General features: G+C 30.5%; 56 protein-coding genes and 1 tRNA gene (1 of these 57 only partly in view). 23 read left to right on the top strand and 34 right to left on the bottom strand.

From position 1 onward, the window contains the following. Positions 1-21 precede the first annotated feature (21 nt). The 7 genes from FBF10_RS04125 to guaA form a co-directional block, all read right to left on the bottom strand. Positions 22-504, bottom strand: coding sequence for a DNA-deoxyinosine glycosylase (locus FBF10_RS04125; RefSeq protein WP_002859314.1), 483 nt, complete (start codon positions 502-504; stop codon positions 22-24). Next, a complete protein-coding gene (locus FBF10_RS04130; RefSeq protein ID WP_165433896.1) occupies positions 501-2,660 on the bottom strand; it encodes a polyribonucleotide nucleotidyltransferase in 2,160 nt (719 codons plus the stop codon). The genes FBF10_RS04125 and FBF10_RS04130 overlap by 4 nt, the downstream gene beginning before the upstream one ends. Positions 2,661-2,729: 69 nt before the next feature. Next, a complete protein-coding gene (locus tag FBF10_RS04135; RefSeq protein ID WP_002887867.1) occupies positions 2,730-4,778 on the bottom strand; it encodes an LPS-assembly protein LptD in 2,049 nt (682 codons plus the stop codon). Continuing rightward, positions 4,768-5,220: an RDD family protein gene (locus FBF10_RS04140; RefSeq protein WP_002853161.1), complete on the bottom strand. Its 453-nt coding sequence runs from the start codon at positions 5,218-5,220 to the stop codon at positions 4,768-4,770. Before FBF10_RS04140 ends, FBF10_RS04135 begins: the two co-directional genes overlap by 11 nt. Then, on the bottom strand, positions 5,217-6,467 hold the full coding sequence (purD, locus tag FBF10_RS04145) for a phosphoribosylamine--glycine ligase (RefSeq protein ID WP_002853212.1): 1,251 nt from the start codon (positions 6,465-6,467) through the stop codon (positions 5,217-5,219). The genes FBF10_RS04140 and purD overlap by 4 nt, the downstream gene beginning before the upstream one ends. A gap of 239 nt (positions 6,468-6,706) precedes the next feature. Then, positions 6,707-8,167: a hypothetical protein gene (locus FBF10_RS04150; RefSeq protein ID WP_002853236.1), complete on the bottom strand. Its 1,461-nt coding sequence runs from the start codon at positions 8,165-8,167 to the stop codon at positions 6,707-6,709. Between the two features lie 86 nt (positions 8,168-8,253). Next, complete coding sequence (gene guaA, locus FBF10_RS04155) at positions 8,254-9,789, bottom strand: glutamine-hydrolyzing GMP synthase (protein WP_002873151.1); 1,536 nt, start codon at positions 9,787-9,789, stop codon at positions 8,254-8,256. 138 nt (positions 9,790-9,927) lie between these two features. Between guaA and FBF10_RS04160 the strand changes: the two genes are divergently transcribed. From FBF10_RS04160 to FBF10_RS04170, 3 genes are read left to right on the top strand one after another with little or no spacing between them, the layout of a single operon-like run. Beyond that, positions 9,928-10,422: a hypothetical protein gene (locus FBF10_RS04160; protein WP_002867358.1), complete on the top strand. Its 495-nt coding sequence runs from the start codon at positions 9,928-9,930 to the stop codon at positions 10,420-10,422. Then, positions 10,415-12,217, top strand: coding sequence for an excinuclease ABC subunit UvrC (gene uvrC / locus FBF10_RS04165; RefSeq protein ID WP_020247064.1), 1,803 nt, complete (start codon positions 10,415-10,417; stop codon positions 12,215-12,217). The genes FBF10_RS04160 and uvrC overlap by 8 nt, the downstream gene beginning before the upstream one ends. Before the next feature lies 1 nt (position 12,218). Continuing rightward, positions 12,219-13,415 (top strand): hypothetical protein, encoded by a 1,197-nt coding sequence (locus tag FBF10_RS04170; protein ID WP_002854153.1) that lies wholly within the window; start codon positions 12,219-12,221, stop codon positions 13,413-13,415. On the opposite strand, the gene FBF10_RS04175 is transcribed toward FBF10_RS04170, so the two are convergent. The 4 genes from FBF10_RS04175 to FBF10_RS04190 all read right to left on the bottom strand — a co-directional run bounded on the left by FBF10_RS04175 (position 13,412) and on the right by FBF10_RS04190 (position 17,092). After that, complete coding sequence (locus tag FBF10_RS04175; protein ID WP_002887860.1) at positions 13,412-14,314, bottom strand: radical SAM protein; 903 nt, start codon at positions 14,312-14,314, stop codon at positions 13,412-13,414. The genes FBF10_RS04170 and FBF10_RS04175 overlap by 4 nt on opposite strands. Continuing rightward, the gene (gene hemE, locus FBF10_RS04180; protein ID WP_002859305.1) at positions 14,311-15,333 is read right to left on the bottom strand and encodes a uroporphyrinogen decarboxylase; all 1,023 of its coding nucleotides are present in this window, start codon (positions 15,331-15,333) and stop codon (positions 14,311-14,313) included. Before hemE ends, FBF10_RS04175 begins: the two co-directional genes overlap by 4 nt. 183 nt (positions 15,334-15,516) lie before the next feature. Beyond that, positions 15,517-15,837, bottom strand: a complete 321-nt coding sequence (ciaC, locus tag FBF10_RS04185) for an invasion antigen CiaC (protein ID WP_002853224.1) — start codon at positions 15,835-15,837, stop codon at positions 15,517-15,519. A gap of 55 nt (positions 15,838-15,892) precedes the next feature. Next, the gene (locus tag FBF10_RS04190; protein ID WP_002853994.1) at positions 15,893-17,092 is read right to left on the bottom strand and encodes an MFS transporter; all 1,200 of its coding nucleotides are present in this window, start codon (positions 17,090-17,092) and stop codon (positions 15,893-15,895) included. 112 nt (positions 17,093-17,204) lie between these two features. Between FBF10_RS04190 and FBF10_RS04195 the strand changes: the two genes are divergently transcribed. Next, positions 17,205-17,807 (top strand): hypothetical protein, encoded by a 603-nt coding sequence (locus tag FBF10_RS04195; protein WP_002853942.1) that lies wholly within the window; start codon positions 17,205-17,207, stop codon positions 17,805-17,807. Here the strand turns inward: FBF10_RS04195 and pdxA are convergent. Continuing rightward, positions 17,797-18,891 carry a 4-hydroxythreonine-4-phosphate dehydrogenase gene (gene pdxA, locus FBF10_RS04200; RefSeq protein WP_020247063.1) on the bottom strand — a complete coding sequence of 365 codons (1,095 nt, stop codon included), beginning with the start codon at positions 18,889-18,891 and terminating at the stop codon, positions 17,797-17,799. The genes FBF10_RS04195 and pdxA overlap by 11 nt on opposite strands. Then, on the bottom strand, positions 18,888-19,661 hold the full coding sequence (locus FBF10_RS04205; protein WP_002868556.1) for a pyridoxine 5'-phosphate synthase: 774 nt from the start codon (positions 19,659-19,661) through the stop codon (positions 18,888-18,890). The genes pdxA and FBF10_RS04205 overlap by 4 nt, the downstream gene beginning before the upstream one ends. Before the next feature lie 55 nt (positions 19,662-19,716). Here FBF10_RS04205 and FBF10_RS04210 point away from each other — a divergent pair, with 55 nt between their 5' ends. After that, entirely contained in the window at positions 19,717-20,691 is a 975-nt protein-coding gene (locus tag FBF10_RS04210) for a Ppx/GppA phosphatase family protein (RefSeq protein ID WP_020247062.1), read from the top strand. On the opposite strand, the gene FBF10_RS04215 is transcribed toward FBF10_RS04210, so the two are convergent. Genes FBF10_RS04215 through FBF10_RS04250 form a run of 8 tightly spaced genes read right to left on the bottom strand, consistent with a single transcriptional unit; the run spans position 20,688 to position 28,377 of the window. After that, positions 20,688-21,638, bottom strand: a complete 951-nt coding sequence (locus FBF10_RS04215) for an SAM-dependent methyltransferase (RefSeq protein WP_020247061.1) — start codon at positions 21,636-21,638, stop codon at positions 20,688-20,690. The genes FBF10_RS04210 and FBF10_RS04215 overlap by 4 nt on opposite strands. Then, a complete protein-coding gene (locus FBF10_RS04220) occupies positions 21,635-22,456 on the bottom strand; it encodes a M23 family metallopeptidase (RefSeq protein WP_052789819.1) in 822 nt (273 codons plus the stop codon). The genes FBF10_RS04215 and FBF10_RS04220 overlap by 4 nt, the downstream gene beginning before the upstream one ends. After that, positions 22,453-24,447, bottom strand: coding sequence for a glycine--tRNA ligase subunit beta (glyS, locus tag FBF10_RS04225; RefSeq protein ID WP_002887855.1), 1,995 nt, complete (start codon positions 24,445-24,447; stop codon positions 22,453-22,455). Before glyS ends, FBF10_RS04220 begins: the two co-directional genes overlap by 4 nt. A gap of 55 nt (positions 24,448-24,502) precedes the next feature. Beyond that, complete coding sequence (locus FBF10_RS04230) at positions 24,503-25,123, bottom strand: HAD family hydrolase (protein ID WP_002853160.1); 621 nt, start codon at positions 25,121-25,123, stop codon at positions 24,503-24,505. Continuing rightward, positions 25,120-25,452, bottom strand: coding sequence for a hypothetical protein (locus FBF10_RS04235; RefSeq protein ID WP_002867367.1), 333 nt, complete (start codon positions 25,450-25,452; stop codon positions 25,120-25,122). The genes FBF10_RS04230 and FBF10_RS04235 overlap by 4 nt, the downstream gene beginning before the upstream one ends. A 9-nt stretch (positions 25,453-25,461) precedes the next feature. Then, positions 25,462-27,087 carry a cation:proton antiporter gene (locus FBF10_RS04240; protein WP_002859297.1) on the bottom strand — a complete coding sequence of 542 codons (1,626 nt, stop codon included), beginning with the start codon at positions 27,085-27,087 and terminating at the stop codon, positions 25,462-25,464. A 6-nt stretch (positions 27,088-27,093) separates the two neighbouring features. Beyond that, entirely contained in the window at positions 27,094-27,468 is a 375-nt protein-coding gene (gene hspR / locus FBF10_RS04245) for a heat shock transcriptional regulator HspR (RefSeq protein WP_002853230.1), read from the bottom strand. A 15-nt stretch (positions 27,469-27,483) separates the two neighbouring features. After that, positions 27,484-28,377: a DnaJ family protein gene (locus FBF10_RS04250; RefSeq protein ID WP_002860449.1), complete on the bottom strand. Its 894-nt coding sequence runs from the start codon at positions 28,375-28,377 to the stop codon at positions 27,484-27,486. Between the two features lie 199 nt (positions 28,378-28,576). Between FBF10_RS04250 and htrA the strand changes: the two genes are divergently transcribed. From htrA to FBF10_RS04270, 4 genes are all read left to right on the top strand, one after another. After that, a complete protein-coding gene (gene htrA / locus FBF10_RS04255) occupies positions 28,577-29,995 on the top strand; it encodes a serine protease HtrA (protein ID WP_002853235.1) in 1,419 nt (472 codons plus the stop codon). Between the two features lie 75 nt (positions 29,996-30,070). Next, positions 30,071-30,745: a response regulator transcription factor gene (locus tag FBF10_RS04260; protein ID WP_002853196.1), complete on the top strand. Its 675-nt coding sequence runs from the start codon at positions 30,071-30,073 to the stop codon at positions 30,743-30,745. Continuing rightward, positions 30,742-31,989, top strand: coding sequence for an ArsS family sensor histidine kinase (locus FBF10_RS04265; RefSeq protein ID WP_002853241.1), 1,248 nt, complete (start codon positions 30,742-30,744; stop codon positions 31,987-31,989). Before FBF10_RS04260 ends, FBF10_RS04265 begins: the two co-directional genes overlap by 4 nt. 92 nt (positions 31,990-32,081) lie before the next feature. Further along, positions 32,082-32,156 (top strand) — tRNA-Asn (locus FBF10_RS04270). A gap of 91 nt (positions 32,157-32,247) precedes the next feature. Here the strand turns inward: FBF10_RS04270 and FBF10_RS04275 are convergent. Continuing rightward, positions 32,248-32,496: a ribbon-helix-helix domain-containing protein gene (locus FBF10_RS04275; RefSeq protein ID WP_002853192.1), complete on the bottom strand. Its 249-nt coding sequence runs from the start codon at positions 32,494-32,496 to the stop codon at positions 32,248-32,250. Between the two features lie 10 nt (positions 32,497-32,506). Beyond that, entirely contained in the window at positions 32,507-33,106 is a 600-nt protein-coding gene (locus tag FBF10_RS04280; protein WP_002859294.1) for a bacteriohemerythrin, read from the bottom strand. Positions 33,107-33,253: 147 nt separating this feature from the next. On the opposite strand from FBF10_RS04280, the gene dccR reads away from it, so the two are divergent. Together dccR and dccS are read left to right on the top strand one after the other, a co-directional pair. Beyond that, entirely contained in the window at positions 33,254-33,919 is a 666-nt protein-coding gene (gene dccR, locus FBF10_RS04285; RefSeq protein WP_002884392.1) for a two-component system response regulator DccR, read from the top strand. Further along, positions 33,912-35,105 carry a two-component system sensor histidine kinase DccS gene (gene dccS, locus FBF10_RS04290; RefSeq protein WP_032581139.1) on the top strand — a complete coding sequence of 398 codons (1,194 nt, stop codon included), beginning with the start codon at positions 33,912-33,914 and terminating at the stop codon, positions 35,103-35,105. Before dccR ends, dccS begins: the two co-directional genes overlap by 8 nt. A gap of 42 nt (positions 35,106-35,147) precedes the next feature. Here dccS and groL read toward each other — a convergent pair whose 3' ends face one another. Then, positions 35,148-36,785: a chaperonin GroEL gene (gene groL / locus FBF10_RS04295; RefSeq protein ID WP_002859291.1), complete on the bottom strand. Its 1,638-nt coding sequence runs from the start codon at positions 36,783-36,785 to the stop codon at positions 35,148-35,150. A gap of 20 nt (positions 36,786-36,805) precedes the next feature. After that, positions 36,806-37,066: a co-chaperone GroES gene (groES, locus tag FBF10_RS04300; RefSeq protein WP_002825273.1), complete on the bottom strand. Its 261-nt coding sequence runs from the start codon at positions 37,064-37,066 to the stop codon at positions 36,806-36,808. A gap of 161 nt (positions 37,067-37,227) precedes the next feature. Here groES and FBF10_RS04305 point away from each other — a divergent pair, with 161 nt between their 5' ends. From FBF10_RS04305 to FBF10_RS04320, 4 genes are read left to right on the top strand one after another with little or no spacing between them, the layout of a single operon-like run. After that, positions 37,228-39,768 carry a hypothetical protein gene (locus tag FBF10_RS04305; RefSeq protein WP_165433897.1) on the top strand — a complete coding sequence of 847 codons (2,541 nt, stop codon included), beginning with the start codon at positions 37,228-37,230 and terminating at the stop codon, positions 39,766-39,768. Positions 39,769-39,776: 8 nt separating this feature from the next. Further along, positions 39,777-40,388 carry a riboflavin synthase gene (locus FBF10_RS04310; RefSeq protein ID WP_002887834.1) on the top strand — a complete coding sequence of 204 codons (612 nt, stop codon included), beginning with the start codon at positions 39,777-39,779 and terminating at the stop codon, positions 40,386-40,388. Beyond that, positions 40,352-41,032: a polyphenol oxidase family protein gene (locus tag FBF10_RS04315; RefSeq protein ID WP_002859288.1), complete on the top strand. Its 681-nt coding sequence runs from the start codon at positions 40,352-40,354 to the stop codon at positions 41,030-41,032. Before FBF10_RS04310 ends, FBF10_RS04315 begins: the two co-directional genes overlap by 37 nt. A gap of 1 nt (position 41,033) precedes the next feature. Further along, complete coding sequence (locus FBF10_RS04320; RefSeq protein WP_002859287.1) at positions 41,034-41,237, top strand: hypothetical protein; 204 nt, start codon at positions 41,034-41,036, stop codon at positions 41,235-41,237. Here FBF10_RS04320 and FBF10_RS04325 read toward each other — a convergent pair. Beyond that, positions 41,234-42,394 (bottom strand): M23 family metallopeptidase, encoded by a 1,161-nt coding sequence (locus tag FBF10_RS04325; protein WP_002852845.1) that lies wholly within the window; start codon positions 42,392-42,394, stop codon positions 41,234-41,236. The two genes, FBF10_RS04320 and FBF10_RS04325, sit on opposite strands and share 4 nt — an antisense overlap. A 121-nt stretch (positions 42,395-42,515) precedes the next feature. Here FBF10_RS04325 and FBF10_RS04330 point away from each other — a divergent pair, with 121 nt between their 5' ends. The 3 genes from FBF10_RS04330 to FBF10_RS04340 are packed head-to-tail and all read left to right on the top strand — an operon-like array spanning position 42,516 to position 45,436. Next, positions 42,516-43,241 carry a plasminogen-binding N-terminal domain-containing protein gene (locus FBF10_RS04330; protein ID WP_002852692.1) on the top strand — a complete coding sequence of 242 codons (726 nt, stop codon included), beginning with the start codon at positions 42,516-42,518 and terminating at the stop codon, positions 43,239-43,241. A gap of 2 nt (positions 43,242-43,243) precedes the next feature. Then, positions 43,244-44,626: an FAD-linked oxidase C-terminal domain-containing protein gene (locus tag FBF10_RS04335; protein ID WP_002887832.1), complete on the top strand. Its 1,383-nt coding sequence runs from the start codon at positions 43,244-43,246 to the stop codon at positions 44,624-44,626. A gap of 3 nt (positions 44,627-44,629) precedes the next feature. Further along, positions 44,630-45,436, top strand: a complete 807-nt coding sequence (locus FBF10_RS04340) for a YihY/virulence factor BrkB family protein (RefSeq protein ID WP_002852725.1) — start codon at positions 44,630-44,632, stop codon at positions 45,434-45,436. Here FBF10_RS04340 and FBF10_RS04345 read toward each other — a convergent pair. Genes FBF10_RS04345 through FBF10_RS04360 form a run of 4 tightly spaced genes read right to left on the bottom strand, consistent with a single transcriptional unit; the run spans position 45,380 to position 49,305 of the window. Beyond that, positions 45,380-46,639: a ComEC/Rec2 family competence protein gene (locus FBF10_RS04345; protein WP_002887829.1), complete on the bottom strand. Its 1,260-nt coding sequence runs from the start codon at positions 46,637-46,639 to the stop codon at positions 45,380-45,382. The two genes, FBF10_RS04340 and FBF10_RS04345, sit on opposite strands and share 57 nt — an antisense overlap. Beyond that, positions 46,639-47,196 carry a DedA family protein gene (locus tag FBF10_RS04350; protein ID WP_002852823.1) on the bottom strand — a complete coding sequence of 186 codons (558 nt, stop codon included), beginning with the start codon at positions 47,194-47,196 and terminating at the stop codon, positions 46,639-46,641. The genes FBF10_RS04345 and FBF10_RS04350 overlap by 1 nt, the downstream gene beginning before the upstream one ends. A gap of 8 nt (positions 47,197-47,204) precedes the next feature. Beyond that, positions 47,205-48,758 carry a ribonuclease Y gene (rny, locus tag FBF10_RS04355; RefSeq protein WP_002852704.1) on the bottom strand — a complete coding sequence of 518 codons (1,554 nt, stop codon included), beginning with the start codon at positions 48,756-48,758 and terminating at the stop codon, positions 47,205-47,207. Continuing rightward, positions 48,679-49,305 (bottom strand): 5-formyltetrahydrofolate cyclo-ligase, encoded by a 627-nt coding sequence (locus FBF10_RS04360; RefSeq protein ID WP_002860439.1) that lies wholly within the window; start codon positions 49,303-49,305, stop codon positions 48,679-48,681. Before FBF10_RS04360 ends, rny begins: the two co-directional genes overlap by 80 nt. Positions 49,306-49,387: 82 nt before the next feature. On the opposite strand from FBF10_RS04360, the gene FBF10_RS04365 reads away from it, so the two are divergent. From FBF10_RS04365 to FBF10_RS04385, 5 genes are all read left to right on the top strand, one after another. After that, positions 49,388-49,945: a TlpA disulfide reductase family protein gene (locus FBF10_RS04365; RefSeq protein WP_002852864.1), complete on the top strand. Its 558-nt coding sequence runs from the start codon at positions 49,388-49,390 to the stop codon at positions 49,943-49,945. Next, a complete protein-coding gene (ftsY, locus tag FBF10_RS04370; protein ID WP_002852840.1) occupies positions 49,945-50,811 on the top strand; it encodes a signal recognition particle-docking protein FtsY in 867 nt (288 codons plus the stop codon). Before FBF10_RS04365 ends, ftsY begins: the two co-directional genes overlap by 1 nt. Beyond that, positions 50,811-52,151: a DNA repair protein RadA gene (gene radA, locus FBF10_RS04375; RefSeq protein WP_002852872.1), complete on the top strand. Its 1,341-nt coding sequence runs from the start codon at positions 50,811-50,813 to the stop codon at positions 52,149-52,151. The genes ftsY and radA overlap by 1 nt, the downstream gene beginning before the upstream one ends. 68 nt (positions 52,152-52,219) lie before the next feature. Beyond that, positions 52,220-52,900, top strand: a complete 681-nt coding sequence (locus tag FBF10_RS04380) for a F0F1 ATP synthase subunit A (RefSeq protein WP_002852750.1) — start codon at positions 52,220-52,222, stop codon at positions 52,898-52,900. Then, positions 52,897-53,088: a membrane protein gene (locus tag FBF10_RS04385; RefSeq protein ID WP_002852856.1), complete on the top strand. Its 192-nt coding sequence runs from the start codon at positions 52,897-52,899 to the stop codon at positions 53,086-53,088. Before FBF10_RS04380 ends, FBF10_RS04385 begins: the two co-directional genes overlap by 4 nt. A 21-nt stretch (positions 53,089-53,109) precedes the next feature. Here the strand turns inward: FBF10_RS04385 and metF are convergent, their stop codons facing one another. The 4 genes in view from metF to FBF10_RS04405 are tightly spaced (at most 11 nt apart) and all read right to left on the bottom strand, a layout consistent with a single transcriptional unit that may run on beyond the window. Continuing rightward, positions 53,110-53,958, bottom strand: a complete 849-nt coding sequence (gene metF, locus FBF10_RS04390) for a methylenetetrahydrofolate reductase [NAD(P)H] (RefSeq protein WP_002887824.1) — start codon at positions 53,956-53,958, stop codon at positions 53,110-53,112. A 9-nt stretch (positions 53,959-53,967) separates the two neighbouring features. Further along, the gene (gene metE / locus FBF10_RS04395) at positions 53,968-56,232 is read right to left on the bottom strand and encodes a 5-methyltetrahydropteroyltriglutamate--homocysteine S-methyltransferase (protein ID WP_002887822.1); all 2,265 of its coding nucleotides are present in this window, start codon (positions 56,230-56,232) and stop codon (positions 53,968-53,970) included. A gap of 11 nt (positions 56,233-56,243) precedes the next feature. Further along, complete coding sequence (locus FBF10_RS04400; RefSeq protein WP_002855781.1) at positions 56,244-57,014, bottom strand: MetQ/NlpA family ABC transporter substrate-binding protein; 771 nt, start codon at positions 57,012-57,014, stop codon at positions 56,244-56,246. A 10-nt stretch (positions 57,015-57,024) separates the two neighbouring features. After that, positions 57,025-57,671, bottom strand: partial view of an isopenicillin N synthase family oxygenase gene (locus tag FBF10_RS04405; protein ID WP_002867376.1) — the 3' portion only. Its footprint extends 346 nt past the window's final position; the window shows 647 of its 993 coding nt (coding positions 347-993); its start codon lies beyond the right edge, outside the window; it ends in the stop codon at positions 57,025-57,027.

Genomic DNA, 57,671 nt, shown 5'->3' on the forward strand with positions numbered 1-57,671 from the left:
GGGGGGGTAATGCTTAGTTTGTTATTTTGTAAATTTTTTGATTATTTCATAGTTTTGCAAAAGCTGTTCAAAAGAAAAATTTAAATTTGCAGGAGAAGTTGAGGGTAGGGCTATGGCTTTTAAGCGGGGGTGGAATTTAATAAAAAATTTATAAGCACTTTGTCCAGTAGTAAAAATGGCTTGGATTTTGGTTTGAGAAAGGATCGGGCTTAAATCATTGGCTTTTGCATAACTTATAGTTTTATCATCTGAATTTTTTATCTTGCAACTTTGAAGTACATCCCAAAGAGCGATATGTTTTTTTCTTAAAAAGGCTTGTTGTTCTGTGATATTTTCTAATCTTACATCAAAAAGTGTTTCTAGTATAGGCCAAAAACGATTTCTTGGGTGTTGATAATAAAAGCCATCTTGTCTTGATTTTACCGAAGGAAAAGATCCTAAAATTAAGATTTTAGAATCTTTGTCAAAAAAAGGCTCAAAAGGATGAGTTAGAAATTCACTCACTCACACAAATCCACAGAAATTTTTCCGTTTTTAATTTCGCTGATTTTAACTTTTAAGCTTTGGTTTTCGCTTAAATTAAGATGCTTGCTTTTTGAACTATGCAATAAACCATCAACACCATTTTTAAGTTCCACAAAGGCTCCAAAAGAAGCGATTTTTTTAACAATACCTTGAAATTCTTGCCCAAGTTCAAAGCCTGATATATCTTTGTCTTTAGAGCCTTTTTTAGTTCCTTTTTGAGAGCTTGTGATGTTTATGATGTAGTCTTTTGCGGCTTTGATTTGCTCATTTTGACTACCTGCTATTTTTACTTCACCTTTTTCGCGATCTAAGTCTATAGAAACGCCAAATTTTTCTACGATTTCTTTGATGGTTTTTCCGGCTTGTCCTATAATATCAACGATTTTTGAAGGATCAACGCTAAAAAGCTCAAGTTTAGGTAAAACTTCTTCATTGACTATGATTTCTTTGGCGGCTTCTTCCATGATATTTAGAATGTGAATTCTTCCTTCTTTGGCTTGGTATAAAGCTTGTTTTAGTGTTTCTTGATCGATTCCACCTAGTTTTATATCCATTTGAAGAGTAGTAACGCCGTCTTTGCTTCCTGCTACTTTAAAGTCCATATCCCCATCATGATCTTCAAGTCCCATGATATCTGTTAAAACAGCATACTTGTTATCTTCAAAGATAAGCCCCATGGCTACTCCTGCAACAAGTTTTAAGCTTGGCACTCCTGCTGCTTTTAAGGCTAAAGATCCGCCACAAACCGTTGCCATAGAACTTGAGCCATTGCTTTCTAAAATTTCACTGACTAAGCGGATTACATAAGGATAGTTTTCATCCACACTTGGATAAAGTGCTCTTTTGGCTAAATTTCCATGTCCTAGTTCTCTTCTTCCTGGAGCTTTGATAGGACTTGCTTCGCCTACTGAAAAACCTGGAAAATTATAATTTACCATAAAGCGTTCGCTTATAGGATTTTTTTCTGTAAGCAAGTCTATCATTTGAGCATCGTTTTCTCCGCCTAAGGTTGCAACCACTAGGGCTTGAGTTTGTCCACGAGTGAAAAGACAAGAACCATGAGCGTTTGGCAAGATATTGGTTTCTATGCTAATAGGACGCACTTCGTTTAAACTTCTACCATCAGCTCTTTTGCCTTCATTTAAAATTTGCCCACGAATAAGTTTGCGTTTGACTTTAGCTAAGGTATTTAAGACACTTTCTTCGCTCCACTCTTTAGCGATTTCAAGATTTGAAATTTCTTTAGCGATTTTATTTAGTTCGCTTGCTCTTTCGCTTTTTGCCATTTGCTTGATGGCTTCTTTGATTTGTTTTTGGAAATTATTTTCTATAAAAGCTAAAATTTCAGGATATTCAATCTCATTTTTTAGTTCGATTTGAGAATTTTTTTTGTGTTTGCTAAAGGCTTCTTCATAAGCATTTGAACCATTTAATATAGCTTTTTGAGCTAAATTTAGAGCTTCTAAAATTTCATCTTCGCTAAGTTCATTCATATTTTGTGAAGTGGTTTGAGTTAAAACATCAGCATAAGGAGCTTCGATAAAGATTTCATTTTCTTTTTGATCAGGTAAGGCTCTCATTTCTATCATCAAAAGCTCATCTTTTACACCTGCTACATAGAGATCTAGGGTGCTATTTTGAAGCTCTTCATTGTTTGGATTAAGTATGAAATTTCCATCTATCTTTCCTATACGCACACCACATACTGGAGCTTTCATAGGTATATCACTAAGATAAAGTGCCACGCTTGCGGCATTTAAGCTCATTACTTGCAAATCTACTTTAGGATCAGCTGAGAGAACCATCACAACGATTTGAGTCGGATAAGCATAGCCTTTTGGAAAAAGAGGGCGTAAGCTTCTATCAATAATGCGTGCTGTTAAGGTTTCTGCATCGCTTGGCTTGGTTTCTCTTTTGACATAACCACCAGGGATTTTTCCTGCAGCATAAGCCTTTTCGATGTATTGGACGGTTAGAGGTAAAAAATCTTCTTCAACTTGTTTTTCTTCTCTTGCAACTGTAGCTAGAACAACGCTTTTGCCTTGTCTCATTAAAACAGCACCGGCAGCTTGTTTGGCGACTTTGTCTATATTAAATATTTCTGTATTTTTGTTAATTTCTATGCTGTATTGCATTATTTTTCCTTTTTTACCAGATAATAAATTCGTAAAATTTTTTAAAATATTTAGCAAATTTCATCCTTTTTAAATTTTGTTTTCACTTTCTGCTAAAGAGAAATCGTATTTTACTCCTCCTAAAGGATAGAAGTTGAAAATAAAATAAACTCCGCTTTGATTTTTAGCTGTGATACCACCACTTGTGAGTTGTGGATCGATTCTTTCTCTATACATTAAAGAATAGTTCCAACATTTTCTTTGGTAGGTATAGCCAAGTTCCCACATGTTTGCATGAGCTCTTTGAGTATCAAACCAAATTCCACCAAATAAATTGTAATTAGGTGTGGCAATATAATTTGCTCTTGTACCAATAAAGCTATATTTTCCATACTCATCGTTTTGATAAGCATGAGAAAACATCCAATTAAATTTTGAATTTGTATTGACTTCTATTTGGCTGATGACATTGGTAAAGCGACTTTGTTCATAAGAGTAAAGCACTTCGCTGTTGAGATTGATGTTTTCATTAAAATAATAAGTTAAAAGATTTTCAAGTTCATAGAATTCATTTTGTTTATTGAGATAGTCAAGCGAAATTCTGTGTTTGAGTTTTTTTTGTCCTTCGTTGTTATAGAAATATTGCACAGCATAAAGACTTGTATGTTCGTTTTCTTTGTCGTATTCTTCAAGATAATCTTGCGTGATTTTACCTGATTTTGCTCCTGGCAAAATGTAATTCACCCCTAAATTTAAAGTATGAAAGAAATTTCCATAAGCTTTTGAAAGATCGGTGTAGAGATTAAAATCATGAGTGTTTCTGAAATAATGCTCATGGTTTCTTTCGGGATTGTTGCTATAATTTACAAAAGAAGCATAAAATCTTTCTGTAAAAGTAAAGTGTAAAAAGTCTCCAAAAAAAGCGTTGTGATACGAGATAGGCAAGTCTAAATTTAGCTCATTTGCATAAGAACCAGCAGGTCGGTAAAAATTATGAAATGAAGCATCAAATGAATAACGCAAGCGTTCATCAAAAAGGTTATTTAAAAATCTATGATATTGAAAGCTTGGATATTCTTGTAAGGTTGTATTGTTGCTAAGTTTAGATGTGTCGATATAATATCTTGCATAAGCTCCGTAAAAATTGTTTTCATCAGCTAAAAAATAATTGATTTTGGAGGTTACAAGCGAGTTAAGATCTCGATAATCCCTACTTCCTAAATTTAAATAATCCACATCGTTGAGATAGGTTGCATCTATCCATAGACCTTCTTGAAAATTATCACTGAGTAAAGATTTGATTAAATCATCTCTTGAGTATTTTAGTTCTATTCCATAGTGGGTTTGATTTTTCAAATTTTCATCGTGAAAATAGGAGCTATTTTCCCTAAAAGCACCAAAATTTAATTCTCCTGTTGAATATGGAGAATCAAGAAATCTTAAAGTAGAATAAAGTCCAAAACCACGGTTTGTTCGAATTTGTGGATCAAGTTCTAAATCCCAATTTTCTTGAGTGGCTATATAAATAGGTTGTTCATAGTATAAGCCTTCGCTACTTTTTAAAACGATTTTTGGGATTAAAAGCCCGCTTTGTCTATGAGTATCAGCGCTAAATCCAAAATAAGGTAGATAAAAAACTGGGGTATTTTTAACATATAATCTTGCATTGTAAAGATGAACAAAATTGGTTTCCCGGTTAAGCCAGCCTTTTGAAAAACGAATTTCCCAATCAGGATCTTCAACATTGCAGCTTGAAACTGCTGAAACTTTGCTTTCAAAGACTTTATCATTTAGATGGCTTGTTTTGCTTTGAAACCATACTTCAAGATTGTTATTGGAAAAGAAAAAATTACTAAAATCGGCTTGATTGGAATTTAGGTTGATTTTAGCATAATCAGAATGTGATCTTTCGTTTTGTCCCCTTAGGATGTTAACATCGCCAAAAAGCTCAACATCTCCGGTTTTTTCATTGTAAATTGCTTTATTGGCAGTGATGAAATAAAAATCAGAAAAAATAATAACATCATTGTTCGCAGTAAGAATATCACCTTCTTTTTTTGCATCAAGAGCGTAAATATCAACTTGTGCTGCATTTAAAGCTATGCTAGTTCCTAGCAATAGGGAAAATTTACGCCACATCGACTACTATTGTCCTTGCTAGATAATCCTCCCAAGCTTTGCGTAAATCATTGCTTAAAGCCCAAGCAAATCCAAGCATAAACGCCATAGCACTAACTTGTCTTACGGCAGACCTGATGCAACTTTGAATGAGATTGGGTTTATCAAGAAGATTTTCATCCAAGATGATAATTTTGCATAATATTTTTCCCAAACTTGCCCCATAAAGATAAGTAAAAATTGCTTGATAACTAAAATGAAGCAAGATGAAGCCAAGGTAAAAATTTCCTACAATTTGAGTTGTTTCAAATAAATCTTTTGCTTGGATTAGACGATCATAAAAAATGATAAACACAATCAAAGAAATAACCATATCATCGATTAAAAAAGCTAGAACTCTTTTTCCAAAACTTGCTATTTTTAGATTTTCACGCTCTAAGCGGTCTTGTAAATTTTCTTTCATTTCAGAACCTGATGAGCGATGTCTTTTCTGTATTGTTTTCCTTTGAAATTTACATTATCACAAAGTTTATAAGCATTTTTTTGCGCTTCTTCTATACTTTTTCCTGTGCCAACGCAAACTAAAACTCTTCCACCATCAGCCATTAATTTGCCATCTTCTAGGCTTACTCCAGCATAAGAAATATGAGAGTTTTCAGGAATGTTATTTACGGTAATTTCACTTTTTGGTGAACTTTTGTAAGGATAGTTTTCACTTGCGCATACAACCCCTACTGCAAATTCTTTTTTGATTTTGATTTTTGAGTGTCTTAAGCGTCTTTGAGTAGCAGCTAAAATAAGCTCTAAAGGATCTTCGATTAAAGGCATTAAAACTTCACATTCAGGATCGCCAAAGCGAACGTTAAATTCTAATACGTAAGGTTTATTTCCAACGATCATAGCACCTATAAATAAAACACCACAAAATTCCGCTCCTTCTTTTTTCATACCTGCTAAAGTTGGTAAAATAATATCTTTTTGAACTTTTCTAAGCAAGCTTTCATTCGCCAAAGAGCTAGGAGCGTAAGCACCCATTCCACCAGTATTTGGCCCTTGATCATTATCGAGTAATTTTTTGTGATCTTGTGCTGCAGGAAGTAAAACAAAATCATTGCCATCACATACTGCAAAAATGCTTAATTCATAACCATCTAAAAATTCTTCAATTACAACGAGTTTTCCAGCATCTCCAAAGCTTTCTCCGCTCAGCATTTTAGCTGTTTCTTCTATGGCTTCTTCATGAGTTTTAGCTATGATAACACCTTTTCCTGCACAAAGTCCATCGGCTTTTACTACTATAGGAGGGGTTAAACTATATATAAAATTTTTTGCTTTTTCAATGTCATTTGTGTTTAAAAATTTGGCTGTTTTGATACGGTATTTTTTAAGAAAGCTTTTCATAAAAGATTTTGAGGTTTCAAGCATTGCAGCAGCTTTACTTGGCCCAAAAATAGCAAGTCCTTGTTGTTTAAAAATATCTACAACCCCTTCAGCTAAAAAACTTTCACTTCCTACTATACAAAGATCAAAACCTTTTTCTTTTGCATAGGTTGCTAAAACTACTGGATCTTTTAGGTTTAAATTTGTTCCAAGACTTTCGGTAGCGCCATTTCCAGGAGCAAAATAAAACTCTAAATTTTTGTCTACTCTTCTTAAGGCTAAAGCAATAGAATATTCTCTTGCACCACTACCCAAAATCATTATTTTCATTTATATCTCCTTTTAAACCCAAACAGCCGTTTAACAAAGATTGACCCCAAAAAGTCAAAGAAAACCGCTAGGTAATTTTTAAAGGCTGCAACTTCTCACTTTTTTCAAAGCTCAAACGATGCCACAGAACACGGTAAATCACACAATCGCAGTTAATAAAAATGTGTTGGATCACTTTAAATACTACAAACTGTTTAGGCAAGGAAATTATAACTTAATTTAGCTTAAATTTCTATGTCTTAAATCAGTTTAAATTTGGTTTTTCCTGATTTGTCAAAATGCTTTCCTTGTAAAATAATATCGGCAACATTTTCCCAAACATGTTTTTCATCAATATAGACTATATCAAAGGTGTTATCACGCATTAAAGATTGATAATTTACTTTTTTAGGTGCGTATTTTACTAAATAATACGGATTTTGTGAAAAGTTTTCAATTTTTAATTTGCATAATAAATCTAAATCCGATGTGACAACTAAAAATTTTTTTCTTTGTTCTTTTGTGATTTTTTGAATATACACTAAAAGTTTTTGATCAAAAGGATTTAGAGCGGATTTATTTAAGCGACTTAAGTAATGTTCTGCAAAAGAAAGAGAACAGAAAGAATTTTCTATATTACTCATAGTAAAATAAGAATTTTTAACCCCTGATGATTTTAAAGATAAGTGCCAAATTTTGACATCCATTATGGTTGCACATAGATTTAAACCTGTGACAATTTTTTTAAAGAGTTTTTCTCGTGAAAGTTTAAAAGCATTTTCGAAAATATTGTAATTTTTCTTATAAAAATCTTCCCTTATAGCATCAAGTCTTTTTAGTGTTGTTCTGTAGTATTCTGCTTCTTTTTGTAGTTTAGCCAATCTTTCTTGTCGTGCTTTAAGTTTTTCAGGGTCTGCATCGGTCGCATTGCTTTTAAGATTTATTTCAGATTGTAAAGTTTTCATTTGTGCTTCAAGTGAGGCTAGACGATTTTTTCTTGTATCTATGGTGGCTACTAAAGCTTGGTAATGACACTGCAAAGATAAAAAAGTTTCGTTAAAAATTTTAGTGATATTTGGTTTTTGATCAGCCATCATTTGCTTGTATGAATTCTCTAAATGCATCATGATGCTTTTTAATGCGCTAAATTGGGTTTGGTCTATGCTATTATCCATAAAAATTAAAGTATCATAAGCTTTAAATAAAAATCTTTTAAGTATAAGATAATCAAGTATACAAGGAATTTCCTTTTCATCTTGTAGATTGGCTTGAAGCGTTTCTACGGATAAAATTTCATGGGCAAAATATTTTTGTATAGCTTGAGGTATAGTAAAAGAAAGAGGAATTTTTTCTATAGTGTCAAAGTCTGTTGTTCTATAGAGTTCTGTTATATAAGCACTTCTTCTTGAGTTTTGCAAGTCTTCTAATTCATCATCATTATCAGTTTTCCAAAAATCATGCTCAGTGATAAAATCCCCTTCTTTGAATTCTTGAAATTTTGAAGGTTTTATACCTGTTATGGTTTTGCTTGTTTGAACGAGTTTGCCGTCTTCTGCTTTTTTTTCGCTAGAAAGAGTTCTAAATTCCACAAGCATACCAACACTTGGCATACTTTTTTTATCATTCCAAATTTGGCGATTAAAGTCAAAAAAGGTATTTGCTGAGTTTGTAACGGTTCCACGTCCTGTAGAATCCATATAAATAGCTATTTTTCCATGCATATTTCTTCCTTGAAATTTCTTAAATAAATTCCAGCCTTATTTTTATAAAAATTTTATATTAAAAATAAGAGCTAGAAAAAAATGGATTATTCCCATTCTATAGTTGCAGGTGGTTTGCTTGAGATATCATAAACAACGCGATTTATACCTTCTACTTCATTGATGATACGGCGACTTATGTTTTCTAAAATTTCGTAAGGTAAATGCGAGAAGGTAGCTGTCATACCATCACTTGCATCTACAACGCGTATACAAACTGCATTATCATAAGTGCGGTTATCCCCCATAACTCCAACGCTTTTAACATTTAAAAGTACGCAAAATGCTTGCCAAGTTTTATCATACCAACCTGTACTTTTAAGTTCCTCAAGTAAAATTACATCAGCCTTGCGTAATAGTTCTAAGCTAGCGCGATTTACTTCTCCCATAATGCGTATAGCAAGACCTGGCCCAGGGAAAGGATGACGATAAACTACTTCTTTGCTAAGTCCAAGCTCAAGTCCTAAGGCACGCACTTCATCTTTAAAAATTTCTTTTAAAGGCTCTATGAGTTTAAGATTCATTTTTTCAGGTAAGCCCCCTACATTATGATGGCTTTTAATGGTTTTGCTTGCACCTACAACAGAACTTTCTATGATATCAGTATAAAGTGTGCCTTGGGCAAGATATTTTACATCTTTATGTTTTTTTGCTTCTTCTTCAAAAACTTCTATAAAGGTATTTCCTATGATTTTTCTTTTTTGTTCAGGATCTGTGACATTAGCTAAGCGACTTAAGAAAATTTCACTTGCATCAATGCTGATGAGATCGATGCCTAAAGTGTTTTTAAACATAAATTCAACTTGTTCCTTTTCTTCACTTCTTAAAAGTCCATTATCTACAAAAACTACTATAACTTGCTCTTTTATAGCGCTAGCTAAAAGTGCAGCAACTACGCTACTATCTACTCCGCCACTTACAGCACAAAGCACTTTATCATTGCCTACTTCTTCGCGGATTTTTTCTGCTTGAGTTTTTGCAAAAGAACCCATATTCCAAACACTTTCACAATTGCAAGCGTATTTAGCAAAATTTTTTAAGATATTTTTGCCAAATTCGCTGTGTTGTACTTCTGGGTGAAATTGTAGAGCAAAGAATTTTTTATCCTCATTTCCAAAAACACAAAAAGGGCTATTTTCACTTGTGGCTAAAACTTCAAAACCTTGAGGTAAATTTTCTACTTTATCAGAATGACTCATCCAAACGGTTTGTTTTTTTGGAAGATTTTTAAATAAAGCGCTATCTTTTTTAACTTCTATGTTTGCTTTGCCGTATTCTTTATGTCCTGCAGGTGCTACTGTAGCTTTGTAATGATGTGCCATGAGTTGCATACCATAACAAATTCCAAGAATAGGTAGATTTAAGTCAAATATGCCTTTATCGCAAAAATACGCATCAGTTGCATATACGCTTGCTGGACCTCCGCTTAAAATAATACCTTTTGGTTCTTTCGCCTTAATATCAGCCAAGCTTACATTAAAAGGTAAAATTTCTGCATAAACTCCTTGTTCCCTTAAGCGTCTTGCTATAAGCTGAGTGTATTGAGAGCCAAAGTCTAAAACTAAAATATCTGCTTTTTTCATTATTTACCACCTATGTAATTGTTCGTATTTTTTAATGGTTTTTACCGAACCATTTTGTTCATAGCTTGTGTATTGAGGGTTGCCTTTATATCCGCAAGCACAGAAGAAAATTAAGAAAAGAAATGCTAAAATCATCTTATGGGAAAAAGAAATAATATTAAGATGACTAAAAACGCTAGTGCTGTTATTAATGAATTGATGGATAAACCTCATTATAAGCCTTTAAAAACCTTATTTTTTTGCAAAGATTTTTTAAGTTCTTTTCCGCTTGCTAAGCAACGTTTGATTGCTAAAATTTATGTAAAAAATCATATTTTAAATATAATAACCTTACATCCAGCAGCTTATCAAGAATTAAATCATGATGATAGCAAAATTTATATTAAATTTCTCATAAAAGCATATGGACAAAAATATCCTTTAAGCGGATTTGTTGATATAAAAGATATAAAAATCTTTTCTCAAAAATACACTTATACGGTAAATAAAAACAAAAATGATGAAAAACTCTCTAAAAATTCTTATTTGGAGCTTTCTAAGGGTGAATTTAAAAATTGCTTTGAAGATAAAAAATTATTTAAGAAATTTGAAGATTTAAGAGAGCTTATAAAAAAAGGTTCTAATCTTGATTAAAGAGAATTTAGAAAATGAGTTAAAAACTCTTCCCAATAGTGCTGGAGTGTATCAATATTTTAATCAAGAAGGAAAGCTTTTATATGTAGGCAAGGCTAAAAATCTTAAAAATCGTGTCAAATCTTATTTTGCCTTTACTCCAAATTTACATGCAAATCCAAGAAATTCTTTAAGAATTCAAAAAATGATTGAAGAAACAGTGCATTTGGAATTTATTGCTACTAATTCAGAGGCTGATGCTTTGATTTTAGAAAATTCTTTTATCAAACAACTGCATCCAAAATATAATATTTTGCTAAGAGATGATAAAACTTATCCTTATATTTATGTGGATTTTGAAGAAGAATTTCCACGCTTTGAGATCACTAGAAAATTAGTAAAAAAAAGCAAAATTAAATATTTTGGCCCTTTTTTTAAAGGCGCTAGAGAGCTTTTAGATGCGCTTTATTTATACTATCCTTTAAAGCAAAAAGCAAGTTGTAAATCCCCTTGTATTTTTTATCAAATTTCTCGTTGTCTTGCACCTTGTGATAAACTCATCAGCAGGGAAAAATACCTTGAAATTTTAGATGAGGCTATACACGCACTTTTAAATCCTAGTGTTTTGCTTAAAAACTTAGAAAAACAAATGCTTGTTTTAGCACAAAATGAAAATTACGAAGAAGCAGCTAAAGTAAGAGATCAGATTGCAATGATTAAAGATTTGGAAGTTAAGGTTGAAATAGATATTGCGAAATTAGAAGATTTTGAAGTATTTGCTTTAGCTTTTAAAAATTCCGTGCTTTCAACCTTGCGTTTTGTGGTGCAAAATGGAAAAATTATCAGTGCAAATTCTAAGATTACTCCTATAAGAAATGATATACAATGGGATCAAAATGAAATTTATAAGCAACTGATTTTAGAAAATTTTAGCATGGATATTCCTTTGCTTGCAAATGTTATTTATGTTTATGAAGAATTTGAAGATAGAGTGCTTTTAGAAGAAATTTTAAGCCAAAGGTTTGATAAAAAAATCAGTATTAAAATCCCTAAAATAGGAGAAAAAAGAAGAATTTGTGATTTGGCTTTTCAAAATGCCCTTTTAAATATAGAAAAAGAGCAAAAAAATCATGATTTTACTATACAAAAAGAATTAAAGTTTTATTTTGAGCTTGAAAATTTACCAAATGATATAGAAATTTTTGACAATTCTCATTTGCAAGGCGTGGCAAATGTTGGAGCTATGGTAACTTATAGAATAAATTCTTGGGATAAGTCAAAATATAGAAAATTTCATTTAAAACATAAAAATGACTATGATCAAATGCGTGAAGTTTTAACGCGTAGGGCTTTGGACTTTGATAAAATACCTCCTCCTGATTTATGGCTTATAGATGGGGGAAAGGCTTTGCTTGATTTGGCTAAAGAAATCATTGTAAGTAGTGGGGCAAATATCGATATTTTAGCTATTTCAAAAGAAAAAATCGATGCAAAAGCACATAGAGCTAAAGGGGGTGCTAAGGATAAAATTCATTCCTTAAAAGGAGAATTTAGTCTAAGCATTAACGATAAAAAACTACAATTCTTACAGAAATTAAGAGATGAAGCACACCGTTTTGCTATCAGCTTTCATCAAAATACTAAGAAAAAACAGGACTTGAAAAGTTCTAAGCTTGCAAATTTAGGACTTAGTTCAGGGGTTATACAAAAACTTTTAGCGTATTATGGAAATTTTGAATCTATATATAAGGCTGATTTTAAAGATCTTACAATGCTTGTAGGCAGGAAAGCGGCGCAAAAGATAAAGGAAAATTGATTTGATATTAGCAGGGATAATTTTTATTTTTAATCTAATTTTAGCGTATTTAAGTATTGATATCTCAAAGCTTGATAGTGTTACTGAACAACTGAAAATAGGTATGTTTTCTAGCATTTTTGTTTTATCTTTAACACTTTTTATTTTTGCTTTTAGGCAAAATAGAAATATAAACAAAATATATCAAAAAATTTTTTGCATGCAAAATGATTTTTTAAATTTTCAAAAAAAGATTGATGTTGATAGTGCGCTTGATTTGTTAAAGGAAAAATTTGAAACTACGAGCCAAAATTTAACTAAAATATCCCATGAAAAAGATAGATATTTGCATTTATTGGAGGAAAATTTATATCAGCTTGTAAATATATCTAATGCAATGCGTTGCTTAAATGAAGGGTATAATAAAGAAATTAATTCTTTGATTTTAAATGCCTTAAATTCTCAAAAAGATCAAATTAGATTAGAATTAAATGAGGCTTTAGAGCATCATAAAAGCATTATAGGAACATCTCATGGAAAGGTTTTGCAATTTGAAGCAAGTGTGGCCATAGTTAATAATGATGAGCTTGAGAATTTTTTACTTGCAAATTTACTTTCGTATTTTGGCATAGAAAGCACTTGTTTTAAAAATTTAAGTTTTGATGTTAATGACTTTCATTTGATTTTTATCAAGGATAAAATTTTCAATAAAAATGTAAAGAAAAATTATGATTTTATAGTGATGGGTCGGCATAAAAATACACATTATGAGTATTTTTTAACTTTACCTTTTGAAAAAAAAGATCTTGAAAATATTTTGCAAAACAAGCTTGATAAGGTTTGCACTTTAAAATTTAAAACCCCTTATCAAAATAATGTATTGCTTTTTAAACAAAATGATTTTGATGCAACCTTGTTTTTTAATATAATAGAAAAACAATGTGATAAAAATATATGTATAAATTCTTTTAGTCAATTAAAACAAGAATTAAGCAAGGAGACTTATCGTTTGATTTTACTTGATTATGAATTAATTAAATTTGATCTTGAGCAAATGAGAAATTTGCTAAGTGCTTATAAAAAACAGCATCCACAAAGCCATATCATCTTTTTTTCAAAGGAAAAAGTTAGGGATTTTGATTGTGTGAGCGAAGTTTTAAGTGATGTAAGTAGAAATGATCTTATAACTTTACTTAGAAAGTATTTGCCAAAGGCCTAAACTTTATAAAATTTAACTCCAGCTAAATCGAGAATTTTTACCTTTTTTTCTTTGATAAGTTGATTTAAGAGAGTTTTGGATTGTTCATCAAATTTCACTTCAATGTCTATTTCGCTTTGTGAGCGCAAATGAAGCATTTTTAATAATTCTTCTTCATTGAAGCTTAGTTTTTCACCTTCATAATGTCTTTTGGCTAAGAGTACGGGAGTAGAATCTATAAGTTTAGAAAGTTCTAAAAGTTTTTCTTCGCTTACTTTTTTAACAGCATAAGCAGGAGGTCTATCTATGGTGCTTAGATCAACTCTTAAAGGCATGATTTTTTTTAAAGCTTGATTAAGTGCTTCAAATTCTTCTTCGTTGTCATTAAGATCTTTAACAACTAGAATTTCCATAATCAAATCTCCATTAAACCTAGCTCTAAAATCTGCCATTTTTTCTATCATTTTTTCTAAGTCAATGTTTTTTAAAGCTCTATCAATACGATAAAAAGTTTTAGTAACTGCACTATCTAGGCTAAATTTGACCACATCTAGTTTTAGCAAAGCATTAAATTTGTCTTCATCTAATACAGCTGTACCATTGCTTAAAATAAGCAATTTTTTATCTTTAGCAATGCTGCGTAAAGATAAAATAAGCTCATTTAAATAAGGATAAAGACTAGGCTCTCCGTTGGCAGTAAGGGTAAGAAAATCAAATTCAACATTTTTTTCAAGCATAACTTTAACTTCGGAGATAATTTTATCTATGCTGATAATTTCATCCTGTTTTTCTTGGGCTTTTTTTGGATCAAGCTCGCAATAAACACAATCAAAATTGCATTGTTTTTTACTAGGGCTTAAATCTATACCCAAAGATCTTCCAAAACGCCTTGAGCTAACAGGACCAAAGAGTATTTTCATTTAGCTGAACTTTCTTGTACAAGCTTGATAAAATATTTTGCATTTTCAACAGGAATATCAGGCAAGATCCCATGTCCTAAGTTGAAAATATGAGCTTTATTTTGCATGGTTTTTAGTATTTTTCCGACTCCTTCTTTGATGGCATTTTTATCATAAAGTCTACAAGGTTCCATGTTGCCTTGAAGAGTGTATTTGTGCGATAGTTTATCACGCGCTAAATCAAGCGGAGTGCTCCAATCAACTCCAAAAACATCAAAATTACCATCGATTCTATCCAAATAACCGCTAATGCCTTTAGGGAATAAAATTACAGGTATATTTGGGTATTTGCTTTTAATAAAATTTGAAATTTCAAGCATATAATTAAAAGAGAATTCAAAAAACTTATCATATTCTAAAGCACTTGCCCAGCTATCAAAAATTTGTATAGCATTAGCACCTGCTTTAATTTGCTCTTCTAAATAAAGTTTTAAAACTTGAGTTAGTTTGTTTAGAATTTTATGTAAAAGTTCTGGGTTTTGATAAAGCATTTTTTTACACTTTGCATAATTTTTACTTCCACTTCCTTCTATCATATAGGTAGCTATAGTCCAAGGGCTTCCGCAAAATCCTATTAAAGCCTTGTTTTGAGATAATTTTTCTCTTGTAAGCTTTAAGGCATCATAGACATAATTTAATTTTTTATGTGCATTTTGATCGTCAAGTTTTTCTAAATCTTCTAGGGTTGAAATAGGATTATCAAAAACAGGCCCTTCTCCTTTTTCAAAACGTAAATTCATACCCATTTCAAGAGGAACAACTAAGATATCTGAAAAAATGATTGCTGCATCTACATCTAAAATATCAATAGGCTGTAAAGAAACTTCAGAAGCTTTTTTATAGTCTTTGCATAAAGAGAGAAAATCACCCGCTTGTTTTCTTACTTCCATATATTCTGGCAAATACCTTCCTGCTTGACGCATCATCCAAATAGGGGTGTAGGGTGTAGGTTTTTTAAAGCAAGCATCGATAAAAATCATTATTTTCCTTTGTTTTTAGCAAAATTATAACAGAATTTGATAAATTAAATTGGTCAATTTTTCTATATTTTCTTCATATAGAGGAAATAATAAATTTTTTCATTTTATCCAGAGTTATTAGAAATTTTACGAGAATTATTGGAATTCTCGTTTATGTAGTTTGAGTTTTGATTGATTTGTATATTAAGCCTTTGTATTGTTTGTGGCATTTCCTGCGTCAATTGTAGTAAAAAGCTTATTTAGCAAAGTCTCCTCATTTTTTTTGTATTGATCTTCTCTCATTTTTTGCCAAGCATAAGATCTAAAATCTTCTCTAACAGCACCAAGATCAATGTCTTCGTTAGTAAATTTGCTTGAGTTTGTTTTTTTATCTTCCTTTTCTTCTTTGTTTTTTACTTCATTTAATGTGGCTTGAAATTCATCTGCCGAAGTATTTTTTTCTTTAACTTTAGTTGTGGTGCTAAAGATAGCATTTGATGTTTTTTGAGTATTATCTACTACCATTTTCTCCTCCTTTATTTAACTTTACATTAAATAAGCAAGCAATTTCTATTCCAATTTATACCTTTGTAAAACTTTTTCTTTGAAATTTTTTATAATTTAATTTATCTTTGGCAAAAAGCAAGGCAAAAATCAAAGCAGGGCTTACAAAAAGTGCTGAAAATAAAGCATTAAATTCTATACCCAATCTTGCTAAAACAATCCCACCTAAAAAACTTGCTAAAGCTATGCCTACATTAAAAGCTGCTTCATTCACACTTACTGTACTGTCTATGACTTTATAAGTATGGCGTTTAGCTTTAGTAATGCTAAGCATTTTTAGTGCAGGTATGGTTGAAAAGGCAAAAAATCCTATCAAAGCTACGCTAAAAATGATTAAAATTTTAGAATGCATGGTGAGAAATACACTTAAAAATACTAGAACTTGTATGCTTAAAATAAGACGCAAAGAAAAAATAGCACCTTTTTTATCTACTATTTTTCCGCCCCATAAATTCCCACAAATTGCACAAATTCCATATAAAAGCAAGATATAAGCTGTATCTTGGACTTTAAAACCGCTTATTTCTACAAGTATTTTTTGCAAATAAGTATAAAGAACAAATTGAGCCCCACAACTACAAATGGTTATAGTATAAGTTTTTAACAAATTTTGATGAGAAAAAGCAGGGATTAGATTTTTAAGACTGGTTGGGCTAGGATGTAAATTTTTGGGCATCATATGCCATACTCCAAAAAATGCTAGACTTGTAATGATAAAAATGAGTAAAAAGATAAATTTAAAGCCAAAATAATGCCCTATAAAAGTTCCAAGCGGCACTCCAGTAACTAAGGCTACAGTAAGCCCTGTGACCATTATAGCTAGAGCACTTGATTTTTTATCATCTGGAGTTATAGCACTTACAGCTAAGGTGGCAATGACAAAAAATACCCCATGTTGTGTTCCTGCTATAAAGCGTGCAAAAGCAGTAAGATAGAAATTTTGGCTAAAAAAGATGATGAAATTTGCTAAAGCAAAAATTCCAAGATTGATTAAAAGTTGTGTATGTCTATGAAAACGACTTAAAGGTATGGTGATAAGAGGAGCACCTATAACAACACCTATAGCATATAAGGTTGTAAGATAGCCCGCGGTTTTTGCATCTACGCTAAAATACGCTTCAACATCAACCAAAACTCCTGCCATAACAAATTCAGTTACGCCCATACAAAAAGCACTAAGAGCTAGTGCAAAAAGAGCTTTTTTGTAATTTTGCATTTTAAGTTCCTTATAAAAAATAAAAACGCATTATAATAAAATAAAGGCTTAATTTCCTTAAAAAATTCAAAATATTTTTGTTAAAATAAAATAAAAATTTTAAAGGTAAATAATGAAAAAAATTATTTTATTGCTTGGTTTAAGTTTGGCGAGTTTAGGGGCTTTGAGTTTTGATGAGCTTATTTATAAAGATGAAGTAAAACCTAGTTTTGATTGCTCTAAAATCAAATATGATGGCAAAAGTGATGATGAACTTATGATATGCAATAAAATTGGTGTGCGTAATGAATTTGATAATAAAAAACTTGCTTTAGTAGATAACATCTATAGTAGTTTATATCAAAATATTTCAAAAAAAGCAGATAAAAAGATGAAAAAAGATTTTAAAGCCATTTCAAAAAAGATGCTTAAAGAAAGAAAAATTTGTATAAAAAATATGCAAAATACAAAAGCAGGGGAAAATCCTATTTTATCTTTACTCAATGCAAGTGATTGCATGCAAGAAGCTTATATTAAGGTTTTATTAGAACTTATGCAAAGAGCAAAAAAAGATACAAAGACTAAAGAAGTTTTAGAGCAAATTTTTAAAAATAAAGTTGATAAATATGAAAATTTACTCACTCAAAGTTTAAATACCAATAAAGATTTGCAAGATTTTATAGACAGCTTAGCTAAAGAAGATTTGATTGATTCTAGGGCTAAATTTAAGCTTTAGAATGTAAATTGATTGCAAATTTAGCCGCTTCAAAATAACTTTTAGTGTTGATTTTAGCATTTTTATAGGCCTTATCAAAGGCCGTGCCATGATCAACGCTAACGCGTATGATAGGTAAATTTAAACTTACATTGATGCTTTTATCAAAATACAAGGCCTTTAAAGGAGCAAGGGCAAGATCGTGATACATAGCCACTAAACGATTGCAGTTTTTTAAACCAGTCTTAGTAAAAGCTGTATCAGCCACTAAAGGATAGGGTAGATAAACGCCCCTGCCTTTAAAATTTAAAAGCAATTCTTTTTGTAAATTTTCATCTTTTAAGGCTTTTTTGAAAAATTTTTCATCTTTTTTAGAGTGTAAAAAGGCATTAACAAAGGCTATAGCTTTTTCCATGATCTTTTCTTCTTCTCCACCTATAACTCCATAATCTCCAGCGTGAGGATTAAAACCTAAAAGCCCCATTTTTTTAAAATGTGTTTCTTTGTAAAAATCTTTTAAAAAGATACTTAAATTTTTAAAAGTGATTTTTTTACTCACCTTAGCTAAAGGTATATGTTCGCTAAAAAGCCCTACAAAAAGTTCTTTGCAACCTAACATCATAATGGCATTTTTTTTAAAAAAATCCCTTAAAGCATCGGTGTGTCCTTTGTATTTAAGTCCTGCATCTTCCCAAGCTTTTTTGTGTATAGGTAGAGTAAGCAAGGCATGGGCGTGTTTTTCATAGACAAAATAACTTGCCGCCTTAAAACTTAAAAAACCATAAAGTCCACTTTTTGTATCTATTTCTCCGGCTTTGATTTCAAAATTTTCATCCACTTTAAAGCCTAAAGGAAGGTAGAAAGAGTAAATTTCAAGAGAATTTTCTTTTTTTACAAAATTAAACTCATAGTCTTTTCCATCTTTAAAAGCTACGATTTTTGCATTAAAAAGTTTTAAATTTAAAAGTTTTGAAGCTTTATCAAGCAAGCTTTCGTGGATAAAATAAAAAGGTGTGCAGATTTTGCTTAGTTCTTCATGAGAACGCACTAAAATTTCAAGTCCTATGCCGTTTATATCGCCTATACTAATGGCTAGTTTTTTCATCTTTTAATAAGTTCTTTCATTTCCAAAATAGCGTTTTGAAGTCCTGTAAATACAGATCTTGCTACAATGCTTTGTCCTATATTTAGCTCGCAAATTTCTTTAATTTTTACTACGGGTTTTACATTTTTGTAATTTAAACCATGTCCCGCGGCTACTTTTAAGCCAAGTTCTAGGCCTTTTTTGGCACAGAGTTCTAAATTTTGTAATTCTTTTTCAAATTGAGCTTGCAAGGTTTTTTTATCTTGATTGAGTTCTTTTAAGGCAAAAGCAGTATGAGAGATATTACTAAAAAGTGCGTTGTGCAAATTCGCATAATGTCCTGTATGAAGCTCTATGAATTGGGCTTTTAAAATTTTTGATTTTTCTATATCTTCTAAACTAGGATTAATAAAAAGTGAAACTTCAATGTTTGCATTTTGAAGTTTTTCTATGCTTTGTCTTAATTTAGCATGATTTAAACAAAGCCCCCCTTCTGTAGTAAGCTCTTCTCTTTTTTCAGGCACTAAAGTAACGCGGTGAGGTTTGAGTTTAAGAGCTAAATTTAAAATTTCATCATTTAAAGCACATTCTAAATTGATAGGGCTTTTGCAAAATTTTATAATATTTTCCAAGTCAAAATCCTGAGCATGACGGCGATCTTCTCTTACATGCAAAGTGATTTGATCTCCGTGTCTAGCTACTATAAAAGCAGCTTCTAAAAGATCAGGATCATTTACCATTCTAGCTTGTCTTAACACTGCAATATGATCGATATTTACACCTAAAAGCATATTTTTCCTTTAGAACTTTTTTGCTATTATACTATAAAATCAAATAAGGAAAGTCATGTTAGGTATAGATCTTGGTTCAAATACTTTAAGAGCAGTACAAATGGATGAAAAATTAAATAAATTAAAAGAATATGAATTTGTTATTGGGGCAGCGAAAAATCTAAATCAAAGTGGAGAAATTTCTAAAGAAGCCATACAAAGATTAAAAAATACTTTGAGTATTTTAGCTAAAGAGCAAGATTTAAGCAAAGCGAGAGCTGTAGCGACTGCAGCTTTTAGAAAGGCAAGCAATACAAATGAAATTTTTGCCCATTTAAAAAAAGAATTTGGGATTGATTTTAAGCTTATAGATGCCAAAAGTGAAGCTAAGATCAGTGTTTTAGGTATGCAATCAGGTTTAAGAAGGCTTAAAATTTGGGGAGAGTTTGCGTATTGTGATTTAGGAGGGGCTTCTTGTGAGCTTTCTTTTGGAAAAAGTTTTAAAAGTTTTGATTTTGGTATTATTAGTTTTTATGAAAAAAATTACCATTCTTATTATAAATCTTGTATTTCTTATAAAAAATTAATAAAAAAATATCCTAAATTTATCATAAATATTAAAGATAAAAAACTTAAAATTCATTTTTTAATTGCAAATCCCTATTTAAAGCATCTAGCTTTTAGGGCTTTTGATGAGGTGGCTATGATTAAAAAGGAACTTCGTTCTTTAGGGGCTAAAACGGTGGTTTTAAATTCCGGAGTTCCTACCACACTTAGCGCATTAAAACAAAATATAAGCTATGAAAAGTATGAAGCAACTAAAGTAAATGGTAAAAAACTTTACCATAAGGATTTTTTAAATTATGCTATTAAACTTTTTCATATGGAAGAAAAAAAGGCTATAAAAGAAGTAGGCGCGATGAGAAAAAATTATTTGAGTGCAGGTTGTTTGCTGTTTTATGCTTTGTTTGATAAACATAAACTTCTAGTCATTGATGAGGGTTTAAGGGAGGGGGTTTGTTTAGCGAGTATGAAAAATATAAAATTTTAGTTTTTTTGAAATTCGAAAAAATGAAATTTTTCATCAAAATTAAAAAATAAAATTTTAGCTTGAGATAAAAAACTTTCGTAAGTTTTAATGTTTTTATTTTTTGTGTATTCTAATAAATCTTCAAAACCAAAATCCATTAAAGCAAGACTTTGTTTTTTAAAAGCTAAAGGTTTAAAATCATATTCTTTGATGAGTTTTTGAAGATGAGTAAAATTGACATTATAAGTTAGATCGCTTTTGCAGAAAAAATTTTTTAAAGATACTTTAAAAGGGCTAAAAACTTCGTGCTTTTGATAGATTCTTAAGCTAAAACTTTGTGGATTTAAAGTTCCATAGTCAAATCCCGCAAATATAAATCTCTCACAAGTTTGGTTTAAATCTTTAAAAAAATTTTCAAGCTCTAAACTGAGTTCACCTTTTTTAAGATTTAAAGCTTTGCATTTTGTGATTAAATTTTCATCCATATTTTTAAAAATAAGTTTAAAATTTTCTACAAATGCCATTTTATCATGATCTATAAGTTCGCAAGCAAAACTATCAAAAAGTTCATTGCAAAAGAAAAAAGCGTTCTTAAAATGGCATTCTTTAAGACTATTTTTGTGAGTAAATTCCACTCCTTCTAAAGTCTTTTTTTGTAAAGTTCTTAATTTTTCATGCGGTTCTATGACGAAAAAAGAAATTTGAGAAAAAATTTCAGGTCTTAATTCAAGCAAAGCGGCTAAAAAATCACGACTTAAATATCCTTCATTAGCGCCTATTTCTACAAGTTCTAAAGGGAGTTGTAAAATTTTTTTATCTATTAAATTTAAAAAATGCTTGGCTAAAAGTGTGCCAAAAAGATTTCCTACGCTTACAGCAGTAAAAAAATCTCCGTTTTTTCCTATACTTACAGCATTTTTATAATAGCTTTCATGGAGCCAAGCATGGAAAAAGTCACTAAATTTCATTGAAAAATAGCATTAAATTTGGATACAAAATCCAAAGGATCAACTTGTTTGCCTCCAGCTAAAATTCCAAAATGCAAATGCGGCCCACTTACCCTACCTGTAGCCCCGCTAAGTCCTATAAATTCACCTTTTTTTATCTTTTGTCCTATTTTAACATCGATTTTAGAAAGATGATAATATTGTGAATAAATTCCAAAACCATGATCAATGACTACTGAATTTCCTGCGAAATAACGATCTTTTGCAATTTTTACTACACCTGAATTGGCTGCATAAATAGGTGTTCCTGTGGCAGCTCTAAAGTCCGTTCCGCTATGATAACTTGCTACTTTTTCATTAAAAGTTCTTGCTTTGCCAAAATCACTTGTGATAAAAGAATTTAAAGGTATATTAAAAGCACCGTTAAATAAAGCTTTTGGAGTATAAGAACTATAAATCGCATTGGCTTCTTTTAATTCTTTAGTGATGCGTTCTTGTATGGTTTTTGGTGGAAAAATCTTTTTGTTTTCAACTTGCAATTTTTCACTTTTATAATTACCTTCTAAAGTTTTTATGAAAATTTCTTCTTTTTTATCTTTATAAAATGCGATAAGTTTTGTATTTTGCGGGGGATTTTTGTAAGGTAAGGAAAAAATAGCTAGAACTTTTTCTTGATTTTTAGGATGTGTAAAAGTGGGAATATTTTTACCATTATTTTTTAAAGATAAAAAATCTTTCTTATCTAGCTCCAAAAATAAAGCTTGACCTTTGATGAGTTCTAAATTTTGAGCTCCAAAAAGCCAAAGAGTAAGGCTTAAAAAAAGCCATAAGGCTTTCATAAGCTTAACTCTTTAAGATCGGCGATTTTTAAAAACTCCGCATAAATTTCATAAACCAAAGCTTGGCGATTATTTTTAAGTTTTTCATCTTCAGCATTAATCATCACTTGATTAAAAAACTCATCAATAAAAGGCTTAAGTGCAAAAAGATTTTCAAGTTTTTCTTGTAAAGAGTTGGCTTTAGTTTTTTCTTGAAAAGCTTTGTAAAGTTTACTTTCTGCTTCTTGAACAAAAAGACTTTCATCAACTTTATGAGGATTTTTAGTGGCGATATTGGCTAGTCTTTTAAAGGTTGCAAAATTTTCATTAAAATTATCTTTTTTGCTAAGTTTTATAAGAGCATTTACGCTTTGATTGATATGGATAAGATCTGTATTTTGTGAGCTTAAAACCGCTTTTACAAAAGAAGCATTGACTGTATAAAAAGTATAAAGTCTTTCAAAAATAAAATCTTTTAAAATTTGCATATCAAAGCTTTTATAATGATTTGAAAGTTTTTCTAATAAAATTTGGATATCAAATTCTTTATTTAAATTTAAAGCAATTTTAATGATCCCATTGGCAGCTCTTCTTAAGGCATAAGGATCCTTTGTTCCGCTTGGAATTTTTCCTATGCTAAAAAGTCCTATAAGGGTATCAAGCTTGTTTGCAAGGGCTACTATGCTTGAAAATTCTGTACTTGGAAGTGGAGCTTGTTCGGAATTAGGAAGATATTGTTCTTTGATGGCTAAGCAAATTTGATAATCTAAGCCCATTTTTTGCGCATAATAACTTCCCATAATGCCTTGCAAATCAGTAAATTCATAAACCATTTGTGTGGCTAAGTCTGCTTTGGCGTATTTTAGTGCTGTGCTGATATTTTCGATTTTATCATTATGGAGCATTTGACATAAAATTTCAGCAATTTTAATCTCTCTTAAACTTTTATCTTGCATTGTGCCTAAACCTTCAAGATAGGTCATTTTGGCAAGTTTTTCGGGTTTTAAGCCATTTTGTAAATCATTTTGATAAAAAAACATTGCATCGCTAAGTCTTGCACGCAAAACTCTTTCATTTCCATGTATGATTTTTGAATAATCCTTACATACTGCATTACTTACTACTATAAAATGATTACTTAAGCCTTTATCGTTAAAAACTGCAAAATAACGTTGATTTTCTCTCATTGAAGTGATGATTACTTCGCTAGGAATTTCTAAAAATTCTTCTTCAAAACTTCCTAAAAGTGCATTAGGATATTCTGTGATAGCAACTACTTCAGCTAAAAGCTCTTCATCTTCTCCAATTTGTATATTTTTTTGACTTTCTATGAGTTTAAATTGCTCAAGTATTTTTTCCTTTCTTTTGATTGGATCAAGGATGATATAGTTTTTTTCTAGTAGTTCAAAATATTCTTTTGCATTGTTAAAATCTTGCAAATCATAACTTACGCTTCTGTGAATGAAAGTTTTTTTAGTACTTTTTACTCCATAGCTTTGAAAATTAACAAGTTCATCATTTAAAATGCAAGCTATAGAACGGATCGCACGGATGAATTCAAAAGAATTTGCACCCCAGCGCATACTTTTGCCAAAACTAAGACTTTTTAGAAATTTTTCTACCATTTCTCCTAAAATTTCTTGACTTTGCAAACCTTTAATAGCTTTTTGATGGTACAAAACTTCCTTGCCTTTGATTTCTTTAAAAGAGAGTTCATTTTCACTGATCCTTGCTTTTTGCAGGAAGCTTTGTCCCGCAGGAGTTAAAACTCCATCTTTATAAGCAACATTTTTAGGTGCTCCTATAAATTCAGCAAAGCTATCTTCTTGTTTGTCTGCAAAATTTTCATGAAAAAAAACTAAACGACGCGGAGTATAATAAAATTTAAAATCACTTACCAAGCGGTATTCTTCTAAAACATTGCTCCATTTTTTTTCTATATTAGCTAATTCTTTTAGCAAAGGAATAGCAGGTAATTCTTCTGTACCAATTTCTATTAATAATTCACTCATAATTTACTCTTTTTAAAATTTATTTCTAATTTTAACTAAAATTTCATTAAAAAACTTATAAATACTTTTGCAAAAAGCCTTTAAGTTCACTAGCGTTGCTAAATTCATTTTCTTTTAAATTTTTTTGATACCATTTGGCATGAAAATAAGGCAAATTAGCATTTTTAGCACATTCTTTATCTTTTTGACTATCTCCTATAAAAACGCTTGTTTTATATGGAGCCTCGCTTTTTAAAAGCTCTAGCATCATAGGATGAGGTTTGGGTTCTATGCCTAAACTTACGCCTAAAATTTTATCAAAATAAGGAATGATATCGTGTTTTTTAAGTATGTTTGAAAGTGAGCTTTGCGGGGCGTTAGTAGCAATAGCTAAAAAACAATTTTTGCTTTTTAAAAATTCTAAAAGTTCTTTTACTCCTTCAAAAAGCACCACGCTTTGTTCATAGTGCTTGACAAAATATTTTTCATAGCCTTCTTTAAAACTAGAATGATGGAAATTTTCTATATTGTAAAGTTCTTTTGCCCAGTCAATATTGGGAGTATTGATGGTTTGCATAATGATTTCTCTTGAAAGTGGGGCTAGGTTTAAATCCTGTCTTATTTCATTGACTGCACAAGAAATGGCATTTGCACTATCGATTAAAGTTCCATCCATATCAAAAAATACATTAATCATTCATAATCCTTTAAATAATTTTTATGTTTTTCTTTTTTCTCACCTTGTTTTTTTTGCTTATCTAAAGCATTGGCAAGATTTAAAAGCTCGTTTTTTTCTTTGGAAAAATCTAAACAAGCATTGACAAAAAATTCAAGATTTTTTGCATAGGTTGAGTTAAGATTTACCGCGGGATTTTTTTCAAAAAATTTAGCATTTTTTAACATTCTTTCTTCAAATTTAGTTTTATCAAAATCTTCTTTTTTAAGTGCAGATATAGCGCCATTGAAAAATTTTTCAAGATTTCTTAGGTATTTTACGCGTAAGGCTTTTTCTTCATTTTTTGTCAAAATTCTTCCTTAGGTATTTTTGTGAATGCGGCATTCTAGCGCTTCTTGAACTAAATTTCTAGCGATTACTTTTTCAGAGCGAATGATGCGTATATTTTCATCTATGCTAGAAAAAAGCATCTTTTTTAAAGTTCCATTTACATGAATGATGGTGTCTATAGGTTTTGGATAATTAGCTAGCACTTGACATAAAATTTCAAGTTTAGCTTCATTTGTAACTGTGATAATAGCTACGGCACATTCTTCTATATTGGCAATTTTTAAGGTTTCTTCTTGAGCAGCATTGGCAAAAACGACATTTTCACCTCGACTAACTCCAAGTTCTACTAAATTTAAATCACTTTCTAAAACAAGATAAGGTACGCCTGTGTTTTTGATTTTTTGTACGACTTCTTGTCCTAAGCGTCCATAGCCAAAAACAACAAGATGATTTTTCAGCTTGATATTGCTGTCAATATTTTGCACAGCGTTGGTATTAAGTGCTATATCTTCTACAACATTGGTAATTTTTCTTATATTGTTTAAAATAAAAGGCGTGATAATCATGGTTAAAATAGAAACAACAATTAAAATTTGTGAAGTTTTGATATCAAGCATATTTTTTGCTTGTAAAAGAGAAAAAATTGCTAGGGCGAATTCGCCAATTTGAGCTATGGCAAAAGCTGTTTTAAGCGCTACTCTTTTTTTGGTGTAAAGAAATAAAAAGCCAAAAACTATGCCAAATTTTAAAGCCATTACAAGAAGGGTTAAAACTATGATTAAAAACCAATTTTGTGCCACTACATCAAGTTGAATTTGCATGCCTACAGTTATGAAAAAAAGCCCTAAAAGCAAATCTCTAAATGGGATCAAGTCCGCTTCTATTTTGTGTTTATATTTTGTTTCTGCTATCAAAGCACCTGCTATAAAAGCACCCAAAGAATAAGAAAATCCAAAATAATTTGCTAAAAAACTTGCTCCAATAACCATAAATAAAACAGTACTAATAAAAATTTCCTGAGAAGAAGTGTGGATAATGAGTCTAAAAATTCTATCCACTAGATATTTACCTATGAAAAATAATAAAGTGATTAAAATAAGTGCTGAAATTAAAGTGGTAAAAAGGAGTTTTTCTATGTTTTGATTGTTGGATGAAAAAATATCTACAAGCAAAAGCAAAGGAATAACGGCTATATCTTGAAAAAGCAAAATTCCCAATGCTTTTCTACCATATTGCTCATTTATATCGCCATTATCATTTAAAATTTTAAGCACCACTGCGGTTGAAGAAAGCGCTAGTGCAAAGCCTACTATAGTAGCGCTTTTATCTCCAAGTCCTAAAATTCCTATAGCAAGTAACATAAAAACAAAGCCACAAGTAAGCATCTGCAAAGAGCCGTTTAAAAAAACTTCTTGTTTCATTGCCATTAAATGCTTAAAAGAAAATTCAAGCCCTATGGTAAACATTAAAAACACTATACCAAATTCGGCTATATGAGTGATTTCGCCTTTGCCACTTAAATGATAAATTTCAGAAATGATTTCTCCAGCAGCTATATATCCAATGATAGTTGGAATTTCAAATTTTTTAAATATGACATTTAAAACTATAGCTATAGCAACGGTGATTAAAAAAATTTCTAAAAAATTATCCATTATTTTTTATTTTTTCTCATAAAAAATCAAATCAAAGCTATTTTTATGCTTAACAACGGCTTTACTAGCCGCTTCTTTATCTTGTTGTTTGCTTAATTCTAAGCGTAGTTCATCAATTAAATTTTCAAATTCGTGAAGTTGGTTTTTCAATTTTAAGATAACATCTACTCCAGCAAGATTGATTCCCATGTCTCTTGTTAAACGCAATATAAGTTTAATACGGTCAATATCTCTTTGAGAATAAAGTCTTATTTTGCCATCGGTTCTACTTGGCTCTATCAATCCTTCTCTTTCGTATTGCCTTAAGGTTTGTGGATGTATGCTTAAAACTTTAGCCACAACACTGATTAAATATACAGGTTCATCATAATGCTGTTCCATATTTTATTCCTTTCTTTAAGGTAATTTTTCTTTTAAGAGTTCTATAAATTTTTCATCAAGGGTATCTAAATTTGGCAAAACAACATTTAAAATCAAATACATATCCCCATAAATATCACTTTTTCTATTTTGCACACCATAACCTTTTAAACGAATTTTTTGGTTATTTTTTGAATTAGGCGTTATGTTAATTGTTGCTTCTTCCTTGCCTTCTTTGAGTGTTTTTATATTTATTTTTCCACCAAAAAGTGCAGTTTTTAAAGAAATATCAACCTTTTGATATAAATCATCATCTTCTCTTGTGTAAATAGGACTTTCTTCTATTTTTACAATAATGATTAAATCTCCTCTAGCTCCATTTCTGCTTTGTTTTCCTTTAGAGCGAATTCTTAGTTTCTCGCCTTCTTTTATACCATGTGGAATTTTAAATTTAATGGTTTCGCCTTGAAAATTAAAACTATGTTCCCCGCCTTTAACAGCTTTTTCGAAAGGAATGTGAAGCTCTAGATTGCTGTCTAAAATTTCTTCTTCAAAACCTCCAAATCCTCCAAAACCACTGCTAAAGCCTTTTGAAGAAAAGCCGTTAAAACCCCCTCTTGAGCGTCCACCAAAGCCTCCTCCAAAGAGATCTTTTAAAATATCGTCCAAATTTACCCCACCAGTATTTCTTGAAAAATCATGAAAACTTTGTCCACCAAACATAGAATCGCCGTATTGATCATACTGAGCTCGTTTTTTTTCGTCACTTAAAATTTCATAAGCAGCATTAATTTCTTTAAATTTTTCTTCAGCACCTTTTTCTTTGTTGATATCAGGATGATATTTTCTAGCTAGGCGACGGTAAGCTTTTTTTATTTCATCTGCACTAGCGTTTTTGCTAACTCCAAGAGTTTCGTATAAACTATTCATGTTATATTTCCTTAAAAATTTTTACTTGATTATATAGAGGATTAAATTATAACATAAACTTTAGCCTAAGTCAATCAAGTTTTATAAATTTTTATCACTCAAGGTTTTATTTACAATTTTGTAAATTTTCGGTTTTATACTATGAAGACAGTAAAATATTTTACGAGATAATTTATCTTTAAGAACAAAAGGAAATGAAATGAAAAAGATTTTTTTATCATTAAGTTTAGCAAGTGCTTTATTTGCTGCAAGTATTAATTTTAACGAATCGACTGCAACGGCTAATCGTGTGAATCCTGCTGCTGGAAATGCAGTGCTTTCTTATCATGATTCTATTAAAGATGCAAAAAAATCAGTGGTTAATATTTCCACCTCAAAAACTATTACAAGAGCAAATCGTCCAAGCCCTTTGGATGATTTTTTTAATGATCCTTATTTTAAACAATTTTTTGATTTTGATTTTTCTCAAAGAAAAGGAAAAAATGATAAAGAAGTGGTGAGTTCTTTGGGATCAGGGGTGATTATTTCAAAAGATGGTTATATAGTAACAAATAATCACGTTGTAGATGATGCTGATACGATTACAGTGAATTTACCAGGAAGCGACATAGAATATAAAGCAAAACTTATAGGTAAAGATCCAAAAACAGATTTGGCTGTTATAAAAATAGAGGCTAATAATCTTTCAGCTATTACTTTTACAAATTCTGATGATTTAATGGAAGGAGATGTTGTTTTTGCACTTGGAAATCCTTTTGGAGTTGGTTTTAGTGTTACAAGTGGGATAATATCTGCTTTAAATAAAGACAATATAGGTTTAAATCAATATGAAAATTTTATACAAACAGATGCTTCTATCAATCCAGGAAATTCAGGTGGAGCTTTGGTGGATAGTCGCGGATATTTAGTAGGTATTAATTCAGCTATTCTTTCTCGTGGTGGTGGAAATAATGGCATAGGTTTTGCCATACCTTCAAATATGGTTAAAGATATAGCTAAAAAACTTATTGAAAAAGGCAAGATTGATAGAGGATTTTTAGGTGTGACTATTTTAGCTTTGCAAGGTGATACTAAAAAAGCTTACAAAAATCAAGAAGGAGCTTTAATCACTGATGTTCAAAAAGGTTCAAGTGCTGATGAAGCAGGGCTTAAGCGTGGAGATTTAGTTACTAAAGTTAATGATAAGGTTATAAAAAGTCCTATTGATCTTAAAAATTATATAGGAACTTTAGAGATTGGTCAAAAAATTTCATTAAGTTACGAAAGAGATGGAGAAAATAAGCAAGCAAGTTTTATTCTTAAAGGTGAAAAAGAAAATCCTAAAGGCGTACAAAGCGATTTGATTGATGGTTTGAGTTTGAGAAATTTAGATCCAAGACTTAAGGATCGTTTGCAAATTCCAAAAGATGTTAATGGTGTTTTGGTTGATAGTGTTAAAGAAAAGAGCAAAGGAAAAAATTCTGGTTTCCAAGAGGGTGATATTATCATAGGTGTTGGACAAAGTGAAATTAAAAATTTAAAAGATTTAGAACAAGCTTTAAAACAAGTTAATAAAAAAGAATTTACCAAAGTTTGGGTATATCGCAATGGTTTTGCGACTTTGCTTGTGCTTAAATAAAAATAACGGAAGGATTTTCCTTTCGTTATAAATTTTAGTTTAAAATTAAAATTAAGTTTAAAATAAAGGAAAACTATGACAAATATTCTTATGATAGAAGATGATTTAGAATTAGCAGAAATTACAGCTGAATATTTGGAAAAATTTGATATGAAAGTTGATATAGCTCATGAACCTTATATAGGTCTTTCTAAGCTTGCATTAAAAGAATATCAGCTTATCATTTTAGACCTTTCTTTGCCAGGGCTTGATGGGCTTGAAGTGTGTGAAGAGATTCGTAAAAAGTATGATACGCCTATTATTGTTTCAAGCGCAAGACATGATATTACAGATAAGGTTAATGCTTTAGAGCTTGGAGCAGATGATTACCTACCAAAACCTTATAATCCAAAAGAATTACAAGCACGCATTAAAAGTCATTTAAGACGTATTTCAAATACAAAAAGCGCCATAGCAAAAAGTGTAAAAGATCTTGTTTATGATCAATATAAGCATATTATTACCATGAAAGGACAAGAGCTTACTTTAACTAATGCTGAATTTGATATTTTAAGCTATTTGATTAAAAAAGAGGGTGGAGTGGTAAGTCGTGAAGAGCTTGTTTATAATTGTTCTTCTATTAGTGAGGATTCTAGTAATAAAAGTATAGATGTTATTATCAGTAGAATTCGTCAAAAGATGGGAGATGATCCAAAAACTCCAAAATATATTCACTCTATACGTGGAATAGGTTATAAGCTTACTCAATGAATAAATCTTCGATTTTTTATACTATAACTTTTATTTTTATTTTTGCTGGGGTTAGTGTTATACTTGGCTTTTTGTGGCTTATAGAATATGATCAGCAAAATTATACTAGAGAATTAAACACAAAATATTCTTTGATAGCTAATGCAAGGCTCTTAAATTTTGCAGGAGTTATCAGTGAAAAAGAATTTGAAGAGCAGACAAAAAATTATAATAAAATGGATGAGATAACAGAAGCAAAGCAGATCCGTAAAATTCTTTTTAGAGGTGATGTTTTAGCTAGGGTTGAGGTTAACAATGGCTTAATCGAGATTATTTCTTATAATAGACAGGTGTATTTAAATATTATTTATGATGGAAAGGTTTATCTTTATAAGGATCAAGATTATCAAACCTATAGGTATTTTATTATCAAAGCTATAGCTGTAGCTGTGATTTGTATTCTTGTATTGCTTTATATTTATATATTTAAAAAATTAAAACCACTTAAAAGACTTAAAAAACAAATTGATAAATTTGCCCAAGGAAAGCTTGGTGATATAGAAGATGTAAGTACTGGGGTGGATGAAATTTCACAAGTAAGTGAAGCTTTTTATCAAGCTATTGTTCAAATTCGAAAGTTAAACCAATCTCGTCAGTTTTTTTTAAGAAATATTATGCATGAACTCAAAACTCCTATTACTAAAGGGCTCTTAACTTTAGAAATGATAGAAGATAATAAATATAAAGAGCGCTTAAATGGGGTTTTTACTAGACTTGAAATTTTAATTAATGAATTTGCTGCTATTGAGCAAATTACTTCAGGGGCTGCTTTTATAAATAGAAAAAAATACAATATTTTAGATGTTTTAGATGAAGCCAAAGAAATTGCAATGCGAGATGATAGCAATATACGTATTTTTATGGAAGAAAGTTTTTTTGTAAATGTGGATTTTAAACTTTTTACTACGGCGATTAAAAATATGATAGATAATGGTATTAAACATTCTGAAGATGGGTTTGTGCAAATTGATATTATAGATGATTATATTTGTTTTAAAAATCGTGGTCCTGAGCTTAACAATACTTTAGAATACTATACTCAAGCTTTTACTCAAGGATCAAAACAAAAATCAAGTTTTGGATTAGGGCTTTATATTGTAAATACTATTTTAGAAACACATGGAATGAAGCTTGATTATTTATATGAAGATGGGGTAAATTTGTTTTATTTTAGAAATTTAAAAAGTGTTATTGTTAAGGAGTAAATTAATTTTTTTACATAAAAAATGCATTTTTGTGAAAAAACCCTTGACAAAGTTTTTTAATTTCACTATAATCACATTTTACTTTTAAATATTCCGGATTAGCTCAGCGGTAGAGTAGTCGGCTGTTAACCGATTGGTCGTAGGTTCGAATCCTACATCCGGAGCCACTTTTTTAACTCCATTTTTAATATTCATAAATGTATTTTAATATAAAAAATTAATAAGTCTTTATCACAAAAAAAATTGTGATAAAGTTTTTTATTTTGTTTGTTTAAGATTTTTGACAATTTTATCTATTTTTTTACTTGCCTTTTGATAATCCCCATCTTTAAGTTCTTCTAGGGCATTAACAGCAAAAGAAAAATCTTCAACTTCATTAAGATAAGCCTCTATGGCTTCTTTTACTATGGTTGATTTTGGTTTAGAAAGATTTTTACTTAAATTATCCAAACGCTCCTTAAGCTCTAAAGGCATTCTAAAAGAATAAGTTTTTACATTGCGTTTCATTTTATCCTCCTTAAGAATATTTTTTGTAAAATTTTATAGCTTGTTTACAAGTTTTACAAGTAAATTTATGACCTTGTAATTCTATTTTTTGATGAATGCTATAAGGAACATCGTGAATTTTACCAGGACAATTACAGGTATAAAGATAAAATTGTGGATGCTCATTATCTTCATCTTCTGCTGCTTCAAAGCTAACATCGCCACCATCATCTGTAGACAAAGAAGAACTTCTCCATTTTTCAACTTTCATGTCTTCATATAGTATGTGTTCTAAAAGCCACTTTTTAGCCACTATATAAAGTTTTTCTTTAAGATCATTGGTTGATTTGATATCTTTGATTAAATTAATCATGGTTTGGATGATTTCTTTATGTATTTTTCGATGTTCTTCTAAATTTGGATAGCCTATTAGCTGCATGTATTTTTCTTCATCATTAAAGTGATCTTTCATATAATTAAAAAATTCAGCCAAAAGTTCTTTGACTTCATTTTTACTTACAGATCTATCTGATACAACTTCAACTTTTGCAGCAAGTTTAAAAAGCTTTTTATGCTGCTCATCAATTTTAGCATTGTGCACACTATAGCTGTTATCCCATTTTGGAAGCATTTTAACTCCTTAAGGAAAAATTTATTTGTATAAAAGGATTATAGATAAAAATAAATTAAATAAAAATGAAATTTTATTAAATAATTGATAAGAATTTTGATACAATGATATATATTTAAGAGATTTGAAGTTAGAAAGATTTAAATTATGGCTGCTAAAATTTTACTTTTAGAAGATGATTTGAGCTTGAGTGAGATCATTGAAGAGTTTTTAAACGATGAGGGATATGAAGTATTTTTATGCGATAATGCGCAAGAAGCTTTAGATATGGCTTATGAAAGATATTTTGATCTTTGGATTTTAGATGTAAAAGTTCCTTTAGGAGATGGATTTTCATTACTTAAAGAATTAAGAAAAAGCGGAAAGCAAACTCCAGCAATTTTCATGACTTCTTTAAACACAACAAACGATTTAAAACAAGGCTTTGACGCAGGTTGTGATGATTATATAAAAAAACCTTTTGAACTTGCCGAGTTATCTATCAGGGTTAAAGCTTTGCTTAAAAGAGCTTTTTCACATAAAAATGAAGATTTTGAAGATTTAGGGGATGGACTTAGGTTCGAATTTACTACACAAATTCTTTATCATAATAATAAAGCTTTGGCTTTGCCGAGTAAAGAGATTAAACTTTTGTCTTTATTGCTTAAAAATAAAAACAACTTTTTAAGCACAGAGAGAATTTTTGAAGAACTTTGGGATTATGATGAGGAGCCTAGTGAGCTAAGTTTAAGAGCTTATGTAAAAAATTTACGTAAAATTTTAGGAAAAGAAAAAATTATAAACCAAAGAGGCAGGGGATATTGCTATGGCTAAAAAAGTCATTAGGCAAATTTTATTAATCTACCTAACAACTACAGGTATTTTTTTAACTATTTTTTTTGCATTATGGTATCAAAAATTATATGAAGAATTAGTTGTTTTAAAGGGTGCCACTTTGAGAGAAAATCATAGAAACATTGTTATAAGCATCTTAAATTCTCGTTTTACCCCTATAGATATAAGTGCAAAAAATATTGCTCAAAGCACAGCACTAAAATTTGCTATATTTGATGCTAAAAAGATTGTTTTTAGTAATATAGATTTTGATTTAAGAAAAGCAAAAATTGAGCTTAAAGAAGGTAGAGGTATTTGTGATAATAAGGTTTTTTTCCTTGCTCCTATGAGTGCAGATCATTATTTTTTAAGACATGCTAGCAATGAAGAAGTAAATACTAACGATGGTTTGCAAATTTTAATACAGGGTGAAGATGTTGGCAAAGATCTTTTTTGGATTAGAACGAAAGTTTTTGGTTTTGCTATTATGGCTTTTTGCATATTGGGTTTAATATCTTATATTTTAGTAAAAATTGCTCTAAAGCCTTTGGAGGATAAAATCAGCACACTAAATCGTTTTATTAAAGATTCAACTCATGAACTCAATACCCCATTAAGTGTTATTTTGATGAGTATAGAACAACTTGAGCATCAAAATTTAGGAGATAATGCTAAATTTACAAGGATTAAGCTTGCTGCAAAAAGTTTGTCTCAAGTGTATTCTGATCTTGTTTTTTATAATTTCCCTAATACCTTAGAAACAGAAAAACAAAAATTTGATTTAAGAATACTACTTGAAGAAAGATTGGAATATTTTAAAGTATTTTTTGAGCAAAAAAAAATTACACTAAAGCTTGATTTAAATCAAGCAAATATTTTTGCTCCTAAAAGTCAAATTTCTAAATTGATTGATAATCTTATAAGCAATGCTATTAAATACAATAAAAAAGGTGGAGTAATTTCTATAATTTTAAAAGCCAATTTTTTAAGTATTGCGGATACAGGTTGTGGAATTTCAAAATCAAATTTAAATCATATTTTTGATAGATATACAAGATTTAATACCGATCAAGGAGGATTTGGTATAGGGCTTTCTTTGGTAAAAAAAGTTTGTGATGATAATGACATTAAGATTATTTGCGAATCTGTAGAAAATCAAGGGAGTGTTTTTAAATTAAATTGGTAATCAGCAAGGAAAATCCTTGCTGATAAGAGGTTAGAGCAGATATTACATCATTCCGCCCATGCCACCCATTCCTCCCATACCGCTCATATCTGGCATAGCAGGTTTATCTTCTTTAATTTCACTAATTGTTGCTTCTGTGGTTAAAAGCATACTAGCTACAGAAACTGCATTGAGTAAAGCCACTCTTTCTACTTTAACAGGATCGATAATTCCACTTTCAAGCATATTAACATATTCGCCTTTTGCAGCATCAAATCCTGTGTTTTCATCTTTAGCATTTTCTACGCTATTTACAACCACACCTGCATCAAATCCTGCATTTTCGGCAATTTGTCTTAAAGGTGCTCTTAAAGCTCTTTCAACGATAGCTGCGCCAATTGCTTCATCACCCTGTAGATCAAGTTTGATTTTAGCTTTTGCTTTGATAAGCGCTGCACCACCACCAATTACTATACCTTCTTCAACTGCTGCTTTAGTAGCACTTAAAGCATCATCAACGCGATCTTTTTTCTCTTTCATTTCAGTTTCAGTTGCTGCACCTACTTTAATAACTGCAACACCGCCACTTAATTTTGCAAGTCTTTCTTGTAATTTTTCTCTGTCATAATCTGAAGTTGTTTCAGCAATTTGTGCTTTGATTTGATTTACCCTTGCATCAATATTTGCTTTTTCACCTGCGCCATTTACTATGGTTGTATTGTCTTTATCGATGATTACGCTAGAAGCTTGTCCAAGATCTTGTATGGTCGCACTTTCAAGAGTTCTTCCAAGTTCTTCAGAAATCACTTCTCCGCCTGTTAAAATCGCTATATCTTCAAGCATAGCTTTTCTTCTATCGCCAAAACCTGGAGCTTTTACGGCTGAAATATTAAGAACACCGCGAAGTTTATTTACAACCAAAGTTGCAAGTGCTTCACCTTCAATATCTTCAGCGATAATTAAAAGTGGTTTGCCTGTTTTTTGAATTTGTTCTAAAACCGGTAATAAATCTTTTAAATTTGCAATTTTTTTATCAAAAAGCAAGATATAAGGGCTTGAAAGCTCTACTGTCATTTTTTCTGCATTAGTGATAAAATAAGGGCTTAAATAGCCTCTGTCAAATTGCATACCTTCAACTACATTTAATTCATCATTGATTGATTTTGCCTCTTCAACAGTGATAACACCATCTTTACCCACTTTTTCCATAGCATCAGCGATTAAATTTCCGATTTTTTCATCAGAATTGGCTGAGATTGTAGCAACTTGTGCAATTTCTTTTTTATCTTTTACTTCGCGAGAAAGTTTTTTAAGTTCTGCTACTATAGCTTCGCAAGCTTTATCCATACCGCGTTTTACCTCGATAGGATTTGCACCTGCTGTGATATTTCTTAAACCTTCTTTGAAAATTGCATGAGCTAAAACCGTTGCAGTAGTTGTTCCATCGCCTGCTTGATCAGCTGTTTTACTCGCTACTTCTCTTACGAGTGAAGCACCCATATTTTCAAGACTATCTTTAAGCTCTACTTCTTTAGCAACACTTACGCCATCTTTAGTAATGCTTGGAGCACCAAAGCTTTTTTGGATTAAAACATTGCGTCCTCTTGGCCCCATAGTTACTTTTACTGCGTCATTAAGTTTTTTAACGCCCTCGTAAAGTTTATTTCTTGCTTCATCTGAAAAAATAATTTCTTTTGCCATTTTTTATCCTTTTTTATAAATTATTTTAAAATTCCTAAGATATCATCTAAATTTAAAACTAAATATTCATTATTATCAAGTTTAATTTCTGTTCCACCGTATTTAGCAAACACGATTTTATCACCATTTGCAATATCAGTGATTTCTTTACTTACTGCTACTACTTCACCCATTAAAGGCTTTTCTTTAGCATTATCTGGTATAATTATGCCTGAGGCTGTTGTTTTAGTTTCTTCTACGCGTTTAACTAGAACACGCTTTCCTAAAGGTTGAAAATTCATTTTTGTCCATCCTTAAAAATATTGATTTTAGCACTCTTTAATTTAGAGTGATAATATCATACTATAAAAAATGAATTTTGTCAATACTTTAAATTAAAATATTTATAAAAGTTTAGTTTTATAGACTAAAGTTATTTTATAAAATAAACTAAAGGATAAAAATGAAAAAGATTTTTTATGGCATTGTAGCTTTTGTTGTTGTGCTTTTAATCGCTCTTTGTACCATACTTTTTACAAGTTTTGGTAATAATATAGTGGCAAATATAGCACAAAAAAAGATCAAAGAAAATGCGGGATTAGATGTAAATATCACGCGTTTTAATTTGCGTTTTTCAAGTCTTGAACTGCAAGCAAATATTGCAAATATGGCAGATTTCAATCTCAAGGGAGCTTTGAGTCCTTTTAAGCTTGGATTTGATCTTGACTATCTTATTTCTTTAAAGCAAAATTATGCTAAAAATTTAGGTTTAAATTTAAATCAAAACCTTTCTTTTGGCGGTAAAATTCAAGGCAAGGCAAGTGATTTTATTTTAGATGGAAGGGGTTACTTACTAGGTTCAAATGTACTTTTAAATGCGAGAATGTATAATTACAGCCCTATCGCTTTAAATTTAGATGCAAAAAATCTTAAGATAGAAGAAATACTTCATCTTTTATCTTATCCTAGTTATGCTAAAGGTTTTTTAAATGCTCAGGCAAAAATTTCAGCACAGAATTTAAAACCTGATGGAAATATTATCATAAAACTTGATACAAGCTATATAAACTACGAGGCGATAAAAAAAGATTTTTCTTTAGACTTGCCTTTAAATTCTAATCCTAAAGCAGAAATTTTAGCCAATGTTAAAGAAGATAAGATTTATGCTGTAAGTAAAATTTACAATGATTATCTTAACTTACAAACCCAAAAAACTCTTTATGATATGAGTAAGAATATTTTAAGTACTGATTTTAATTTAAATATTCCTTCTCTTGCAAAGCTTGAAAAACTTACAAAAACTAGATTAAATGGTAGTTTGGGAGTGATAGGCGAAACAAGTGTTGTAAATAATGCCTTATCAAGTTTAAATGCTCAAGTTATCGGACTTGGTGGAGAGGTAAAGGCAAGTTTGAAAAATAATAAAATTTTTGCAGATATTAATGAAGCAAGTTTGGAAAAATTATTAGCTCTTGCAGGATATGGAGCTTTAGTTTCTGGAAATTTAAATGCTAAACTTTTAAATGCGGATTTGGATTTTTCTAATTTCGATCTTGAGGCAAAAATAAACAATGCAAAGATTAACACCAATGAGCTTAAAAAAATTGCTAAAATAGAACTTCCAAATACAATTTTTAGTCTTGATGCTAAAGCAAATGCAAAAAATAGTAATATTTCTTACAATGCTTTACTTGCTTCAAATTTACTTAATATCAAAAAACTTCAAGGAACTTATAATTTAAAAAATAGTGAGTTAAATACAGATTTAAATGCTTTTATTGATGATTTGTCTCAGTTTAGTGCTATAGCGGGACAAAAATTACAAGGTAAGGCAGATCTTAATGCAAAAGCTTATATTATAGGTACTCAAATACAAAATTTAAATGCAAATGCAAATTTGGCAGATGGCGTAATCAAAGCTGATTCAAATGGTAAAAAACTTGATTTGAACATTGATAAACTTGATTTATCTAAACTTTTTGTTATAGCAGGTATGCCAAATTATGCCAGTGGGGTTGTTAATGCAAAAGTTAATTTAGATAATATCGATTTTAACAACCTTAATGGTAAAGCAAATTTAGAGGCTAAAGGCATTTTAAATGCTGCAACTTTAAGTAAAATTTTAAATAAAAATTTTCCAAACAATACAAGTTATGATTTAAATACCAAAATTAATTTTAAAAACAATATCGCTCAATTTGATTCTGTTTTAAATTCATCTTTAGCTGATCTTACAAAACTACAAGGAAGTTTTGATATAAGTAAGATGCTTTTAAATTCGGATTTTAATTTAAAGATAAATGATTTTTCAAAACTAGGCTTTTTGTTAGATAGAAAACTTAAAGGTAAGGCAGAATTTAATGGAAAGGTAGGTTTTGATAAGAGTTTAAATTTTGTTGTAAATAGTCCAAATTTATTTGAAGGAAAACTTCAAAGCACATTTAAAGATAACCTTTTACTTGCTGATTTAAACGGAGTGGATTTAAGTAGTCTAGCTCAGAGTTTGGATTTTATGGATATTTATCAAGGTAAGGCGGACATGAAGGCAAATTACAATCTTTTAAGCGAAGAAGGCGAGGTTAATTTGGATATGAAAGAGGGTAAATTAAAACCAAATCTTATTACCAATGCTTTAAAAATTTTAACATTAAAAGATATTACAGATGATGTTTATCGTACTGCTAATGCTAAAGCTTTGATTAAAAAAGAAAATATCAAGCTTGATCTTAATATGCAAGCAGATCGTTCTTATATTTTAGTACAATCAGGAGCTTTAAATTCTAAAAGTGGAGCTTTAAATTTGCCTTTTGATATTAAACTCGATAGAGCTAATTTTAAAGGAAGTATTACAGGAACTACAAAAAATCCTAAAGTAAATTTAAATGCAGGAAGTGTTTTAAATTCTATTAAAAATGTAGTAGGTGGCGGCGTGAGTGATGGTGCTAAAAATACAGGCAATAAAGTGGATAAAGCGGTAAATAAATTATTAAATAAGATTTTCTAAGGTAAAAAATGTTTAATGGACTCATAAGAGAAATTGCCAAAGTTCAATCTTATCAAAACAATACTTTAAGTTTAACAGCTAAGCATCGTCCAAATCTTGGCGATAGTATAGCTGTAAATGGAGCTTGTTTGAGTGTGACAAAACTTTATGAGGGAGGTTTTGAAGTGGAACTTTCTCGCGAAAGTCGCACTCATATAGCTATAGAGAATTTAAAAGATAAAGTTCATATAGAACCTGCTTTAAGATATGGCGATAAAATCGATGGACATCTTATGCAAGGGCATATTGATTTTATTGGTATACTTGAAAAGATTCAAAAGGATGAAAATGGAGTGGATTTTCATATAACTTTACCTAAAGAAGCTATGAAATTTATGGCAGAAAAAGGAAGTATAGCTGTTGATGGGGTAAGCCTTACTATCAATGAAATTTTAAAAAATGGTATTAGGCTTACTATTATTCCTATTACTTTTAAAGAAACGCTTTTTAAGGACTATCAAGTAGGTAGAAAAATAAATATAGAAAGCGATTTGCTTGCTCGTTATATTTATGCACAATTACAAGGTAAAAACAAAGGATTATCATGGGAAGAAGTGGAAAGAATTTCTTATCTTTATTAGAAAATGATAAAGTCGGTATTTTTTGTGCTTTTGATAAGGATTATAATGTTTTTAGGGCTAAAATTCATAATGAGAATTTATTTTCTCATTTAGGTTTTAAAGATATTGAAAAATGTGTTTTTATGGATCAAATTCACTCTCATAAAGTTATCATTTATGATGAAAATTTAAAAAATCTCAGTTGTGATGGACTTATAAGTAAAGAAAAAAATACTGCTCTTTGTGTCTTAAGTGCGGATTGTCTGCCTTTGATCTTATATCATGAAAGTGGCATTATAGCAGCTTTGCATTCAGGTAGAAAAGGAAGCTTTGAAAATATCCTAAAAGAATGCGTTGATCAAATTACTATGCAAAATTCACATTTAGATAAGAATAAATTTCATCTTTTTATTTTACCTGGAATTTGTGCTAAAAATTATGAAATAGATGGAGAAATTTTAGAATTTGCTAAAAAAGAATTTAAAGAATTTGTTCAAGATAATAAACTTGATTTAAAAGCCTTGGTAAAATTTCAAGCTCAAAATTTAGGCATTGAAAATATTAAAGATTGTGGAATTTGTAGTTTTGATGATGAGAGTTTTTTTTCTTATCGTCGCGATAAAACACCTAAGCGTTTTGTGAGTGTGGTTTATTTAAAGGATTAAAATGTATGAAAGAAAAGATTTAAGAGTGTTAAAAATCATTCAAAAAGCTAGAGAATTTGGCGATGGGGATTTGTTAAATGAAGCTTTGGTGAAACAATTAATTGATGCAGATTTTTGTGAAATTAGTGAAAAAGAAAAAGAAGAGCTTGCAACTCTTCTAAATTCTTTAATCAATGCAAAAGATAAAGCGTTGTTGAGTAATTAAAATTCTATATAGTTTTCAAAATCTTCTTCTTTTGGGGGATTAGGTTGATTCGAGGCTAGGGCTTCTTTAACAACCTGCTCGTATCCAGCTATGATATGTTTAAAATTCTCTTTTGCTTTTCCACTAAGTTCTGATTTGGCGATTTTTACAACAGATGCAGGATTTATAGCTTTATTATTTAAATATACTCCAAAATGCAAATGAGGCCCTGTGCTCATACCTGTTGAACCAACATATGCAATTACTTGTCCTTGATTTACCTTTTGTCCGTTTTTAATTTTTGCAAAACGACTAAGATGAGCATATAAAGTCATATAACCTGAGTCATGCTTGATTTGAATTACATTTCCATAACCACCTTTTGTGCCTATAAAGGTTACTACTCCTTTGCCAGCACTTTTCACAGGAGTTCCAGTAGGTGCAGCATAGTCTATACCAAGATGGGCACGATAGCGTTTTAATATAGGATGATATCTTGCTGTTGTAAAAGGAGAAGAAATTCTAGTGTAATTCACAGGTTTTGTAAGTAAAAAAGATTCTAATTCTTTGCCATCACGATCATAGAATATATCATTATAAGAAAAGACTTCTCTAGCGCTTTTATTGATTTCTACCATTGCCATTTTTATATTTATATCACCCCAAAGTTTACCCATGCGTCTTTTTTGTTCATAATATAGGGTTACTTCATCACCTTTTTGGATATTGCGAAAATTTATACTTCCTCGAAAAGCACGAACCATAGCACGAGCTAAAGTACTGCTACCACTTTCTTCATAGACATCTTGATAAGCAGAGCTTTTAATGGTTAAATGTAAAATTCTATCTTCTTTTTGATAAGATACAGGAGTAAAAGCAAGAGTGTATTGTCCATCTTTATCTTTATAGATATGAATTTGTAAATCATCACTAATTGGAATTAAAACTTGTTCTATGTTGTTGTTTTCATCTTTTAAAACTTGATATTTTATTTTATAGGCTATATCAGAAGCAAGTTCTTGATCTTCTCTATCAAGTCCATAATAAAGCGACATAGGTATGGAATTTCTTTGTAAGAATTTAAGCAAGGTATCTCCATTATCCCAAGTTAGCTCTTCAACACTTAAAGCTGCAAAACTTTGAACAACAAAAATAAATAAAAGCAATAATTTTTTCATGAGATAACCTTAATTTTTAAAAGAATTTTGAAATTTGAAAGCTATATTTTACTTTATTTTTCTTACAATTGCTTAACAAAAAAGGATTATAATTCTATAAATTTTTATTTAAGGAGCAAATTTGTTTAAAACTATAGTGTGTTTTTTAGCTTTAAACCTTAGCCTCTTTGCGGTTGGATTTGATTTAAAACCTATAAAAAGTGAACTTGTAAAAGTTGATGATATTTATGGTTATATTAAAGATAGTGATGATATAAAACTTTATTCAAGTGGCGTAGTAGTGCAACATTTTAGCAATTCGCAAAGTATCATCGCTAGAGCAAGTGTTATAGATAAAAAAAATGGTTTGGCAAAATTAGAATTTAGTGTTTTTTCAGCTCTTAAGCAAGATGCTTTGCCTTTACCAAATGTTTTACCTAAAGTAGGTGATGAGGTTGTTTTAAATTTTCTTTATGATAGAGGATTGGTAATTGCTCCTGATGAACAAACTTATAATGAACTTGTTAGAGAATTTCCGCAGATATATTTTACCCATATTGATATTTTTGGAGCACAATTAATTAGAACGGCTACTCTTTCTCCTAAGCGTTCAGATTTTAGGCAATTTTGTGATGATAATGCGGTCGGCATTTTGGTTGTGGCTTTGGAAAATCATGCAGAAGTTGTGGATTGTCAAGATTTTAATAAGCTTTATGAAGTGCCTATAAGCAAGCCAACTAGCGTTCAGGTTCCTTTTTATTCTCGTATAGGTGGATATAAAAGTAATTTTTTTGATTTTAACTCTCAAGAAATAGGAAATTATTATAGGTATTATGATGCTTTGATTAATCTTCCTAAGGTGCAATAAACATGAAAAAAGAATTTGAACAATATTTTAAACGATTTTTAGGAGAAGAAAACGCTTATTTTGATGAAATTCACAAAAGAGCTTATAGCTATGATGCGACAAAAAAACATTATTTACCTGATGGGGTTCTTTTTCCAAGAAATGAAGAAGATATTGCTCAAATTTTAAAATTTTGCAATGAAAATAATATCATAGTCATACCTCGAGGCTCAGGATCTGGTTTTACAGGAGGTGCTTTAGCTGTTAATGGCGGGGTGGTACTTGCTTTTGAAAAGCATATGAATAAAATTTTAGAAATTGATCTTGAAAATTTAGTGGCTGTTGTGCAACCTGGGGTTATTAATATACATTTACAAAAAGAAGTGGCTAAATATGGACTTTTTTACCCACCTGACCCTGCTAGCATGGAGTATTCAAGCTTAGGGGGTAATGTAAGCGAAAATGCTGGGGGAATGAGAGCTGCAAAATATGGCATTACAAAAGATTATGTGATGGCTTTAAGGGCTGTTTTGCCTAGCGGAGAAATCATTCGTGCAGGGAAACGCACTATTAAAGATGTAGCAGGTTATAATTTGGCAGGAATTTTAATCGCTAGTGAAGGTTCTTTGGCAGTTTTAAGTGAGCTTACTTTAAAATTAATACCTTTGCCTAAATTTAAAAAAACTGCTTTTGCTATTTTTCCAAGTGTAAAAAGTGCTATGAATGCGGTTTACAAAAGTCTTGCTAGCGGTGTAAGTCCTGTATCTATGGAATTTTTAGACAATCTTAGCATTAGAGCGGTTGAGAGCAAATTTAATAAAGGTTTGCCTATAGAAGCTGGAGCTATTTTGATTGCTGATGTGGATGGTAATGTTAAAGAGGCTATTGATGAGGATTTAAGAAATTTAGAATATTATTTTTTAGAAGCTGGCGCTAGCGAATTTAAAATAGCAAAAGATGAACAAGAAACCGCAGATATTTGGTTTGCTAGAAGAAATTGTTCTCAAAGCATTGCCATGTATGGAACTTTAAAACTTAATGAAGATATTACAGTTCCGCGTTCTAAACTACCTACTTTACTTGAAGGTATAGATGAGATTTCTAAAAAATATGGTTTTAAAATTCCTTGTTTTGGACATACAGGGGATGGAAATGTGCATACTAATGTTATGGTTCCTGATAAAAATGATAAAGAGCAGGTGAAAAAAGGCTATGAAGCTGTGGAAGAGATTTTTAAATTAATAGTGAAACTTGGAGGAACTTTAAGCGGAGAGCATGGTATCGGACTCTCTAAGGCACCTTTTATGAATTTAGCTTTTTCTGAAGCCGAAATGAATTTAATGAGAAATATTAAAAAAGCTTTTGATCCAAATAATATACTAAATCCTTTTAAAATGGGACTTTAGAAGGTGAAAAATTTTTTTACTATTTTACTAAATTTGCGTGATAAGGAAATTTTAAATTATGCAGCAGCGCTTAGTTTTTATACTGTATTATCTTTAATACCTATTTTATTTGTATGTTTTTCTGTTTTTACGCAAATTTCCAGTTTTAAAGCTTATTATGAAAAAGCAAAGCAAGTAATTTTTGCTTTTTTAATACCAACGCAACAAGATGTTGTTGCTACCTACATCGATACTTTTTTAAAAAATAGTGTAAATTTGGGTATTGTAGGTCTTATTGCTATGGCATTTACTTCTTTAGCTTTTTTTTCAGGCTATGATTTTGTAATCAATCGCATTACTAAAAATGAACCTAAAGGACTTTGGCAAAGTATTAGTTCTTATTGGACTCTTTTAACTCTTGTTCCTTTGGGGCTTGGGCTTAGTTTTTATATTTCAGGTTTTATCCAACAAACTTTAGATGATTATAAAATAGGGTTTAATTTTTTTGAAATTTTACCCTTTGTAATTATTTGGGGTTTATTTTTTATATCTTATTCAAGTTCTGTTCATAAGGGAACTCTTAAAAGTTTAGCTTTAGTATCTTTTGGAGCGGGTACTATTTGGTATATAGGAAAAAATTTATTTGTATATTACGTGGTATATAATAAAACATACGCTAGCGTTTATGGATCTTTTTCTACTATTTTATTCTTTTTTATTTGGATTTATATTTCTTGGATTATTTATCTTTTTGGGCTTAAACTCTATTATTTTCTAAATCACAATCATAATGAAGGGAATAAAATTCGCAAAAATACAAAGAAAAGCTAGATATTTAAATCGCACAGAGATTAAAGAAGCAATAAGATAACTTATAAAAATCCAAAATGGGATATGGATATTAGTTCCATAAATTTTAAATTTAAAAAATTCATCTAAGATAAAATTGAGCAAATCTCCATAGTTTATAAGATGCAAAAATAATACTAAAGGATAAAATATTACAAAAATTCCACTCAAAATAATACTTAAAATTTGTTGGTAGCTTATAAGTGGAAAAAAATAAAGCACAGGTAAAACCATAGCAAAAAAAGTCCAAATATTAAGCAAAATAATATTTATAAGATTATTAAATTTATTTGCAAAATGATGCATATATAAAAAAATATAAAAAACACCTAAAATAGAAAATAAAAATCCAATACTAAATAAAAGTCTAGGGTAAAGAGAAATGCACAATAAAATACTACAAAAAAGCGTAACGAAATTAATGATTTTTATATTTTTACACAATAGATAAAAAACCCAAAAAGCCATAATCAAGGAGCGCACAAAAGAAGGGACAAATCCTATTAAACAAGCATAAGCTAAAAGTAGTGCAAAAATTAAAATACTTAAATCTAAACGTAAATTTCTATAAGGAAAATATCTTTTTTGGAAAAAACTATAAATTGGAGCTAAAATAAAGAAAATTAAACTAAAAAGTAAGCCTATGTGATAACCGCTAATTGCTATAAGGTGTGCTATACCGTAGTAATTTACATCGTTTCTAAGCTCTAAAGATATGGGCAGTGCAAAAAATAAAGCACCATAAAATTCTTTAATCTTTTCATTTGTATGTTGATTTAAGAAGTAAGATATAATGGGATTGTATTCTTTTTCTTTTAATTTTTCAAAATCATAAGAAGGTGCGTAAAAACTTTTACTCAGATAGTCTTTAAAGTTAATATTATGGGTGATAATTCTAAGGCTTAAAAATTGATTCTTGCTTAAATTTAAATCCTTAAAACTTGTAGTATAAAAAGTGAAGTTTTCAGTTTGTAACTTTAAAACCCAGTATTTTTTATTTTTTTTATTATATTTTATATATTGGTGCGTTAATAGAGCGTTGTCTATAAGGTAATGTTTTTGGTTTTTAAAGTTTAAAAAATTATTATATTCTAAAAGGATATTAAAAATAAAAATAACAACAACAGAGAAAAATAAATAATGAAATTCTTTAAAAGAGTAAGAAAAAGAATTCCATAGAGACATTATTTTTTAGAAAATTTACTTAAATAAAGCCAAATTATTCCGGCTAAAAATAATAAAAATAAAGGAGCAGCATAAGGATATAAACTCAGTTTATCAAAAATTGCTTCAATAACATACCCAAAAGTATAAGCAGCAAAACCTAGAACAATAGCCCATGCCAAACTAGCTAGAGTATTGATAATAAAAAATTTAATAAAATTATATTTTGCCATACCTGCAGCTATGGGAATGAAAGTTTTTAAACCATAAATAAATTTTTGAGTTACAAGTAAAATAATTCCATGTTGTTTTGTTTTTATCATAGCAAGGGCTATCTTGCGTCGGTGTTTTTTAAAATAAGGCATAATGTCTTTTTTGTAATATTTTCCAAGTATAAAAAGCAAAGTTGAACCTATGGTATTAGCAATAAAAGCAAGAGCAATGCAAAAACTAAGATCCATTTTTCCTTGAGAACTTAAAACTCCTGCAGCTAAAATTCCAACCATCCCGCCCCCTAAAGAGTAAAAGAATAAAACAATATAACCATATTTTATTAAAGTATCAATCATATCTTGCATAATAAACCTTATTTAGCGTATTCTACAGCTCTAAGTTCACGTATAACATTGACTTTAATTTCACCAGGATATTGCATTTTTTCTTGAATTTCAGCTGCTATTTCCTTAGCTAAAAGTACACTTTCATCATCATTAACAAGCTGAGCATTGGCTATGACGCGAATTTCTCTTCCGGCATTGATTGCATAGGCATTTTTAATTCCTTCTTTACTTTTAGCGATATCTTCTAGCTCACTGACTCTTTTTAAGAAAGCTTCTAACACTTCTCTTCTAGCTCCAGGTCGTGCAGCACTTAAAGTATCTGCTGCACAAACAGCTGCTGATTCTATGCTTGTAGCTTCTTCGTGTCCATGATGTGCGTAAATAGCATTGATTACTACAGGATGCTCTTTATAGCGTTTGCAAAGTTCTGCACCTAAATCCACATGAGATCCTTCAAAATCATGGGTTAATGCTTTTCCTATATCATGTAAAATTCCCGCACGACGTGCTAAATTCTCATCTCCACCACACTCAGCAGCAATGATTCCTGCAAGGTGAGCCACTTCCAAAGAATGTGCTAAAGCGTTTTGTCCATAGCTTGCTCGGTATTTGAGTTTTCCTATGAGTTTTACAATTTCAGGGTGTATTTTATTTAAACCTAGATCCATAACTATGGTTTCGCCTTCTTCTAGAATGGCACTATCAAATTCTTTACACACTTTTTCGTGAATTTCTTCTATGCGCGCGGGTTGAATTCTGCCATCTTCAACTAAAAGTTCTATAACTTTTGTAGCAATAGCACGGCGATAAAGATTAAAACAACTTACTATAATAGCACCTGGTGTATCATCGATGATAATATCAACACCTAAAACCATTTCCAAGGTTTTAACATTGCGCCCTTCTTTACCAATGATACGTCCTTTAAGTTCATCGTTTTTAATGTTAATAACATTGATAAGTCTTTCAGCTGCAAATTCACCTGCAAAACGAGAAGTAGCTTGAGCAATGATGAAATTAGCTTTTCTTTTAGCTTCATTTTTTGCTTCTTCTTCATATTTTCTTACTATATGTGCAATTTGCTCGCGAGAATTTTCTTCTACTTTTTTAAGAATGATTTCTTTGGCTTCATTTTGTGTAAGTCCTGTCGAATGTTCTAAAATTTTTAAAACATCGTCAAGTTTTTCTTGATATTTATTTTTTAATTTATCAACATCAGATTGTAAGTTTTGAATGTGTCTTTGTGACTTGCAAAGGTATTCTTTATCTTCTTTTAGTTTTTCTTCTTCTTGCTGAAGTTTTTGTTCTTTTTTAGAAAGATCATCAAATTTTTGATTAAAATCTTTTTGAATTTTGTGAGTTTTTTCTTCGTATTTTTTTTTAACTTCTAATTCTGCATTAAGAATTGAATTTTTTGCATCTTTTAAAATAAGCTCCGCTTCGTATTCTATAGCTTTGGCTTTAGCTTTGGCTTGTTCTACGAAAATTTCATATTTGGCATCATTGATTTTTTTTGCAACTAAATATCCTATACCGAGTCCGACTATAGCGGCTATAAGTGCGATAAGTGATTCTATCATTTTTTCTTTCTTTCTTGTAATATTTTTTATAAGGGTTTATGTATAATTTTCCTGAAATATCATGCTTTTGTGTTAGATTATTTTGACTTAAAGCATCTATACTTTGGACAAATATTATATGAGGTTTGTAATTTAAATTTTCAAAAAATCTATCATAAAAACCTTGCCCATGTCCTATTCTTTTTAAATTTTTATCGACGCCAATTACAGGCACAATAGCTAAATCAATTTTTGCTTTAAAAAAAGAATCTATAGGCTCTAAAACCCCAAACCTTTTTTTAATAAAAGGCAATCTTAATTTTACAATTTTTAAACTTTTATCTTGCATAAATGGAACAAAAAGTTTGTAATTTTTATTAAGAATATGGCGAAATTTTATTAAGTTTGGTTCATAATGCAAAGGAATAAAAATTAAAATATTTTTAGCTTTAAATAGTTTTATTATTTTAAGACATTCTTTAAATATTTTATAATCTTGTTTGAAATTTAGTTTTGAATGTTTGAAAAGGCGTATTTTTTGCAATGCCCTAAAATCTGTTTTTTCCATTAATATGCCTTTAAAAAAATATTATCTTATGTATGTTATAATTTTAGCATTTTTATAAAGAAGAATAAAGGATTGATAAATAATGAAGATTAAAAAAATACTTTTACTAGTGGCAATATCTTGTTTGTTTGTTGCTTGTAGCAATGATAAAGAAAAGCAGCAAAATGATGTAAATTTAAGCACCGAGGCAAGTATAAATCAAAGTGATGATATGAATTTTAAACTTAATTTGATTGATGGAGGATCAATTTCAATTAAAAAAGAAAATGCCGTTTTAAATTTCAACGATGAAGATAAGGCAACTTTGTTTGTATTTTTTACCACTTGGTGTACCCCTTGCATTGCTGAAATCCCTCATCTTAATAAATTACAAGAAAAGTATAATAATGATTTTAATATAGTTGGGGTTTTATTAGAAGATAAATCTAACGATGAGATTCAAAAATTTATAGAACAGCATAAAATATCTTATAAAGTCGCTAATGGTGAAAATAACTATCTTTTAGCTAAAGCTTTAGGTGGGGTAAATGGAATTCCTACCATGTTTCTTTACAACAAGCATTCTAAATTGATTAATCAGTATTTAGGGCTTATTCCTGAAGAAATGCTAGAAATTGATATACAAAAGGCTATACTTTAATGTTTAATTTTTTTAAAAAAGGACTTGCAAAAACTCTTGAAAATATTGTTGGGATTAAAGGAGAGAATAAAAAGATAACCAAAGATTTGCTTGAAGAAATTTTGCTTGAAGCAGATGTAAGTTATGAAATAGTTGAAGAGATAATTTATTATTTACCACCTCAAAATGAAGTAAAAAAAGAAGATTTAAAGCGTGTTATGGGTTCTTATTTTCTTTATGAAAAAAAAGAAACCAATCAAGAAAAACCTTTTGTAGAGCTTATTTTAGGAGTAAATGGAGCAGGAAAAACAACAAGTATTGCCAAACTTGCTTATTTATATAAAAACCAAAATCAAAAAGTGATTTTAGGAGCGTGTGATACTTTTAGAGCAGGTGCGATTGAACAATTAAAACTTTGGGCGCAAAAAGTGGATGTAGATATAGTTTTAACTGCACAAGGGCATGATCCTTCAGCGGTTGCTTTTGATACCATTTCTAAAGCAAAAGCAAAGGATTTTGATAGAGTTATTATCGATACAGCAGGGCGTTTGCAAAATCAAAAAAATTTAGCCCATGAGCTTGAAAAAATTGTGAGAATTTCAAACAAAGCTTTAGAAGGTGCACCCCATAGAAAAATTTTAGTTTTAGATGGAACACAGGGAAATGCTGGAATTTTACAAGCTAAAGCTTTTAATGAGCTTGTAAAACTTGATGGTGTGATTATCACAAAGCTTGATGGGACAGCTAAAGGGGGTGCACTTTTTAGTATAGCAAGAGAGCTTGAGCTTCCTATTTTTTATGTAGGCGTGGGTGAGCAAATGACGGATTTGCAAGAATTTAATGCAAGTGCTTATTTAGATACTTTATTAGATCCTATTTTTGAATAATGGCAAAAAATAAAGCACTTTTTGAATGTCAAGCTTGTGGAAATCAACAAAGCAAATGGCTTGGAAAATGTCCTGATTGTGGAGCTTGGGATAGTTTTGTAGAATTAAAAGCTGAGCAAATTAAAGTTTTAAAAGAGCTTGCGCAAGTTAGTATGAAAACAAGTGAAGCTGTTTGTATTGAAGATGTGGAATTAGAACATTTTACAAGATACAGCACAGATGATAATGAGCTTGATTTGGTTTTAGGCGGAGGGCTTGTTGAAGGTTCTTTAGTGCTTATAGGCGGAAGTCCAGGTGTGGGAAAATCTACGCTTTTGTTAAAAATTGCTTCAAATTTAGCCAAACAGGGTAAAAAAGTGCTTTATGTCAGTGGCGAAGAAAGTAAAGCTCAGATTAAATTAAGAGCTGATCGCCTTGAGGCTAATACTCCGAATTTATTTTTACTTACTGAACTTTGCCTTGAAAATATTTTAGAAGAATTACACAAAAAGGATTATAGTATTCTTATCATTGATTCTATACAAACTCTATATTCAAATAAAGTCACTTCAGCAGCAGGAAGCATCACTCAGGTGCGTGAGATTACTTTTGAACTTATGCGTGTTAGCAAGGCTTATAATATCAGTACTTTTATCATAGGGCACATTACTAAAGAAGGTGCTATAGCAGGACCTAGGGTTCTTGAACATATGGTGGATGTGGTGCTTTATTTTGAAGGAGATGCCACTAAAGAAATTAGACTTTTAAGAGGCTTTAAAAATCGTTTTGGTGGAACGAATGAAGTAGGTATTTTTGAGATGACTACTAAGGGTTTGATCAGTGCAAAAGATTTGGCAAATCGTTTTTTTACTCGTGGAAAGGCTATTTCAGGAAGTGCTTTAGGTGTTGTGATGGAAGGATCTCGTGCTTTGGTTTTAGAAGTTCAAGCTTTAGTGTGTGAAAGTTCTTATCCAAAACGCAGCGCTACAGGGTATGAAAAAAATCGCTTAGATATGCTTTTGGCTTTGCTTGAAAGAAAACTTGAAATTCCTTTAGGGCATTATGATGTATTTGTAAATATTAGCGGCGGAGTAAAAGTAAGTGAAACTGCTGCGGATTTGGCTGTGGTTGCAGCTATTATTTCAAGTTTTAAAAATCGCCCTTTGAGCAAAGATAGTATTTTTATAGGGGAGCTTAGTTTAAATGGAGAAATTAGAGAGGTTTTTAGCCTTGATACGCGTTTAAAAGAAGCTAAAATGCAAAAATTTAAAAATGCCATTGTTCCTTCTAAGCCTTTGGAAGATATAGGGCTTAAGTGTTTTGTTGCTAAAGAACTTTCACAAGTTTTAGAATGGATGTAAATTTTCATTAAAATATAAGTAAGATTTTGCTAAAATTCCGAGTTTAGAATAAAATTTTTGAGGAAACCATGAAAGATTTATTTTTATTTAGCTCTTTGCTTGATGCAAGTCATACTTTTTCTTATTTTTTTCACATAGGTTTGGTAGCTTTAATTGCTGTTATAGTGGCTATGATGGCTACTCGTTCTATGCAACTTGTTCCACGCGGTATGCAAAATTTAGGCGAGGCTTTTTTAGAGGGAGTTTTATCTATGGGTAGAGATACCATGGGAAGTGAAAAAGGTGCAAGAAAATATCTTCCTTTGGTTGCAACTTTGGGGATTATAGTGTTTTTTAGTAATATTATAGGCATAATACCTGGTTTTCACTCTCCAACTGCAAGTTTAAATTTGACTTTGTCCTTGGCTATTATAGTTTTTGTATATTATCATTTTGAGGGTATTAGGGCGCAAGGTTTTGTAAAGTATTTTGCTCATTTCATGGGACCTATTAAACTTTTAGCTCCTTTGATGTTTCCTATAGAGATAGTCTCTCATCTTTCTCGTGTGGTTTCTTTGTCCTTCCGTTTGTTTGGAAATATTAAAGGTGACGATTTATTTTTGATGGTAATTTTAGCTTTAGTTCCTTATATAGCTCCACTTCCTGCTTATGTGCTTTTAACTTTTATGGCATTTTTACAAGCTTTTATTTTTATGATTTTAACTTATGTATATTTAGCGGGTGCAACTGTTGTTGAGGAAGGTCATTGATCTATATTTTAGAATTTTTCAAAGGTGCATCTTTAGCTTTAATGCTTTTTGGTGCACTTTTCTTCTTTTTTAAATATAATTCTTTTTTCTATCTTTGCTTGGGTATTATACCAGGTTTGCTTTTATCTTTAATTTTTGTTTTACTTATAGAAAACCATAAGCTAAAAAATGAAAATAAGTTAAGATAAAAGCAAAAAATAGTTTATTTTCTAAGCATGAAGCTCTTCTTTAAGCAAATGCTTTACAGCTTCATAAATTTTAATAGCCGCTTTGGATTTATTCATAGTATAAAGATGAATTCCATCTACGCCACTTGTGATTAAATCGACAATTTGATCGCAAGCATACGCGATACCTGCATCTTCTAAAGCCAAAGTATTATTTTCATATTTTTCTAAAATTTTAACAAATTTAGGAGGGATTTTAGCTCCGCAAAGTTGAGAAATTTTTAAAACCTGTCTTTTGTTAGTAATAGGCATAATACCTGCGTAAATAGGTATGTCAATACCTGCTAAAGCACAATTTTGTTTAAAAGTATAAAAATCTTCATTATCGTAAAAAAGTTGAGTAATGAGCTTATCTGTTCCTGCATTTACCTTAGTTTTAAGATGGTGTATATCCTCGATGAAATTTTTAGATTCATTATGTTTTTCGGGATAGCATGCGGCATAAATTTCAAAGTATTCTTGTTTTTTTATAAAAGAAATTAAATCACTAGCATAAGAAAAATCTTTGCTTTTTTTTAAATTTTCACATATATCGCCTCTTAGGGCAAGAATTTGATTAAGATTTTTTTCTTTGCATTTTTGAAGTATCTGAGTGATTTTTTCTTTACTAGAATGGATGCAAGGTAAATGTACTATGCTAGGAATTTGATATTCTTCCTGGATTAAGCTTGCAACTTCTAAAGTATTTTGTGAGTTAATAGAGCTTCCAGCTCCAAAGGTTACGCTGATAAAATTAGGACTTAATTGCCCTAAATCATCTAAGATAGCATGAAGATTTTTGATATTTTCATCCTTTCTTGGTGGAAAAACTTCAAAAGAAAAACTGCACATGAAAACTCCTTATAATTGTTCTCGTATTTTTTGCGTAGCCGTAACTAAATTTTTAAGAGAGGCTATAACTTCTTCATAAGCCCTTGTTTTAAGTCCGCAGTCTGGATTGATCCAAATTTGCTCTTTAGGTAATTTGTTTAAAATTTTTTCTATGGTTAAGCTTAGCTCTTCTATGCTTGGAACTCTAGGGCTATGTATATCATAAACTCCTGGTCCTACTTCAGTTTTAAAATGAATAGCTTTTAGGGTATCTAAAAGACTTAAGTTTGATCTTGAAGCTTCAAAAGAAATCACATCAGCATCCATAGCGTCAATTTCTTTTAAGATATCACTAAATTCACTATAACACATATGAGTGTGAATTTGAGTTTTAGCTTTTACCCCGCTATGCACAAGATTAAAAGCAGGAATAGCCCAATCTAAATACTCACTATGCCAATCACTTTTTCTTAAAGGTAGTTTTTCACGCAAAGCCGCTTCATCAATTTGTATGATTTTTATACCTGCATTTTCAAGATCTAATACTTCATCTCTTATAGCTAAGGCAATTTGCTCAGTGCTTTCTTTTAGACTGATGTCTTCTCTTGGAAAGGACCAATTAAGTATGGTTACAGGTCCAGTTAGCATACCTTTTACGATTTTTTGACTTAAACTTTGTGCAAATTTAGACCAAGCTAAGGTAATAGGCTTTGTGCGTGATACATCACCCCAAATTACAGGAGGCTTAACGCACCTTGTGCCATAGCTTTGAACCCAGCCATTTTGAGTAAATAAAAAGCCCTTTAAATTCTCTCCAAAATACTCCACCATATCATTTCTTTCAAATTCTCCATGCACTAAAACATCAAGTCCTATTTCTTCTTGAATTTGTATGCATTCTTTGATTTTTTGTTGGTTAAATTCAGTGTAGTTTTGAGCTGAAATTTTTTCTTGCTTAAAGGCAAGGCGATTAGATCTTACATCAGCACTTTGAGGAAACGAACCTATGGTTGTGGTTGGTAAAAGAGGGAGTTTTAAAAATTCTTTTTGGATTAAGGCGCGTTCTTTAAAACTAGGCGTTCTGGTAAAATCTTCTTTTTTTAAAGCCTTAAGCCTTGCTTTGACTTTTTCATCTAAACGCTCTGGGATATTTTTAAAAAGCTCTTGATTGGCTCTAAAGAGCGGATTTTCTTCGCTAGAATTTAGAATTTCTTTTAAATCTTTAAGTTCTTGAAGTTTTTCTTTGGCAAAGGAAAAAAGTTTAAGATAGTTTGAATCTAATTTGCTTTCAAATTCAGTGCTATAAGGCACATGTAAAAGTGAGCAAGAAGTGTTTAAGATGATATTTTGTGTATATTTTTGAAGCTCTTTAATAAGCTTTAGGCTTTTAGCATAATCATTAGTATAGATATTTTTGCCATTAATAAGACCTGCAAAAAGGATTTTATCTTTAGCAAAGCCGTATTTTTGAACTAAGGCTAAGCTTTGTTTACCTTCGATAAAATCAAGACCCAAAGCATCAAATTTGCTTTCTAAAAGTTTAGGATAAATATCTCTTAAGTCTCCAAAATAGCTTTGAAGTAAAATTTTAAGATCTTTTTTGTGATTTAAAAGTTCTTGGTAAAATTCTTCAAACAAAGCGATATCTTCCTTGCTTAAATCATAAACCAAATAAGGCTCATCAAGTTCAAGCCATGTCACTTTAAGTTCATTTAGTTTATCAAAAAGCTCTATGTAAGCGTTTAAAAGCTTTTCTTTGGCGAGTTTTTGAGTTTTTTCATCTTTAAAGGCAATGAGCTTAAAAAGTGTGAAAATGCCTATTAAAACAGGCTTGCTTTCTATGCCAAGCTCTTTAGCTTCGAGATATTCTTTAAAAATTTTATCCCCTGTTAAAGCTATAATATCAGCATTATCGCACTCAGGCACCAAATAATGATAATTTGTATTGAACCATTTTTTCATTGCTAAGGCTGTAACATCTCCATTTTCTCCTTGATAACCTCGACTTTGAGCAAAGTATTCATCTAAAGCATCTAAATTTAAATTTTTATACTTTGTATGAACAATGTTAAAAAGCACAGCTGCATCTAAGACATTATCATAAAGTGAAAAATCATTACTAGGGATAAAATCAATGCCAGCTTTTTGAATTTCTTGCCAGTGTCTAATCCTTAAATCCTTAGCACTCTTTAAAAGCTCCTCTTTAGAACTTTGGTTTTTAAAGTATTTTTCAATAGCAAATTTTAATTCTCTATTTGCACCTATTCTTGGGTAAGAAATGATTGAATTTTTCATATTTGTTCTCCTTAAAATGTAGGGATTAAAGCACCCTGATATTTTTCTTCTATAAATTTTTTAACTTCATCGCTTTGCAAGGCCTTTACTAGGGCTTTGATTTTAGGAAGGTTTTCATTACCTTCTTTAACGGCGATGATATTGCCATATTCACTATATTTACTTTCTGTATAAAGCCCATCTTTTACAGGGTTTAAACCTGCTAAAATAGCAAAATTGCTATTAATAAGAGAATAATCTACATCATTTAAACTCCTTGTAAGTTGAGCGTCTTTTAACTCTACAAATTTAAGCTTCTTAGGATTTTTAGTGATATCTAAAGGAGTGATGAGCTCATTATCCTTAACTTCTATAAGTCCTTTGCTTGCTACAATGCGTAAAGCACGGCTTTCATTTGTAGGATTATTGGGTATAGAAATGCTTTGTCCTTCCTCTGGGTTAAATTCTTTATATTTTTTTGAATACACTGCCATAGGTTCTATATGGATACTGGCAACTTTTACAAGATGGGTGCCTTGCCTTTGATTGAATTCTTTTAAATAAGGTTCATGCTGAAAATAATTAGCATCTAACTCACCATTTTCAACCATTACATTAGGGATTACCCCATCATTAAATTCATAAATTTTTAAATCATAACCTTGTTTTTGAAGTGCTGATTTTATAAATCTTAAAATATCTGCATGAGGTGTTATAGAAGAGCCAACTTTAAGTTCTTCATTTGCCCATGCAAAACCGGTAAAAAGAGTAGCGACGCAAAAAGCTTTAGTAAATAAAGTCATTTTTTCTCCTTTATGCAAAACTAAATTTTTCTATCAAGTCACTATGATAAATACTTGCTACATCAGGATGAGAGCGTATCATTCTTTTAAAATAATTACTTGCAACATTTCTTAAAAGTGGATTTTTAGGATCAGTATCCACACCTTTGCTTTCTTTGGCAAGCTCTGGATTTAACTTAAAAATAGGTATATCCTTATCAAGTTGCACTCCAAGAAAATAAGCTATGCTAAAGCGTTCTTTTGGGCTTAAATTCACGCGGTGAATAGTAGCTTTTAAATAGCCATTGGTAGCTAGTTCTAAAAATTCTCCTATATTAACTACAACGCTATTTTCAAGCGGGGGTATACTAAGCCATTTACCATCTATAAAAGCTTCAAGTCCACTTTGTTTTTCTTGAAAAACAAAAGTGATAAGCCCACCATCTTTATGTGAACCTACGCCTTGAGTGATATTTTTTGAGCTTTTTGGATAATGTATGATTTTACAATGTTCGTAAGAATTTTCTCCATAAAGTTTATCAAAAGCATTGCTAGGTAGATCAAGAGCTTGAGCAAAGGTTTTTAAAAGCTTTAAACAAGCTTTTTTGGTTTGTTTGTGCCAAGTTAAGAAAGTTTTTTTAAGTTCTGGAATTTCACTAGGCCAAAGATTAGGACCTT

It is taken from the genome of Campylobacter sp. CFSAN093249, from assembly GCF_011067895.1.
Lineage (GTDB): Bacteria > Campylobacterota > Campylobacteria > Campylobacterales > Campylobacteraceae > Campylobacter_D > Campylobacter_D jejuni.

Coding starts and splice junctions, on each gene's coding strand:
- FBF10_RS04230 (WP_002853160.1), bottom strand. CDS start 25,123: ATGATTAATGTATTTTTTGATATGGATGGAACTTTAATCGATAGTGCA.
- radA (WP_002852872.1), top strand. CDS start 50,811: ATGGCAAAAAATAAAGCACTTTTTGAATGTCAAGCTTGTGGAAATCAA.
- pdxA (WP_020247063.1), bottom strand. CDS start 18,891: ATGAAAAAACTAGCCATTAGTATAGGCGATATAAACGGCATAGGACTT.
- FBF10_RS04135 (WP_002887867.1), bottom strand. CDS start 4,778: ATGTGGCGTAAATTTTCCCTATTGCTAGGAACTAGCATAGCTTTAAAT.
- FBF10_RS04380 (WP_002852750.1), top strand. CDS start 52,220: ATGAAAGATTTATTTTTATTTAGCTCTTTGCTTGATGCAAGTCATACT.
- FBF10_RS04315 (WP_002859288.1), top strand. CDS start 40,352: ATGGGAAGAAGTGGAAAGAATTTCTTATCTTTATTAGAAAATGATAAA.
- FBF10_RS04130 (WP_165433896.1), bottom strand. CDS start 2,660: ATGCAATACAGCATAGAAATTAACAAAAATACAGAAATATTTAATATA.
- FBF10_RS04310 (WP_002887834.1), top strand. CDS start 39,777: ATGTTTAATGGACTCATAAGAGAAATTGCCAAAGTTCAATCTTATCAA.
- FBF10_RS04280 (WP_002859294.1), bottom strand. CDS start 33,106: ATGCTTCCAAAATGGGATAACAGCTATAGTGTGCACAATGCTAAAATT.
- FBF10_RS04150 (WP_002853236.1), bottom strand. CDS start 8,167: ATGCATGGAAAAATAGCTATTTATATGGATTCTACAGGACGTGGAACC.
- FBF10_RS04220 (WP_052789819.1), bottom strand. CDS start 22,456: ATGAAAGCCTTATGGCTTTTTTTAAGCCTTACTCTTTGGCTTTTTGGA.
- FBF10_RS04320 (WP_002859287.1), top strand. CDS start 41,034: ATGTATGAAAGAAAAGATTTAAGAGTGTTAAAAATCATTCAAAAAGCT.
- FBF10_RS04195 (WP_002853942.1), top strand. CDS start 17,205: ATGAAAAAAATTATTTTATTGCTTGGTTTAAGTTTGGCGAGTTTAGGG.
- FBF10_RS04305 (WP_165433897.1), top strand. CDS start 37,228: ATGAAAAAGATTTTTTATGGCATTGTAGCTTTTGTTGTTGTGCTTTTA.
- metE (WP_002887822.1), bottom strand. CDS start 56,232: ATGAAAAATTCAATCATTTCTTACCCAAGAATAGGTGCAAATAGAGAA.
- FBF10_RS04400 (WP_002855781.1), bottom strand. CDS start 57,014: ATGACTTTATTTACTAAAGCTTTTTGCGTCGCTACTCTTTTTACCGGT.
- purD (WP_002853212.1), bottom strand. CDS start 6,467: ATGAAAATAATGATTTTGGGTAGTGGTGCAAGAGAATATTCTATTGCT.
- dccS (WP_032581139.1), top strand. CDS start 33,912: ATGGCTAAAAAAGTCATTAGGCAAATTTTATTAATCTACCTAACAACT.
- FBF10_RS04210 (WP_020247062.1), top strand. CDS start 19,717: ATGTTAGGTATAGATCTTGGTTCAAATACTTTAAGAGCAGTACAAATG.
- FBF10_RS04360 (WP_002860439.1), bottom strand. CDS start 49,305: ATGGAAAAAACAGATTTTAGGGCATTGCAAAAAATACGCCTTTTCAAA.
- FBF10_RS04275 (WP_002853192.1), bottom strand. CDS start 32,496: ATGAAACGCAATGTAAAAACTTATTCTTTTAGAATGCCTTTAGAGCTT.
- hemE (WP_002859305.1), bottom strand. CDS start 15,333: ATGATTTTTATCGATGCTTGCTTTAAAAAACCTACACCCTACACCCCT.
- FBF10_RS04260 (WP_002853196.1), top strand. CDS start 30,071: ATGACAAATATTCTTATGATAGAAGATGATTTAGAATTAGCAGAAATT.
- FBF10_RS04350 (WP_002852823.1), bottom strand. CDS start 47,196: ATGCAAGATATGATTGATACTTTAATAAAATATGGTTATATTGTTTTA.
- FBF10_RS04240 (WP_002859297.1), bottom strand. CDS start 27,087: ATGGATAATTTTTTAGAAATTTTTTTAATCACCGTTGCTATAGCTATA.
- FBF10_RS04140 (WP_002853161.1), bottom strand. CDS start 5,220: ATGAAAGAAAATTTACAAGACCGCTTAGAGCGTGAAAATCTAAAAATA.
- FBF10_RS04250 (WP_002860449.1), bottom strand. CDS start 28,377: ATGAATAGTTTATACGAAACTCTTGGAGTTAGCAAAAACGCTAGTGCA.
- FBF10_RS04335 (WP_002887832.1), top strand. CDS start 43,244: ATGAAAAAAGAATTTGAACAATATTTTAAACGATTTTTAGGAGAAGAA.
- FBF10_RS04205 (WP_002868556.1), bottom strand. CDS start 19,661: ATGCTTTTAGGTGTAAATATCGATCATATTGCAGTGTTAAGACAAGCT.
- FBF10_RS04160 (WP_002867358.1), top strand. CDS start 9,928: ATGGGAAAAAGAAATAATATTAAGATGACTAAAAACGCTAGTGCTGTT.
- hspR (WP_002853230.1), bottom strand. CDS start 27,468: ATGGAACAGCATTATGATGAACCTGTATATTTAATCAGTGTTGTGGCT.
- groES (WP_002825273.1), bottom strand. CDS start 37,066: ATGAATTTTCAACCTTTAGGAAAGCGTGTTCTAGTTAAACGCGTAGAA.
- guaA (WP_002873151.1), bottom strand. CDS start 9,789: ATGAAAAAAGCAGATATTTTAGTTTTAGACTTTGGCTCTCAATACACT.
- FBF10_RS04215 (WP_020247061.1), bottom strand. CDS start 21,638: ATGAAATTTAGTGACTTTTTCCATGCTTGGCTCCATGAAAGCTATTAT.
- FBF10_RS04345 (WP_002887829.1), bottom strand. CDS start 46,639: ATGTCTCTATGGAATTCTTTTTCTTACTCTTTTAAAGAATTTCATTAT.
- metF (WP_002887824.1), bottom strand. CDS start 53,958: ATGTGCAGTTTTTCTTTTGAAGTTTTTCCACCAAGAAAGGATGAAAAT.
- groL (WP_002859291.1), bottom strand. CDS start 36,785: ATGGCAAAAGAAATTATTTTTTCAGATGAAGCAAGAAATAAACTTTAC.
- glyS (WP_002887855.1), bottom strand. CDS start 24,447: ATGAGTGAATTATTAATAGAAATTGGTACAGAAGAATTACCTGCTATT.
- ciaC (WP_002853224.1), bottom strand. CDS start 15,837: ATGGTAGTAGATAATACTCAAAAAACATCAAATGCTATCTTTAGCACC.
- FBF10_RS04175 (WP_002887860.1), bottom strand. CDS start 14,314: ATGAAAATACTCTTTGGTCCTGTTAGCTCAAGGCGTTTTGGAAGATCT.
- FBF10_RS04325 (WP_002852845.1), bottom strand. CDS start 42,394: ATGAAAAAATTATTGCTTTTATTTATTTTTGTTGTTCAAAGTTTTGCA.
- ftsY (WP_002852840.1), top strand. CDS start 49,945: ATGTTTAATTTTTTTAAAAAAGGACTTGCAAAAACTCTTGAAAATATT.
- FBF10_RS04365 (WP_002852864.1), top strand. CDS start 49,388: ATGAAGATTAAAAAAATACTTTTACTAGTGGCAATATCTTGTTTGTTT.
- dccR (WP_002884392.1), top strand. CDS start 33,254: ATGGCTGCTAAAATTTTACTTTTAGAAGATGATTTGAGCTTGAGTGAG.
- rny (WP_002852704.1), bottom strand. CDS start 48,758: ATGATAGAATCACTTATCGCACTTATAGCCGCTATAGTCGGACTCGGT.
- FBF10_RS04190 (WP_002853994.1), bottom strand. CDS start 17,092: ATGCAAAATTACAAAAAAGCTCTTTTTGCACTAGCTCTTAGTGCTTTT.
- FBF10_RS04265 (WP_002853241.1), top strand. CDS start 30,742: ATGAATAAATCTTCGATTTTTTATACTATAACTTTTATTTTTATTTTT.
- htrA (WP_002853235.1), top strand. CDS start 28,577: ATGAAAAAGATTTTTTTATCATTAAGTTTAGCAAGTGCTTTATTTGCT.